Annotated in this window: 52 protein-coding genes, 2 tRNA genes and 1 pseudogene (1 of these 55 cut by a window edge); 33 read left to right on the top strand and 22 right to left on the bottom strand. The window is 64.2% G+C overall.

Annotated elements, in window-relative coordinates; genetic code table 11:
• Positions 1–4 precede the first annotated feature (4 nt).
• Positions 5–976: a thymidylate synthase gene (locus tag MMB74_RS23215; protein ID WP_277431004.1), complete on the top strand. Its 972-nt coding sequence runs from the start codon at positions 5–7 to the stop codon at positions 974–976.
• 127 nt (positions 977–1103) lie between these two features.
• Here MMB74_RS23215 and MMB74_RS23210 read toward each other — a convergent pair whose 3' ends face one another.
• Positions 1104–3638 (bottom strand): DUF6600 domain-containing protein, encoded by a 2535-nt coding sequence (locus MMB74_RS23210; protein ID WP_277431003.1) that lies wholly within the window; start codon positions 3636–3638, stop codon positions 1104–1106.
• Between the two features lie 129 nt (positions 3639–3767).
• Positions 3768–4490 (bottom strand): helix-turn-helix transcriptional regulator, encoded by a 723-nt coding sequence (locus MMB74_RS23205; RefSeq protein ID WP_277431002.1) that lies wholly within the window; start codon positions 4488–4490, stop codon positions 3768–3770.
• 160 nt (positions 4491–4650) lie between these two features.
• Here MMB74_RS23205 and MMB74_RS23200 point away from each other — a divergent pair, with 160 nt between their 5' ends.
• From MMB74_RS23200 to MMB74_RS23170, 7 genes are all read left to right on the top strand, one after another.
• A complete protein-coding gene (locus MMB74_RS23200; protein WP_277431001.1) occupies positions 4651–4791 on the top strand; it encodes a hypothetical protein in 141 nt (46 codons plus the stop codon).
• Positions 4792–4929: 138 nt separating this feature from the next.
• Positions 4930–6183, top strand: a complete 1254-nt coding sequence (locus MMB74_RS23195) for an MFS transporter (protein WP_277431000.1) — start codon at positions 4930–4932, stop codon at positions 6181–6183.
• A 20-nt stretch (positions 6184–6203) separates the two neighbouring features.
• Entirely contained in the window at positions 6204–7256 is a 1053-nt protein-coding gene (locus MMB74_RS23190) for a helix-turn-helix domain-containing protein (protein ID WP_277430999.1), read from the top strand.
• A 99-nt stretch (positions 7257–7355) separates the two neighbouring features.
• Entirely contained in the window at positions 7356–7859 is a 504-nt protein-coding gene (locus MMB74_RS23185; RefSeq protein WP_277430998.1) for an acyl-CoA thioesterase, read from the top strand.
• A gap of 494 nt (positions 7860–8353) precedes the next feature.
• Positions 8354–9088, top strand: coding sequence for a putative type VI secretion system effector (locus MMB74_RS23180; RefSeq protein ID WP_277430997.1), 735 nt, complete (start codon positions 8354–8356; stop codon positions 9086–9088).
• Positions 9089–9287: 199 nt separating this feature from the next.
• Positions 9288–9422: a hypothetical protein gene (locus MMB74_RS23175; RefSeq protein WP_277430996.1), complete on the top strand. Its 135-nt coding sequence runs from the start codon at positions 9288–9290 to the stop codon at positions 9420–9422.
• On the top strand, positions 9412–10152 hold the full coding sequence (locus MMB74_RS23170; protein ID WP_277430995.1) for a putative type VI secretion system effector: 741 nt from the start codon (positions 9412–9414) through the stop codon (positions 10150–10152). Before MMB74_RS23175 ends, MMB74_RS23170 begins: the two co-directional genes overlap by 11 nt.
• Before the next feature lie 309 nt (positions 10153–10461).
• Here the strand turns inward: MMB74_RS23170 and fumC are convergent, their stop codons facing one another.
• Positions 10462–11850, bottom strand: coding sequence for a class II fumarate hydratase (fumC, locus tag MMB74_RS23165; RefSeq protein ID WP_277430994.1), 1389 nt, complete (start codon positions 11848–11850; stop codon positions 10462–10464).
• A gap of 91 nt (positions 11851–11941) precedes the next feature.
• Complete coding sequence (locus MMB74_RS23160; RefSeq protein ID WP_277431035.1) at positions 11942–13528, bottom strand: phospholipase D family protein; 1587 nt, start codon at positions 13526–13528, stop codon at positions 11942–11944.
• 811 nt (positions 13529–14339) lie between these two features.
• On the opposite strand from MMB74_RS23160, the gene MMB74_RS23155 reads away from it, so the two are divergent.
• Positions 14340–17210, top strand: a complete 2871-nt coding sequence (locus MMB74_RS23155) for a hypothetical protein (RefSeq protein WP_277430993.1) — start codon at positions 14340–14342, stop codon at positions 17208–17210.
• Positions 17207–18163, top strand: a complete 957-nt coding sequence (locus tag MMB74_RS23150) for a hypothetical protein (protein ID WP_277430992.1) — start codon at positions 17207–17209, stop codon at positions 18161–18163. The genes MMB74_RS23155 and MMB74_RS23150 overlap by 4 nt, the downstream gene beginning before the upstream one ends.
• Positions 18164–18369: 206 nt before the next feature.
• Here the strand turns inward: MMB74_RS23150 and MMB74_RS23145 are convergent, their stop codons facing one another.
• Complete coding sequence (locus MMB74_RS23145; RefSeq protein WP_277430991.1) at positions 18370–19758, bottom strand: MATE family efflux transporter; 1389 nt, start codon at positions 19756–19758, stop codon at positions 18370–18372.
• A gap of 176 nt (positions 19759–19934) precedes the next feature.
• Positions 19935–20156, bottom strand: a complete 222-nt coding sequence (locus MMB74_RS23140; protein WP_277430990.1) for an RNA-binding S4 domain-containing protein — start codon at positions 20154–20156, stop codon at positions 19935–19937.
• A gap of 211 nt (positions 20157–20367) precedes the next feature.
• On the opposite strand from MMB74_RS23140, the gene MMB74_RS23135 reads away from it, so the two are divergent.
• Complete coding sequence (locus MMB74_RS23135) at positions 20368–22500, top strand: ATP-dependent helicase (RefSeq protein WP_277430989.1); 2133 nt, start codon at positions 20368–20370, stop codon at positions 22498–22500.
• A gap of 47 nt (positions 22501–22547) precedes the next feature.
• On the opposite strand, the gene MMB74_RS23130 is transcribed toward MMB74_RS23135, so the two are convergent.
• The 8 genes and pseudogenes from MMB74_RS23130 to fdxA all read right to left on the bottom strand — a co-directional run bounded on the left by MMB74_RS23130 (position 22548) and on the right by fdxA (position 27315).
• Positions 22548–23321, bottom strand: a complete 774-nt coding sequence (locus MMB74_RS23130; protein WP_277430988.1) for a DUF4088 family protein — start codon at positions 23319–23321, stop codon at positions 22548–22550.
• A 265-nt stretch (positions 23322–23586) separates the two neighbouring features.
• Positions 23587–23910, bottom strand: coding sequence for an AzlD domain-containing protein (locus tag MMB74_RS23125; RefSeq protein ID WP_277430987.1), 324 nt, complete (start codon positions 23908–23910; stop codon positions 23587–23589).
• Positions 23911–24044: 134 nt separating this feature from the next.
• A pseudogene (locus MMB74_RS23120) lies at positions 24045–24728 on the bottom strand (AzlC family ABC transporter permease); the annotation flags it as partial.
• Positions 24729–24961: 233 nt separating this feature from the next.
• A complete protein-coding gene (locus MMB74_RS23115) occupies positions 24962–25864 on the bottom strand; it encodes an AraC family transcriptional regulator (protein ID WP_277430986.1) in 903 nt (300 codons plus the stop codon).
• Between the two features lie 25 nt (positions 25865–25889).
• Positions 25890–26405: a CreA family protein gene (locus MMB74_RS23110; protein WP_277430985.1), complete on the bottom strand. Its 516-nt coding sequence runs from the start codon at positions 26403–26405 to the stop codon at positions 25890–25892.
• 222 nt (positions 26406–26627) lie between these two features.
• Positions 26628–26703: transfer RNA gene (locus MMB74_RS23105), tRNA-Asn, on the bottom strand.
• A gap of 74 nt (positions 26704–26777) precedes the next feature.
• Positions 26778–26853: transfer RNA gene (locus MMB74_RS23100), tRNA-Asn, on the bottom strand.
• A 138-nt stretch (positions 26854–26991) separates the two neighbouring features.
• A complete protein-coding gene (gene fdxA, locus MMB74_RS23095) occupies positions 26992–27315 on the bottom strand; it encodes a ferredoxin FdxA (RefSeq protein ID WP_277430984.1) in 324 nt (107 codons plus the stop codon).
• A gap of 252 nt (positions 27316–27567) precedes the next feature.
• Between fdxA and pncB the strand changes: the two genes are divergently transcribed.
• The 5 genes from pncB (at position 27568) to rmuC (ending at position 33533) form a co-directional block, all read left to right on the top strand.
• A complete protein-coding gene (gene pncB, locus MMB74_RS23090; protein ID WP_277430983.1) occupies positions 27568–28764 on the top strand; it encodes a nicotinate phosphoribosyltransferase in 1197 nt (398 codons plus the stop codon).
• 87 nt (positions 28765–28851) lie between these two features.
• Positions 28852–29523, top strand: coding sequence for a lactate utilization protein C (locus MMB74_RS23085; RefSeq protein WP_277430982.1), 672 nt, complete (start codon positions 28852–28854; stop codon positions 29521–29523).
• Positions 29524–29582: 59 nt separating this feature from the next.
• A complete protein-coding gene (locus tag MMB74_RS23080) occupies positions 29583–31040 on the top strand; it encodes a sodium:proton antiporter (protein ID WP_277431033.1) in 1458 nt (485 codons plus the stop codon).
• 16 nt (positions 31041–31056) lie between these two features.
• The gene (locus tag MMB74_RS23075) at positions 31057–32046 is read left to right on the top strand and encodes a D-glycerate dehydrogenase (protein WP_277430981.1); all 990 of its coding nucleotides are present in this window, start codon (positions 31057–31059) and stop codon (positions 32044–32046) included.
• Entirely contained in the window at positions 32043–33533 is a 1491-nt protein-coding gene (gene rmuC, locus MMB74_RS23070) for a DNA recombination protein RmuC (protein ID WP_277430980.1), read from the top strand. Before MMB74_RS23075 ends, rmuC begins: the two co-directional genes overlap by 4 nt.
• 78 nt (positions 33534–33611) lie before the next feature.
• On the opposite strand, the gene MMB74_RS23065 is transcribed toward rmuC, so the two are convergent.
• From MMB74_RS23065 to MMB74_RS23040, 6 genes are all read right to left on the bottom strand, one after another.
• Complete coding sequence (locus MMB74_RS23065; protein ID WP_277430979.1) at positions 33612–34094, bottom strand: GNAT family N-acetyltransferase; 483 nt, start codon at positions 34092–34094, stop codon at positions 33612–33614.
• The gene (locus MMB74_RS23060) at positions 34094–34369 is read right to left on the bottom strand and encodes a hypothetical protein (protein WP_277430978.1); all 276 of its coding nucleotides are present in this window, start codon (positions 34367–34369) and stop codon (positions 34094–34096) included. The genes MMB74_RS23065 and MMB74_RS23060 overlap by 1 nt, the downstream gene beginning before the upstream one ends.
• Positions 34370–34432: 63 nt before the next feature.
• Positions 34433–35728 (bottom strand): gephyrin-like molybdotransferase Glp, encoded by a 1296-nt coding sequence (glp, locus tag MMB74_RS23055; RefSeq protein WP_277430977.1) that lies wholly within the window; start codon positions 35726–35728, stop codon positions 34433–34435.
• Positions 35729–35830: 102 nt separating this feature from the next.
• Complete coding sequence (gene mobA, locus MMB74_RS23050) at positions 35831–36457, bottom strand: molybdenum cofactor guanylyltransferase MobA (RefSeq protein WP_277430976.1); 627 nt, start codon at positions 36455–36457, stop codon at positions 35831–35833.
• Between the two features lie 16 nt (positions 36458–36473).
• On the bottom strand, positions 36474–37583 hold the full coding sequence (gene moaA, locus MMB74_RS23045; protein ID WP_277430975.1) for a GTP 3',8-cyclase MoaA: 1110 nt from the start codon (positions 37581–37583) through the stop codon (positions 36474–36476).
• Positions 37584–37788: 205 nt separating this feature from the next.
• Entirely contained in the window at positions 37789–40932 is a 3144-nt protein-coding gene (locus MMB74_RS23040) for an Rne/Rng family ribonuclease (RefSeq protein WP_277430974.1), read from the bottom strand.
• A 722-nt stretch (positions 40933–41654) separates the two neighbouring features.
• Here MMB74_RS23040 and MMB74_RS23035 point away from each other — a divergent pair.
• The 4 genes from MMB74_RS23035 to MMB74_RS23020 are packed head-to-tail and all read left to right on the top strand — an operon-like array spanning position 41655 to position 44777.
• Positions 41655–42686: an RluA family pseudouridine synthase gene (locus MMB74_RS23035; RefSeq protein WP_277430973.1), complete on the top strand. Its 1032-nt coding sequence runs from the start codon at positions 41655–41657 to the stop codon at positions 42684–42686.
• Positions 42667–43326, top strand: a complete 660-nt coding sequence (locus MMB74_RS23030; RefSeq protein WP_277430972.1) for an HAD-IA family hydrolase — start codon at positions 42667–42669, stop codon at positions 43324–43326. Before MMB74_RS23035 ends, MMB74_RS23030 begins: the two co-directional genes overlap by 20 nt.
• Positions 43323–43724, top strand: coding sequence for a Rieske 2Fe-2S domain-containing protein (locus MMB74_RS23025; RefSeq protein WP_277430971.1), 402 nt, complete (start codon positions 43323–43325; stop codon positions 43722–43724). The genes MMB74_RS23030 and MMB74_RS23025 overlap by 4 nt, the downstream gene beginning before the upstream one ends.
• 42 nt (positions 43725–43766) lie before the next feature.
• Entirely contained in the window at positions 43767–44777 is a 1011-nt protein-coding gene (locus MMB74_RS23020) for a S49 family peptidase (protein WP_277430970.1), read from the top strand.
• A gap of 95 nt (positions 44778–44872) precedes the next feature.
• On the opposite strand, the gene MMB74_RS23015 is transcribed toward MMB74_RS23020, so the two are convergent.
• Both MMB74_RS23015 and MMB74_RS23010 read right to left on the bottom strand, forming a co-directional pair.
• Positions 44873–45595, bottom strand: coding sequence for an SAM-dependent methyltransferase (locus MMB74_RS23015; protein ID WP_277430969.1), 723 nt, complete (start codon positions 45593–45595; stop codon positions 44873–44875).
• A complete protein-coding gene (locus MMB74_RS23010; protein WP_277430968.1) occupies positions 45592–46209 on the bottom strand; it encodes a Maf-like protein in 618 nt (205 codons plus the stop codon). Before MMB74_RS23010 ends, MMB74_RS23015 begins: the two co-directional genes overlap by 4 nt.
• A gap of 267 nt (positions 46210–46476) precedes the next feature.
• On the opposite strand from MMB74_RS23010, the gene MMB74_RS23005 reads away from it, so the two are divergent.
• From MMB74_RS23005 to MMB74_RS22945, 13 genes are all read left to right on the top strand, one after another.
• Complete coding sequence (locus tag MMB74_RS23005) at positions 46477–47166, top strand: DUF177 domain-containing protein (protein ID WP_277430967.1); 690 nt, start codon at positions 46477–46479, stop codon at positions 47164–47166.
• Positions 47167–47265: 99 nt separating this feature from the next.
• The gene (rpmF, locus tag MMB74_RS23000) at positions 47266–47445 is read left to right on the top strand and encodes a 50S ribosomal protein L32 (RefSeq protein WP_277430966.1); all 180 of its coding nucleotides are present in this window, start codon (positions 47266–47268) and stop codon (positions 47443–47445) included.
• A gap of 382 nt (positions 47446–47827) precedes the next feature.
• Complete coding sequence (gene plsX / locus MMB74_RS22995) at positions 47828–48931, top strand: phosphate acyltransferase PlsX (protein ID WP_277430965.1); 1104 nt, start codon at positions 47828–47830, stop codon at positions 48929–48931.
• Positions 48932–49921: a beta-ketoacyl-ACP synthase III gene (locus MMB74_RS22990; protein WP_277430964.1), complete on the top strand. Its 990-nt coding sequence runs from the start codon at positions 48932–48934 to the stop codon at positions 49919–49921. It abuts the gene before it with no gap.
• Positions 49922–50009: 88 nt separating this feature from the next.
• Entirely contained in the window at positions 50010–50948 is a 939-nt protein-coding gene (gene fabD, locus MMB74_RS22985) for an ACP S-malonyltransferase (RefSeq protein ID WP_277430963.1), read from the top strand.
• A 92-nt stretch (positions 50949–51040) separates the two neighbouring features.
• Complete coding sequence (fabG, locus tag MMB74_RS22980) at positions 51041–51790, top strand: 3-oxoacyl-ACP reductase FabG (protein ID WP_277430962.1); 750 nt, start codon at positions 51041–51043, stop codon at positions 51788–51790.
• Positions 51791–51933: 143 nt separating this feature from the next.
• On the top strand, positions 51934–52173 hold the full coding sequence (gene acpP / locus MMB74_RS22975; RefSeq protein ID WP_004197638.1) for an acyl carrier protein: 240 nt from the start codon (positions 51934–51936) through the stop codon (positions 52171–52173).
• A 158-nt stretch (positions 52174–52331) separates the two neighbouring features.
• Positions 52332–53570 (top strand): beta-ketoacyl-ACP synthase II, encoded by a 1239-nt coding sequence (gene fabF, locus MMB74_RS22970; RefSeq protein WP_277430961.1) that lies wholly within the window; start codon positions 52332–52334, stop codon positions 53568–53570.
• Positions 53571–53583: 13 nt separating this feature from the next.
• A complete protein-coding gene (locus MMB74_RS22965; protein ID WP_277430960.1) occupies positions 53584–54036 on the top strand; it encodes a protein YgfX in 453 nt (150 codons plus the stop codon).
• A 138-nt stretch (positions 54037–54174) separates the two neighbouring features.
• A complete protein-coding gene (gene rpoE / locus MMB74_RS22960) occupies positions 54175–54774 on the top strand; it encodes an RNA polymerase sigma factor RpoE (RefSeq protein ID WP_277430959.1) in 600 nt (199 codons plus the stop codon).
• Between the two features lie 90 nt (positions 54775–54864).
• Positions 54865–55482, top strand: coding sequence for an RseA family anti-sigma factor (locus tag MMB74_RS22955; RefSeq protein WP_277430958.1), 618 nt, complete (start codon positions 54865–54867; stop codon positions 55480–55482).
• A 4-nt stretch (positions 55483–55486) separates the two neighbouring features.
• Complete coding sequence (locus MMB74_RS22950) at positions 55487–56527, top strand: MucB/RseB C-terminal domain-containing protein (protein ID WP_277430957.1); 1041 nt, start codon at positions 55487–55489, stop codon at positions 56525–56527.
• A gap of 22 nt (positions 56528–56549) precedes the next feature.
• Positions 56550–57303 carry the start of a DegQ family serine endoprotease gene (locus tag MMB74_RS22945; RefSeq protein WP_277430956.1) on the top strand. Its footprint extends 755 nt past the window's final position, so only the first 754 of its 1509 coding nucleotides appear in the window; the start codon lies at positions 56550–56552; the stop codon falls past the right edge of the window.

Below are 57303 nucleotides of genomic sequence, written 5' to 3'. Positions count from 1 at the left end.
CCGCATGAAACAATACCTCGACCTCGTCCGCGCCATTCTCGATACGGGCAGTTGGCAGGAAAACCGCACGGGCATCCGCACGATCACGATGCCGGGCGCCATGATGCGCTTCGATCTCCAAGAGGGCTTTCCGGCCGTCACCACCAAAAAGCTCGCGTTCAAGTCCGCCATCGGCGAAATGATCGGATTCCTGCGCGCCTCGCGCAGCGCGGCCGATTTCCGCGCGCTCGGCTGCAAGGTATGGGATGCGAACGCGAACGAGAACGCGCAGTGGCTCGCCAATCCGTATCGCGAGGGCACGGACGATCTAGGCGACGTCTACGGCGTGCAGTGGCGCAAGTGGCCTGGTTACAAGGTCATCGAGGCTTCTGCCGATGCGCGTTTGGCCGACGCCGCCGAGCGCGGTTATCGGATCGTCACACAGTTCGAGGAAGACGGCGTGCGCAAGGTTCTGCTCTACAAGGCGATCGATCAATTGCGGCAGTGCCTCGATACGATCATGACGAACCCCGGGGACCGCCGGATCTTGTTTCACGGCTGGAATCCGGCCATGCTCGATCAAATCGCGCTGCCCGCGTGCCATTTGCTCTATCAGTTCTTGCCGAACGCCGCTCGCCGCGAAATTTCGCTGTGCCTCTACATTCGCAGCAACGATGTCGGTTTGGGCACGCCGTTCAATTTGGTCGAGGGCGCGGCGCTGCTCTCGCTGGTCGGCCGTTTGACGGGCTACACGCCGCGGTGGTTCACGTACTTCATCGGCGATGCGCATATCTACGAAAACCAGCTCGATATGCTCAAGCGCCAACTCGAGCGCGAACCGTATGAAAGCCCTCGGCTGCAGATCGCCGATCGCGTGCCCGCTTATGCGCAAACGGGCGTGTACGCGCCCGAATGGCTCGAACAGGTGGAGCCGGCCGATTTTTCGCTCGTCGGTTATCGCCACCACGAACCGCTGACCGCGCCGATGGCCGTTTAGTAGGCGCTTCGGGGCAGGTCAGCCGATCCATCTCTCGTACTCGGCCAGCCGGACCGCAATCTCTTCCCGTTCCGGCTTGCCGCGAAGTAGCGGAGCGAGAGTTCGCTCGTTTCTGCGTTCGCCCCGCTTACCCTCGATGTTGGCCTTGCTGCGATTGCCCGGCGGCATGCTGCGGCTCGTGTTGAGGATGTGGTTGCGGCGCAGGCTCGGGGCGCGGTTGCGGTTGCGGGCGCGGCTGTTCGAAGTGGGGTTGCGGTTGCGGCTGCGGACGTGGCTGTTCGAAGTGGGGTTGCGGCCGCGGCTGCGGGCGCGGCTGTTCGAAGTGGGGTTGCGGTTGCGGCTGCGGGCGCGGCTGTTCGAAGTGGGGTTGCGGTTGCGGCTGCGGGCGCGGTTGTTCGAAGTGCGGTTGCGGTTGCGGCTGGGAGCGCGGTTGTTCGAAGTGGGGTTGCGGCTGTGGCTGCGGGCGCGGTTGCTCGACGTGCGGTTGCGGCTGTGGCTGCGCTTGCGGACGCGGTTGTTCGAAACGAGGCTGCGACGGGACTTGCACTTGCGCACCGTTCTCCGTGCGAGAGCCTGCTGCTTCACGCGGCTGCACTCGCGGCTGGGCGGCTTGCGGCTGCATGCGCTGCGGTTCGCCGTGCTGCATCGGCTGCACGGATCCCGGTAGCCCGCCCGTCGTCGCGCGCGGCTCGTTTGCAGGCGGGCGCTGCGTAACGGGGGTGTGCGGTTGGGTCCACGCCGGCGCGTGGCGCGCGCCGCCTTGCTGCGCACCATGCTCGGTTGCACCGTTCGCTGCGGGCGGCCGCGGCACGCCGTTGTTCGGCTGCACGCGCTCCATGGCGGCGGGCGCGTGCGGGGCGGGTTGCGGTTGCGCGCCTGCGGCTTCGCGTCGCGGCGCTTGGCGAGGATTCGCCTCGGGCCGCCGCTCGCTGCCGTTTCGGCCCGGCTCGGCAAGGTGTTGAGCGCCGGCCGCTGGCCCGTGTATCGGTGCGATGACCGGGGAATGCGAATCGACGACGTGCACGTTGCGTGGCATCGTCGCAGGCGTGCCCGCAGCGCCACGCCTCGCTTGCCCCATGAATTGCGCAGGCGCCGCCGGCCTGACGAGCGGTGCGCCCGCGCCCGGCACGCGACCGCCCGTTTGCGCGAGGTGCTCGGCCAAACGGTCTCGATAGATCGCCGGCGTGGCTGGTGCGTGGGTCGCGACGACGGGACGCGCGGCTAGAGTCTGCGGCGGATGGTAGGTTGCTGGCCGCAAGCCCGAGCGCATGCTTTCTCGCACTGGCGCGACGCCTGCCGCGCCAGGATTGATTCGCACGTTGCGACCCCATTGCGCTGGGTCGACGCGCTGCGCAAAGTGCGCCACGGGTTTGCCATGCACGAATGCCGTTGCCGGCACGGCCGTGACCGCGCCCGGAGCACGGTAGTTGACGTAGGTGTTGTGAATGTTCGTGATGTTGACGTTTTGATTTACGATGACCGTCTGATTCACGCGCTGGTAATAGCGCGGACTCCAGCCGCCCCATCCCGGGTGCCACACTTCGCCGGGACCGAGCGGGAACCATGCCAGCCCAGGGGTCGCAGCGCCCCCGATCGAGAGGCTGACGCTCCAGCCAAACCCACCGCCCCCGCCGCCGACGAACGCGACTAGCGCAGGCGCGTAGACCGGCGGCGCGCTGACGATGAGCGGCCCCGGCACCCAGCACCACGACGAATGCAGATACGCCCACCTTCCGTAGTGATAGGGCGCGAAGCCCCACGGCGCATCGTCGACCCAGGTCCATCCCCACGGTGCGATCCATGCCCAGTGGCCATCGTGATAGGGCGCCCACCCCGCGGGTTCTTCGTTCGGGACCCAGACGGCCCCGTACTGCGGATCCTCACTCCACGTCCCGTTGGCATCGAGGTCTTGATAACCAGGGATGTCGCGCGAGACATAGCGGGCCGACACCGAGCGGTCCTCGGCGGCGTCGCGACTGGCTGCCCACTCGTCGAAGGAATCGGGCGCCGGCGCTTGTGCGACCGATGCCTCTTGCAGGTTCGTCCCCGCAAACGTGATCTGCTGCCCCGCTTCGACTGGCACTTGCCCGTTGTCGCCATAGGCGGTCAGCGCGCCGCTACGCACCGTCACGGTCGTCGTGCTGCCGTCGGGCGCCACGTCTACTCGGTAATCGCCGGGGCGCATCACGCCGAGCGCAACGTTTGGCGTATCGATCTCGTACGACGAGCCGCTCGGCATCGACCGCACGCGCGTCGAGAGCGAACCTTGTGCAACCTTCAACTGCGCGTTCGTGTCGTCGAGGTTCATCACATCCAAGCTCGTCGACGGGCCGAGCCGCACGGCCGTCGAGCCGATGTGCAACTCGGAGCGCGCGTTGGCGTCGTTCCACAATTGATCGCCCGTGGTCAGCGGGCGGTTGATCGATGCATAAGACCAGTCGCTTGCGCCCGCCGGCTCCGTCGTCACCGTGCCGGCCGCATAGTTCAGACGAGCCACGCGGCCGGGCGGATCGGCCGACTGTGCGGCAGGTGCGGCGCCGGGGTAGGGGGCGGACTGTGCGAATGCGGTTCGCGCGGCGAACGCCAGCGGGGCGACGGCGATCAACGCGTAGGCGGCCGCGCGCCGGAAGGTCACGAGCGGGGAAGAGATTGCGGTGGTCATAGAGCGTCTCGTTTTGGTGCCGGATCGTACGCGGTACGTGACAGCACTGTAGCCCGACGGCGTGTATCAATGCGCTCTGTTTTGTAGCGTTGCGTTCCGCCCTGTAACGAAAAATGACGACCGTTGCGGCTACGCGGCGAGCAACGCCTCGAACCGCTCCCGGCCCATGGGCGTGATCCGCAACGCGCGCCGCCGCTCGGTTCGTTCCACCCACCGCTGCGCGCTCCACTGTGCGAGCAGTGCCGCACCGAGTGCGCCGGCGAGGTGCGCGCGCCGTTCGCTCCAATCGAGGCAGGTGCAGGCAAAGCGGCGTTTGCGGGCGCGCTGCGCACCGACGTCGATGCCCCATTGGGCCAGCATGGCCGCGCCGGATTCGGTGGCCGAAACGTCGCCGCCTTCTTCTACGAGCCAGCCTCTGTCCAGCAGATGGTCGAACACGCGGACGGCGAGTTCGCCGGCCATATGGTCGTAGCACGTGCGCGCATAACGCATTTCGAGCGGCACGGTGCGCGCGGCCACGGGCTTGGGCCGCGCAGACGCACTGGCTTGGGCCAAATGCGCGAGCCCTTCGATCGCGACGGCGATCTCGGCGTTGGCGATCCGGTAATAGCGATGGCGCCCGCGCACTTCGAGCGTCAAGAGGCCGCCCTCCGTCAGTTTGGCGAGGTGGCCGCTTGCGGCCGAAGGGGACAGCCCGGCAATCATCGTCAGTTCGCCGGCAGGCCGGGCGCTGCCGTCCATCAGCGACCAAAGCATGGCCGCGCGCCCGGGGTCGGCCAGCAGGGCGCCGATGCGCGATAGGCCCGGGAAGTGCGTGACGTCGCGCTCGGCGGCGGAAGGGGCGGTAGCCATGACATGTCCTCGTAACGTCGAACTGTGTAGGGTCGTACTTTAATCGTTCGTTGCATTCGATGTTTCAGCTTCGAACAAAACGTCGAATTCCGCCGGCTACGGTCGCGTCGTCCCCGCGCGCTAAAATGGCCTGATGCGCGGTTTGGTAGAGAGGGCTTCGATGAAAGCGTGGATGGCGGCCGTTCTGGCCGCATGGCTGGCTGTCGGCTGTGCCCAGCATGGGACGCCGACGCCGCACACCGGGGGTGGCAGCATCACGATGTACGGCACGCTCGATCAGGGCATCACGTTCCGCAAGTGACCGGCGGGCGCCGGAGGCCGAGGGACGGTGGCGGGGCGATGCTGTCGATGGCAGAAATTGATGCATCATTGTCCTTTCTGCCATTTCCGTTCGGGTGAGGATAGCGGTATCCATTCCTCATCTCGTCAAGGGTCACCGATGCATGTCACGCCATCCGCCGAATCGGATATCGAGCGCGCCGGCCGCCGCAATGCGCGCGTCCTCGCGCTTTGCCAAGCGCTTTATACGTCTTCGGTCTCCATCGACCTCACGCTGACCGGCCTCGTCGGATACACGCTCGCCGACGATAAGGCGCTTGCCACATTGCCGTTCTCGCTGATCACCGTGGCCGCTGCGCTCACGACGATCTTCGCGTCCTTCCTCATGGCGCGCATCGGCCGCCGGGCCGGTTTTGCGCTGGGGGCGGCAGTCGGCGCGGCCGGCGGCGCCATCTCGGTCCATGCGATCTTCATCCACAGCTTTTGGCTGTTTTGCTGCGGCACGGCCACGGTGGGCGTGTTCCAAGCGTTCGCCCAGTACTATCGACTCGCTGCCGCCGACGCGGTCGATGCGCCGTCGAAGGGGCGAGCCATCTCCACCGTGCTGACTGGGGGCGTGATCGCCGCGGTGCTCGGGCCGGCACTTGCGGCGTGGAGCCGAGACTGGCTCGCGCCGATCACGTTTGCGGGCTCTTACGCGCTCGTGACGTTGCTCGGAATCGGTTCGCTCGCCCTCGTGCTGTTTGCCTACCGCAACGTCGCGCCGCCGCACGCAAGCACCGTGCAGGCGGATGTCGACGATGCCAAAGCGCGCCCGCTTGCTCGAATCGTCACGCAACCGATCTTCATCGCCGCGCTCGCCAACAACGCGATCGGCTACATGGTCATGATGTTCGTGATGACGGCCACCCCGATCGCGGCGGTCGCATGCGGCCATACGATCGGCGATGGCGCGCGCATCATCCAATGGCACCTCGTCGGCATGTATGCGCCGTCGTTCTTCGCGGCTCGTTTGATCGCGCGATTCGGCGTGCTGCGTGTCATCGGCGCGGGCATCGTTTTGTCCGCGGCCTGCGGGGCCATTGCGCTAGCCGCTACCGATTTGCCGCACTTTTATGCGGCGCTCGCCTGTCTTGGCGTCGGCTGGAACTTCATGTTCGTGGGCGGCACGACGCTGCTCGCGCAATCGTATCGTTCGAGCGAGCGCGCAAAAACGCAGGCCACGAGCGAATTCACGACCTTTGCGTGCACCGCGCTCGCATCGCTCTGCGCAGGCCAGTTGCTCGCGCGTTTCGGTTGGCACGTCGTCAACGCCTCGATTTTCCCCGCGCTCGCGATCGCCGCGTGCGCGACGCTCGGCTATGCCTGGACGCGGGCACGCACGCCTGCGCCCGCCGCGGCCGGGGCATTGTAATTGGAACTGAGAGATTGCCCATGGCGCATTCGCCTTCGTTGATTGCTCCCTTGCTCGCCACGCCGGGCGTTCGTCAGATCGTATTCGCCGTGGCGCCGCATCTCGTGCTGCTCGACGCTTGCGGCCCGCTCGAGGCGTTCTGGCGCGCGGAACTGGAAATGCGCAATGCCCGCGGCAGCAAGGGTGACGAACCCGTCGCTTATAGAACGCGAGTCGCCTCTGTCGAAGGCGGCACGCTCGCCACGCATGTCGGTCTACCGATTGTCGTGGAGCGGCTCGATGCGCTGGAGGACGAAACGATCGATACGGTCATCGTCGCCGGCACGTTCGTGGCCGATCAAATGGTGCTCGACGAGAAGCTCGTGGCGTGGCTCGAGCGCTCGGCATCGCGCATCCGCCGCGTGTGCTCGGTTTGCGTCGGTGCGTTCTATCTGGGCGCGGCCGGCTTGCTCGAAGGCCGTCGCGCAACGACGCATTGGCGTAGCGTCGACGCGTTTGCCCGTTGCTTTCCCTCGGTCCAGGTCGATGCCGATCCGATCTTCGTGCGCGACGAGCGCGGCGGCCGCGCCGTATGGACATCGGCGGGCGTGACGGCGGGCATCGACTTGGCGCTTGCGCTGATCGAAGAGGACTTGGGCCATGCGGTCGCGATGCAAGCCGCGCGGCGCTTGGTGGTGTTCATGAAGCGGCCCGGCGGGCAGTCGCAGTTCAGCGCCGCGCTCGATGCGCAACACTGCGCGGGCGGCGAATTCGACGCGCTGCATGCGTGGATGGCGGCGAACCTGCATGCGGATTTATCGGTGGAGCGGCTCGCGGAGCGTGCGCGCATGTCGCCGCGCACGTTCGCGCGGCGCTATGTGGAAGCCGTGGGCCGCACGCCGGCGAAAACCGTCGAAGCGTTGCGCCTCGAAGCGGCCGCTCGTTCGCTCGCGCAATCGCGGCGGCCGATGAAACGGATCGCGCTCGATTGCGGCTTCGGCACCGAACAGAACCTGCGGCGTGCATTCCTTAGGCGGTTCGGAGTGCCGCCGTTCAACTATCGAGAGCGCTTCTCGTCGCTGAGCGCGGGGTGATCCATCGCGCGCGTGGCGAATATTGCGCCCGTATAATCGGCTCCATTCGTTCGTTTTTCTTCCCTTTTCTTGCCGCGCGAACGCGCCACCGGAGCCACGATGAGTACGCCCTCGACCCCCTTGGATCGTTCGGAAACCACTTTCCGCTTTCTTGCCGAGCCCACTTCCGTCAATTTCGGCGGCAAGGTGCATGGCGGCGCGCTGATGAAGTGGATCGACGAAACCGCCTACGCCTGCGCAGCGGTCTGGTCCGGGCGCTATTGCGTGACGGTGAGCGTCGGCAATATCCGCTTTCGCCGGCCGATTCTCGTGGGCAATCTCGTCGAATTGCGGGCGCGCGTCGTCGCAACGGGCCGCACGAGCATGCACATTCACGTGACCGTGCATGCGGGCGACCCCAAAAGCGGGCAGCTTCGTTTGACGACGGATTGCCTCGTCGTGTTCGTCGCCGTCGATGAAAACAACACGCCGATCCCCGTGCCGGCGTTCGTGCCACAAACCGACGAGCAAAAACGCGTGGCCAAGTACGCGATGGATGTGAAAACCGCGCTCGATGCGATCGTCGAGCTCAAGCCGGAAGAGATGGCGCAGGGGAAGATTTGAGGAAGGGCGGACGGGTGGTCCGCCATCTATCGATTTCATTTCTAGTTCAGCCGGCACGGGAATGTGACGAGTGCCGGCGGCTATAAACATGGCCGTCAGTTTTCTTGTGCCGCTACTAAGCCCCGGTGCACGGCAAATACCGCTTTTTGGTGTGCAAGCCTCAGACGGTGAACTTCGTCTCATGAAGAACGAACCCAAAAAGAGTCGTGCGATGTCACCAAACCTTGGTCGAATTTTCGAGAGCGGCTATGCGCAATACCTGCGGCTAGTTACGCTCGACACGTTTTATTTTTGTCAGGTTGGAAGGTCGCGATCGCTATCACGGTGATTCAGTTGTTAATTGCGTATTGGGAGGACGACGATGTGCAATCATGGCTGGAGAAGTGCGCCTTTCGTAAGCCTGCGAACCGCACACCGTGGTCAGCGGACAAGGAGCACGAAGAATTCGAGAGAGCGCTGAAGGGCGTTGGTCTTCACGCAGAGGGGCAAGCGGAATGACGAGGGAAGATTTAGTGGGTGGTGCGACGTTGTTGCGCGGCCGCATCGGCAATTTGCGCAAGACGCGCTGCCGTCGCGATTTTATTTTTACGTCGTCGGACCGGACAAAAATGGGCGCGACGGCTATAGCGGCAGGCTTGACCGGACTAGGTGGCGTGGCGGCCGGGCTGGGTGCAATGGCGATGGACACGACCGAGGAAGCGGATTTGATCGAGTTTGAAATCGACGGCGTACCGGTCAAAGCGTGGGTTTGGGTATCGGTGTTTGACGAGGGTGATGACGTGGAAGTTGTTGCTGAGCGCACTGGCGGAAACTGGGTGGGATATGGTATCCGCCGTACGCATGATCGGATCGTCGCATTGCATCCACATTGCAGCCGCGGTCGATTGGCACACTACCGCGCCGCCGCGCGCTGGTGGTTCAAGCTGACAGCGGCGCTTCTCACCTTTTTATACGTATTGATCGCAATTTTGGCTTGGTTCCAGTCAATGAACAATTGGGCAGGGCTCGCGCAAGCTGCAGCGTTGGGTGGTGTAGGGCTTGCCTCGATATTCGGTGCCATCGCGTATCGAATCTCGAAGAGATTCTTCGGTTTCGTACGCCTTGCCGAAGGCATCTTTCAGGTGTTCGGTTGGCCCGACGTCAAAAATATCGATCTCCCCGCGCTGACCAAAAAGGACAGGAAGCCGGGAGACCCCGGCGGTCTTGGCATCTTGCTTTTCCGATACTGAACGGGACCGATGAGCCAACGGTCGGTTTGTCCATCCCGTCGCAGTTATGTGGCGTGAGCAAGCCCCGTCTTGGAATACATCTGTGTGCAACGCCACAGGCGTCATATCGCCTTGAATGGAATTTACGTCCTGTCTGCTGCAGAGCCATGTCATAACACTCAAAGAATAAGAGAGGGTCTCAATGTCATCAGAACAACCCGTGATCGCCGATGTGTTGACCTGGCGCGCCGCATCGAAGCGAACCTCGCCGCGTCGGACGGCATTGATCGGCATTGCAGGAACGGTCGTCATGCTGCTCAACCTTGCGTTTCTTGGTGAACAGAATGAAAGATGAACCTATTCAGGGTAACGCAAAGCTATTGCGCGGCAGGATCCAGAAGCTGCGCAAGAGGCGGTGTCGCCGAGATTTTTTCTTCACTGCTAGTGACCGCGCAAGCATGGGTGAGACGGCTATCGCCGCAGGTTTGGCCGGGCTCGGCGGCATTGCGTCGGGGTTGGGTAGCATGGCGATGGACACTGCCGAGGAGGCGGATCTTGTCGAGTTCGAACTCGACGGCAAAGCGATTAGGGCTTGGTTGTGGATATCGGTGTTCCGAGAAGGGGATGACGTTGAACTCGTGGCCGAGCCCGAAGGCGACATTTGGATGGGCTACGGGATTCGACGGATCAGCGATCGTATCGTTGCACTGCATCCGCATTGTAGTCGGGGACGCTATGCGCACTACAAGGCGTCCTTTTCGTGGTTTGTGAAGATCGTCGGCTCGTTGCTGATTGCAAACTTCTTATTGGGCGCGATAGTCATGTATGCCAAATCGCTACCTCTGGCGGAGGCCATTCCGTTTCTACTTGTTTCTCTAGCAGCAAGTGTCGCCCTGGCACTGACCTATGGCGTCATTGCCTTTAGAGCGTCAATGCGCTTTATGGGATTTGTACGTCTCGCGGAGGGGATCTTTCGAGTTTTCGGCTGGCCGGATGTCCAAAACATCGACTTGCCGGCGATAACCAGGAAGAGCAAGAAGCCGGGAGACCCCGGGGCTCTTGGTATTCTGTTCTTTCGCTATTGAGCTAGAACGATGAGTGGTCGCCGGATTATTCTAGCCAACTATCAGCCCGCGGCAAGTGGGTCCAGGCCGCCTATCACTAACGGGACGGGCGTCAGCCGTTTTCGATGCCGAGGAGGCTCATTCGGCGCCCCTCGATGGTGGGCACCATGAGGTCCGAGGCCACTGGCGCCGCCCGCATTTTCGAATGCAGCCGCACGGCCCGCGTTCTTCCCTGCGCAAGGTAGCATTCATCGGTCCGGCGCTCGTTCCCCCGGACCGGCTCGGCATGACGTGACATGCCGAAAGCGGCCACCGGCTCTACCCGGCGCCTCACCCCGTCATCTGCTCCGGCTTGACCCATTCGTCGAACTGCGCCTCGGTCAGATACCCGAGCGCGAGCGCGGCTGCTTTGAGCGTGGTGCCTTCCTTATGCGCCTTCTTCGCGATCTGCGCGGCCTTGTCGTAGCCAATATGCGGATTGAGCGCGGTGACCAGCATCAGCGATTCGTTCAGCAACGTATCGATGCGCGTGCGATTCGGTTCGATGCCCACCGCGCAATGGTCGTTGAAGCTTTGCGCGCCGTCTGCTAGGAGTCGAATCGACTGCAGCACGTTGTGCGCGATCATCGGGCGAAATACGTTCAGCTCGAAGTTGCCGCTCGCGCCGCCCAAGTTGATCGCGACGTCGTTGCCGAACACCTGACAACACAACATCGTCACCGCTTCGGACTGCGTCGGGTTGACCTTGCCCGGCATGATCGAACTGCCCGGTTCGTTTTCCGGGATCGTGATTTCGCCCAAGCCGCAGCGCGGACCGCTGGCGAGCCAGCGTACGTCGTTGGCGATTTTCATCAGGCTGGCCGCGAGCGTCTTGAGCGCGCCATGCGCGAAAACGAGCGCATCTGCCGCCGCCATCACTTCGAATTTGTTCGGCGCGGTGATGAACGGCAATCCCGTCAAGCGGCCGATCGCCGCTGCGACGCGCTCTGCGAACTGCGGATGCGCGTTCAAGCCGGTGCCAACCGCCGTGCCGCCTTGCGCGAGTTCGTACAAATGTGGCAGCGCCGATTCGATGTGCGCGATGCCGTGCGACAACTGCGCCGCGTAACCGGAGAATTCTTGCCCGAGCGTGAGCGGCGTCGCATCCTGCAGATGCGTGCGGCCGATCTTGACGATGTCGGCAAATGCGCGAGATTTCGCTTCGAGCGTCGCCCGCAATGTTGCGAGCGCCGGCAGCAGATGCTTGACGATGCCGCTCGCTGCGGCTACATGCATCGCAGTTGGAAACACATCGTTCGACGACTGGCCGCGATTGACGTCGTCGTTCGGGTGAACCTTGCGCGCTTCGCCGCGCTCGCCGCCGAGCAGCTCGCTCGCACGGTTGGCGATGACCTCGTTCAGATTCATGTTCGTTTGTGTGCCCGATCCCGTCTGCCAGACAGCAAGCGGAAATTCTCCGGCGTGTAGACCGTCGATGATCTCGTCGGCCGCCTGCATGATCGCGCGCGCTTTGTCCTCGGGCAGCACGCCGAGTTCGAGGTTGACTTCGGCCGCCGCGCGCTTCACGAGCGCCAGCGCGGTGACGAGTTCGGGCGATTGTTTTTCCGTCGAAATCTTGAAGTTCTGCAACGAGCGTTGCGTTTGAGCGCCCCACAAGCGCGCGGCCGGCACGGCGATTTCGCCGAATGTGTCGCGCTCGATGCGATGGTCTTCGGTCATGGTGCTTGGACTCCGGTGCGGGAATGACATGGTTGAAGAGTTGGCTTGCCTCTTAGCGCCGCGGCCACGCGCAGCGCCTACGGCGGAGCCGCTACAGTTGCGAATCGATGGGCAGGAACAAGAATAGACCGGTGAGCAAATTCCGTACGAAACCGGCGTCGGGATCGAGCGACCACGTGCGCAAATATGGACCAGCGGCGCCGGGCGCTTCGCCAGTCCAGATGAGGCCCGAGACGGGCGCGCCCAGCGCGCGCAACTGCGCCTCTTCGCTTGGCGTGGCGAGCCGCACGTGATAGCTGACACTGGGTGACATCGACTGAACGATCAACTTGGCGACGGCATCCGCAAGGACCGGACTGTCGATGAACAGCGCGAGTTCGCTGTTCAGATGCGCGGAGCGCGGATCCAAGTTCAGCGAGCCGATCACGAGCGTGCGGCGATCGATGACGTAGGCCTTCGCGTGCAAACTGGCGCGAGACTGCGAGCCGGTGAAGAAGCGTGAGTTCTGCCGCTGCAGCGGCTGATATTCGTAAAGTTCGACACCGTTCTTCAGCAGCGGGATGCGATAAGGACTGTAGCCGGCTTGGACGGCGACGGCGTCGGTCGACGCCATGGAATTCGTTACGACGGCCACGCGCACGCCCCGATGCGTGAGGTCCGCGAGCAGCTTGACGCCTGCCTCGTGGGGCACGAAGTAAGGCGAAAGCAGCAGCACTTCGTGTTGCGCGTCACGCAGCAACTCGGCCAGCCGGTGCATGGGCGGGCTTCGGTAGCCGTCGTCGGGGGCGGTGACTTTGCTCGGCGAATCGACGCTGAAGGTCGCGTGCGCCCACACGAGGTTCATTTGCCCGTGCCCGATTTGCTCCGTGAGCGGAGCATCGCGCAGCGGCTTTGCGCCGACGGCCTCTGCTTGGCTGCGCCAATGCGCCCGGAGCGCTTCGCGGGCCGCATGCAGGTCGGTCTCGGCGAAGTGGTGCTTGTCGACCGCGCTGAGCGGATACGCGCCGGCGCTATTCCAGAACGCATCGAAGCTCTTGGATACCGCCTCGACGATCGGGCCGGCGGCGACCACGTCCAAATCGCGGAACTGCAGTTTGGGGCTTGCGCTGAAGTATTCGTCGCCAAGATTGCGCCCGCCGACGATCGCCACCTCGCCATCGGCGATCATCGCTTTGTTGTGCATGCGGTGAGTGAAGCGATCGAGCCGGGTAACGAACGTCTCCGTGCGCGCGAACACGCTCGAGCGCGCGCTGCCGAATGGATTGAAGACGCGCACTTCGATTTTCGGGTGCGTCGAGAGCGCCGCCATCAGCCGTTTGACGTCGTTGAAGTTCAGATCGTCGACGAGCATGCGCACTCGCACGCCGCGATCGGCGGCGTACAGCGCTGCCGCGAGCAGCAATCGGCCTGTGGTGTCTTCCGCGGCGATGTAGTACTGCAGATCGAGGGTCTTGGTGGCCGCGCGCGCTAGTGCAATCCGCATTTGCAGCGCGTCGGTGCCATCGGTGAGCAGACGAAAGCCCGATTGGCCGCCATGCGCGGCGACTAGCGGGGCGAGCGCCTGCCCGAGCGGGGTGGCGTCGGGATGTTCGAGCGCGTGCGACGCCGGGCGCTCGAGGGACGTGGCGGGCGGCAGGGTGGTGCAGGCGGCGAGGCACGCAGTTAGGACGAGCGCCACCCAGCGCGCTACGTCGAAGGCCGCTGTGCGCGAGGACGATCGCGGGCTCGCGGAAGGCGAGCTGGCGAACGAGCGGCGCAGCGAATGACGCGATGCGGCCCGAAGTCTCAGCCATGGCTCATAGAACACGTCGGACTCATCCTCTCTGGGGGGCGGACCGCGCCAGCGGACGCATGTACCGGCACCAATACGGGCATTTTATTGGAAGCCGACGCGGATTACCCGCTGCGCGTGCACACGGACAAGCGCTGGGGCTCGTCCGATGCGCGAGAGGCAAAAAAGGGCAAGAAGAGGCCCGCCGTGGGGGCGAGCCGAACACCCTGTCAGAAGAGTCGATGGTTTTCGTGGGCCCGTTGCGAGTCCCGTCCAACCAATAAAGGATGCTTTGGTTATCCCTCGTGTTATGGAAATCACATCGCATAGACGAGCCACTTTATGACGCTGCGAACGGCGGTCCGATGCCGAATTTTCCGTCGGATTTATGTAGAATACGTCACCGCTTTGAGCGGACGGCTGCACAGGCATCGATGAAGTCTGAAAACTTTAGGCTGAAGTGCCGCCTGCCGGTAAACAGAAATGTATGCGAATCTAGTATGGTCAAAGAAACACGCCGCCGAGAGATAATAATGCACGGAGTTTCAAGATCGCGAACGTCGGGTTCTGGCCGCGCTGGAAGAGCCGCAGCGCCCACTCTGCTCCCTACAAATTCCTGTCAGATGTGATGGCAGGCAACGCAGCGCGGTGATCCGTGAGAATGAACACCAGTCACTCCCAATTTATTTCGGAAACTGTGAATTAAAAAGGATATTGCGTGGCACAGCAACAAGAACAACTATCAAGAGTCGAGGGATGGGCCTATCCCTTCGCGTTGAAGACCACCAATACCACGGTTGCGGTGGAGGATTATCTAGCGGCACTAGCCACTGCCGAGGACGGCTTCTATCCGCTCGGGGCGAACGGTTTGTGGCACGGCGGTGTGCATTTTGACGCTCAGACGGCCGGAAGGTTCGAGCAAGATGGGGGCGTTAAATGCGTCGCCGATGGCGAGGTCGTTGCGTTTCGGCTGAACGCAAGGCTTCAACAAGTGACTTATCCGGATACCAGCAGGGCTGGCTATTCGAGTGGATTTACGCTGGTGCGCCACCGGCTAGTTCTCCCCCAGGTTCGTCAACACCCCGCCAATGGCAATGGCGGCAGCAGTAGTAACGGCCCGAATGCACCGGTTTTACCAACGCCCTCTGCGCCCGCCGAGGAGGTGCTGACGTTTTTTAGTCTGTACATGCACACGTTACCGCTGAACGGTTACGGGCCGCACGGCCCAGCGAGCACATTGCCGGCATACTACGGAGCGAGCGAGATATATACCGTCGGCTCGAAAGCGCTAGATCCGCGAATGGCGGCCGAAGGGCATTTCGACAAAACGGTGCTGGGCTTGCGCGTGCGTGCATCTTATTCCTCGCACGCCGCGATATTGGGATGGATCGCGCGCGGCACGAAGATCAAGATCGGACAAAAGCATGGAGCGTGGGGGAGAATTGAAAGCTTTGTATTAGGAGCGGTGCAGTCCTATCAGGAAGTTTCTGCAGTACCTGCGGCCGCTGCGACCGGCTGGGTATTCCTTGGACAATTGGACAGGGATGTTCAACCTTCGGCCGTGGACAGCATCTATATCCTACCAAAGCCTCATAAGATCGCGGCGGGCGAGATTGTCGCCCATATCGGTGAATATCAGCGGTTTACAGAGGCGAGAGCGCATCATACGTTGCCGCCCATGCAAGGTGAACGTCCGCTGCTCCATATCGAAGTTTTTACGGGAGAGGATATCCATGCGTTTATCACGCGCAGCCGCGCACGAGCGCAGCAACTCGATCCGAGATCGCGCAACCTCTTGTTGATTTCGAAGGGCGCAAAGCTGGTGCAGCCCTCGCTCCCCGATGCATCGATTCCCCACGGAACGACCATCAAGGACGCCCCAGATTCGCCGGACAGCGGGCCGTGGCGAAAGGTGGTGGTACTAAACGCTAACGGGCAATCGGTCAGCAATCAGGCGCTCTGGGTTGCGCGCTCAGAACCGAACGGCAGCGATGTGCGCCCGGCATGGAGCCAGTTTCCACTGAGAGTCCAAGCGGCAGCAGGTGCAGCCGCCGCGTGGGTGCGTGTGGTCAATACCGCTTCGGCGCAGCATTGCGTCGAAGCAGAGGGCAAGACTTGGTATGCGGTGAGTACCGCCGACGAGGAAAATGCGCAGGTCAATGGCTGGGTCTGCGACCATGGTCACCCGCTCGTCGAGCTAAAGAGTCCGTGGGATTGGCCGGGGTTTGATATTGTGAAGCTCGATACGACGGTTTCCGATATGTTCCAGCGCGCGCTGTTCCTTGCTGATAGTGGCACACCAGATGAGGTTGCGCGGTTCGAGGATTCGTTCAATAGCGCGCGCTCGGATGAGGCCATTCGCAAGCTGGAAGACGCGATTGACAGTCAGGAACAGCGCGACGGCAAAATCACCGCGCGCGAATTGCGCACGGCGCTTCGCAAACCGTGGCTCGCGGATCGTATCGATCATTTGATCGTAGCCTACGAAAGCGAGTGGGGCGGCGAGATGAGTAAATGGAATGCGCTCGATCCGCATATGCATGCAGGTCTGCCAGTATGGCAGTCTGAAAAGTCGCGGATTGAAACCCTGCGATATTGGTCTAGTATCAGCGGTGTGACGGGATGGCCGTCAAGTGCCAATGTCTACCATATACATCCCATCGGACTCGTAGGAAATTTCCTCAGTCCAGGCGCATGTGCATGTGGTTGCTGTCTGAATAACAAAATTCAGGTTGTGCGTTGGAACGGGCACTATGGCCCCTGCCACGGCGGTACCATGACGCTGGCTACCGCACCCGCATTTCAAACGATGCTGAGTAGCGGCGAATTGACGGCGAGCGAGCGACGCATTATCGCAGCGATGGCGCCGAACGAGGGTAAGCTCGATTCGGTTCAGGCTTACGATGATCAAGTCGTTACTGCGGGCGCCATGCAAAAAACAATGCGTGCAACAGACGGCGGCGGCGAATTGCCCAGACAGATCGCTGATTTTCGAGCTATGAATGAATCTGCATATCAAGAGCTATTTGCGCGATGTGGATGGACGGTGCAGGGCACGGGGGACAACGCACGCCTCTCTTTCAGTCATCCGGAGATCACTGGCGGCCAGGCCACAACAGGCCATGCACTGAGCGTCATAATTCGGCAGGGTTGTGACGAGCATACCAACCACCAATACCTTCCCAATCCTGCTATCGCAGCGCTTGCGCACGCGGTATCGGATCTGAGGTATCAAAAGCTTCAGATCAAGGACTTTGTCGACCGCCTACGGAAATATCTTGCGGCCAAGCCAACGCACTACGATTACACAATCTCGCAGTATTTTCAGGGGGACGTTGGGCGAGCGACGGTTCTCGACCACAGCGTCAACCGGCCTGCCTATGTGGCAGATGATTTAAAAAGATCACTCGATCGTTTGTTTGCTGCCTACCCCAATACGCCACGCAATCCCGATGATTGGGGAGCAGCGCGACCCCAACTCGAACGCGCTTTGGCCGACGACTATGGCACGACGCGGCGTATGTCGAGTACGAATGGGGTCTCAGTCGCCCCCGCTCGCTATCACCAACTAAGAGCAGCCCTGCAATGAACATTCGCACATTTTCCCGGATCGGCTTATTTGCCTGTGCAGTGCTCGCCGCACCCACCGCATGGTGCGGCGAGAAACCGCCCATGGTTGCCTTTTCCAATCATGCACGGCTCGTAATGTCGGTACCCGTACCTGCGAACCTGGTACACAACTTCGGCCAGGGTTGGACGCAGCTTGTTTTTGTTCGCCCCGATGGCGCAGCGGTTCGTCTCTTCTCGGAGGACCCACTTAGCGCCAATGGGGGCATCGTTTTTTCTGTCCCGCGTGACGACGCCGTGTCGGCAGACGGACGATATGTCGTTATCGACTTGGTCAGAAGTGGTGTGCTGGATGCCGGTGACGGCAAGCCAACAGTGACGGGGCGTCAGTACTGTCCCATCTTGGATACCGCGACCGGTTGCGTTGCACGAGATGACACCGGCGATGTCTGTGGCGGAAAGTGGGACGCAAAACAAAGCGCCTGGCTCGACGTAGTGGGCACGGGCGAGGCGCAGCCCATGACGACGCTGCCGCGGCCGACGGCAAAGGATATTTGGACGCAATATAGCAGCTCGAAAGCTGGCGGAATAAAGGGCTATCTGGACGTTGTCCATGGAATCGACAACCTTAAGGCATGCGATCCACCGACCGCGAACAATGCGCGCTATTACGCGGCAATTGAGAATGCTTTGGGGCCGGCTACGCATCCGCCGCGTCAAGCGATTCCCGCTGCCGGGACCGCATCGCAGAATCCAGAGCAGCCGCATCAGCAGCAGATATTGACCGTAAAATCAGAAAGGGCCTGGTTATATGCGGAGCCCTCTGTTGGTAGTAGCCACCGCGGCTATTTGATCAGAGGTGATCAAGTGGTTGTGATAGGCAACGACGATAGTGGTTGGCTTCACATTCGTTACGAGAGGGTAGGCAAACCGTCAATCGAAGCGTGGCTACAACAACGAGACGCGACTCAATAAGTGGACCGCTCCGATGCATGTTCGTTCGAACACAAATGGGTTTTCCAAACGGTCGGCGCCGACTCAACTAGGAAGTCCGCGAGGAAATGACGTCGACGCTGTCCGAGCGGAAAAATTCCAGCATCAAACTGACATACCCGAATTCAACGCAGCACGTCGTTGAATCAAGCCATTGCCACGCTGCGATCGGATGCTACACCGGTCTGCTACGGACCAGGCCGGTGGCGTGTTCGGCGCTCGAAGCGCAGCGTCATCAACACGGCGACGCTGGCCAAGCCCGCCGCCAATCCCCACCATAGCCCGCGCGGGCCGAGCCCGGCATGAAAAGCAAGCACATAGCCCGTGGGAAAGCCGACGCCCCAATAGCCGAAGGCAGCCGCCAGCATCGGGATGCGCGTGTCTTTGAGACCGCGCAGGCAGCCCGAGCCGATCGTCTGCATGCCATCGACGATTTGGAAAACGGCTGCGACGCCGAGCAACGAGGCCGCGATCGAGATCGTTTGTGCATTGGCGGGATCGTCCAAGCGCAGGTAGAGGCCGATGATGGCGCGCGGCGCGAGGATGAACAGCAACCCGGTCATCGACATATAGACGACGCCGAGCGCGAGCGCGACGAAACCCGCATGACGCGCGGCGACGCGATCGCCTGCGCCCATCCAATAGCCGACGCGCACGTTGGCGGCCTGCCCGATCGCGAGCGGCACCATGAAAGTGACGGAGCTCACGCTCATCGCCACTTGATGCGCGGCGAGCGGCTTTTCTCCGATCAAACCGATGAACAGGCCCGTGCAGAGAAACAACATCGATTCGACGCCGTAGGTGATCGCGACGGGCCAGCCGATCGCGAACAGTTCGCCCATGAGTGGCATCGTCGGCCGTTTCGCGGTCACGAAATGCCGGAAACGCGGCCGCCCGTGCAGCAGCGCGACAAGTGTGATGGTAGTGAGCCAGATCGTGATCGTGGTGGCCATAGCCGAGCCGAGCATGCCGAGCCTAGGCAGGCCGTGGACACCGTGGATGAGCCCGTAGTTGAGCAGGCCGTTGAACACGACGCCGACGAGCGAGACCCCGAGCAAGCGCTTGGCCGCGCCTATGGCCGGCAAAAACGCGCGCATCATGCCGATGCCGATCAAGCTGCCGAGCGAGGCGAAGCGCAGCACGCCCGTGTAGGCCGCGACGTCGCGCGCCAGACGAGGCGGCTCGCCGAAGGCGAGCAAGATAGGCTCGGTGTACGACAGGAGCAGGAACGCCGGCACGGCGAGCAGCACCGATAGGGCGAGCCCCGTCCAATAAATATGCGGCACGCGATGCTCGGCTTGGGCCCCGCGCGCATTGGCCACGGTCACGCTCACGGAACTGAGCACGCCTTGCAGCAGCGTGACGATGACGAAGAACATGCCTGCGCCGAGGCCGCCGGCGGCGAGCGCGTCGGCGCTCAGCGAGCCGAGCAGGATCGTGTCGGTGACGCCCATCGCCATCTGCGACAGTTGTGCGATGGCAAGCGGCGCAGCGAGGCGTGCGGTGTCGGCGGCGTGGCGCGACAGCGGCGGCGGGGGCGACTTGGCGGCGGCCCCGGAAACGGCAGATTCGGACATGGCGAGGCGATCGAGGCGCAGCGGGCGTGTCGGCGCACAATGCGCGCGGCCCATGTTGTTTTCGTCGGAAAGAAAGAGCTTATTGCTTCCGCGCGCGGCTGTCGATGACGCAAGTTCGTGGATTTCTCACGCACCGGCGGCAACGCTTCGGTGCGCTTGGCGGAACCGGCCGAGTTTCAGCCGGGCTCGTGAACAGCGATGCGCGTATCGCCGAGCATGACGACTTGGCCCGCGCGAATCTTGCAGGTCTTTCGCAACTCGACGCGGCCGTCGACGGTGACTTCGCCAGAAGCGACGAGCACCTTCGCCGCGCCGCCGCTGTCCGCCAGGCCCATGAGCTTGAGCAGATTGTGCAGTTCGACGTGATCGCCTGTGAGCGTGAAATTGAGATTGGCCATGGTGATAGCCGGCGTGCGGCAAATGAGCGACTAGGGCAGGCATCATAAGTCACTGGGCGGCCGGGAGCGAAGCGAAAGCCGCGTATTTCGTCGATGCCGCCCTTTGTTCAGGACTTGCACGGCACATATGTATGCCTATACAGTACGCATGGCCGCCGCCGTCGCTTTTGAGATATTGCGGCGCTCACCGCACTGCCTAGTGGTTTTGACGATGCATGATCGCGCCGTGTCCTCGATATCTACCGCCGTCCTATCCGGTTCGTCCCAAGCGCACGCGCCTTATCTCGACAAGCTCAACGACGCCCAGCGCGCGGCGGTCGAGTACGGCGTGGGCGAGCGTGCGAGTCCCGGCGGCCCGCTGCTCGTGATCGCCGGCGCGGGCTCGGGCAAGACCAATACGCTCGCGCACCGGGTCGCGCATCTGCTCGTCAAGGGCGCCGATCCGAGGCGGCTGTTGCTGCTCACGTTCTCGCGCCGCGCGGCGCAAGACATGACCCGGCGCGCGACGCGCATCGCCGCGCAAGCGCTCGGCACGCGCGCCGACTTGGCGCAGGCCCTGACATGGAGCGGGACCTTTCACAGCGTCGGGGCGAGACTGCTGCGCGAATACGCAGAAGCGATCGGGCTCTCTCCCGTTTTCACGATCAACGATCGGGAAGACTGCGCGGATTTGCTCAATGTCGTGCGGCACGAACTCGGGCTGTCGGCGAAGGAACGGCGCTTCCCCGTGAAGGGCACGTGTCTCGCCATTTATTCGCGTGTCGTCAATACAGGCGCCACGCTCGCGCAGGTGCTGGAACACGCGTTTCCGTGGTGCCGCGAATGGGAGCGCGATCTGCGCGCGCTCTTTGCCGCTTACGTCGCCGCGAAACAAACGCAGAACATTCTCGATTACGACGATTTGCTGCTGTATTGGTCGCGCATGGCGTCGGAGCCGGCGATCGCCTCGGACCTCGGGCAGCGCTTCGATCACGTGCTCGTCGACGAATACCAAGACACGAACCGCTTGCAGGCCGCGATCCTATTCGCGATGAAGCCCGAGGGGCGCGGGCTTACCGTTGTGGGCGACGACGCCCAATCGATTTACTCGTTTCGCGGCGCAACCGTGCGTAACATTCTCGATTTCCCGTTCCAATTCGAGCCGAATGCCGAGCGCGTGACGTTGGAGCGCAATTACCGCTCCACTGCGCCGATCTTGGCGGCCTCGAACGCCGTGATCGGTTTGGCTGCAGAGCGCTTCACGAAGGACTTATGGACCGATAAACCCGGCGCGCAGCGGCCGCGGCTCGTATCGGTGGCGGGGGAGATCGAGCAGGCGCGCTACGTCGTGGAAGCGGTGCTGGAGGCGCGCGAAGCGGGGATGAAGCTCAAGGCTCAGGCGGTTCTGTTTCGGGCCGCGCACCATAGCGCTGCACTGGAGATCGAGCTCGCTCGGCGCAACATTCCGTTCGTCAAGTTCGGCGGGCTGCGTTTTCTCGATTCGGTGCACGTGAAGGATGTGCTCGCGGTGCTGCGCTGGGCGCAAAACCCGCGCGACCGGGTGGCCGGCTTTCGCGTTCTGCAACTCATGCCTGGCGTGGGGCCGGCGACGGCCGCCCGTGTGCTCGACGCCGTGGCTGCGGCGGGCGAACTGCCGGCCCCGTTGCTCGCCTACGATCCGCCGGCGCGCGCCCACGCCGAATGGCCGGACTTCGCGCTGCTGATGGGAGAGATCGGCGCGTTGCGCACGCCCTGGCCGGCCGAATTCGAGCAAGTGCGGCGGTGGTACGAGCCGCATCTCGAGCGCAATCACGATGACGCCGCCATGCGCCACGCCGATATCCTGCAGATGGAGAGCCTGGCCGCGACCTTTTCTTCGCGCGAGCGTTTCTTGACCGAGTTGACGCTCGATCCGCCCGATGCGACGAGCGGCGAGGCCGGTGTGCCGCTCGTGGACGAGGATTACCTGATCCTCTCGACGATCCATTCGGCCAAGGGCCAAGAATGGCGCAACGTGTTCGTGCTGAACGGCGTCGACGGCTGCATTCCGTCCGACTTAGGTACGGGAAGCCAAGAGGAAATCGACGAAGAGCGCCGCTTGCTTTACGTGGCGATGACCAGAGCGAAGGAAGATCTGCATATCGTTGTGCCCCAGCGGTTTTACGTCCACAACCAAAGCGCGCAGGGGGATCGGCACGTCTGGGCCTCGCGCACGCGGTTCATTCCCGCGTCGCTGCTTCCGCTGTTCGACGTGCACGCATGGCCGCGGGTCGCGCCCGCAGCGCCGCCGACCGCGACTGGGCTCGCGGCCGCTGCGAAGGCGCGCGTCGACATTGCCGCGCAACTGAAGGCGATGTGGGACTGACTTCGGGCTCGGGCGGCCCTGGGGGCTGTGGTGGCTGTGTAGTGGCTCTAGCGCGGCCGGCGCGGCTCGACGCGAGGCTGAGCGGGCCGGGCGGGCGGCATGAAGAAGTTGCGCATCCAGGCTGCCATGCGCGTGAAGATATCGTACGGCTCTTCGACGAAAATCTCGGGCTTGAGCAAACGCATGTACTCCATGATCTGCTGCGCTTCCTGCTTTTGGAACGAACCGTGCGCAAGGCCGAGCCTGAGCAGGCCGCGTAGTTCGCCGAGTTTTTCCCGCGCCGTGCTGCCGATGCTCGTCTCGCAGGCAATCTTCGCCTCGTACACGCGCTGACGCAGCGATTCGGCCAGCCGCCAAGCCGGCGTCTGCATTTTCTCTTCGAGCGATTGAATGTCGCGCGCCGTCGACTTGATCTGTGCGGCGAGCGGATCGACCAATTCTGCCTCGCCGCCGGCTTCCTTGACGATGGCCGACGCCCAGTCTCTCGCCGCTTTGGCGAGCTCGTCCGGCGTCCACTCCGAGCGCACGGCGAAGCTGAAGCCGAATTCCTCGGCTTGGCGCATGAGGATGGCGACGACGTCCGGAAATTCCTTTTCGAGCGTGCGCTTGGCCCACGCGTACTGACCTCCCTGCAACATCCGCTGCACGGCGTGTTCGGTCAACGGCACCATGTTGTCGAGCAGCTTGGCGCGCAGGAAGTCTTCGAACGAGGGCGTCGCGAACTGTGGGTCGAGCTTGAGCGACACGCGCACGAAGGCCTCGAAGTCCTTGTGCAGCGAAGAGATCGTCTCGTCTCGAAGAGAAAGGGTGATTTGACCCATGGCTTGTCCTGATCGCTCGTCCGGCCGGCCGCGTGCAGCAGCGGCATCCGCGCGAGCCGCCGCCGGCCCGGCCGGTTTGGCGTGCAAGCGGCCACCCGGCGCGAAATCGGCTTTACGGTTTTCGCATGCGTGATTTGGGCCGCTACCGACGACAGGCGCCGGCGCGTCCCGCGCCGCGCGGCCAAAAAACGCGCTTCGACTGAATAACGGCGAATGGACGCGGAACTTGAGGGTATTTGGACGAAGTCGTTAGACGATTGGGCAATTAGCGAACGATCAAGCCCTGCCACAGGAAGAAGACCGCCAAGCCGACCGCGATGGTCAGAAGCGGCCGGCGTGTCAGCGCGGACACGGCGCAGGCGGCCAACGCCCCGATGAGCTGAGGGTTGCGCCAGGTGAGTTCGAGCGCACCGCCATGGGGCGTGACCGCCATCGGCACGATGATGGCCGTGAGCACGGTCACGGGCACGAAGCCCAGCGCCGTGCGCACGAGCGGCGCAAACGCTATGCGCTCGCCGAGCATGAAGACCGTCGAGCGGATGAGGAACGTAACGACGGCCATGCCGAAGATCAGCAGAACATAGTTCATCGCGCGACCTCCGCGCGACGCTCGACGCTGTCGGTAGCCGCAACGCTGCTCGTTCGCTGCGCTTGTGCGCCGTTTTTGGCCGGCTCGCTCTCCCCGGCTCGTTGCAACTTGCCGCCGCGCGTTGTCCAAGGCCGCGACAGGACCACGCCGACGGCGACGCCGGCCGCCACCGCCGCCAGCAAGCCGAGCTTGTACGGCAAGCCGGCGCACGCCAGTGCGACGATGCCTGCAGTCGCAGCCGATGCGACGTAGCGGAGCGAAACGAGTTGCGGCACCACGATCGCGATGAAAGTCGCCACCATCGCGAAATCGAGACCGAGTGACTGCAGGCTTGGGAAGGCTGCGCCGAACAGCAGGCCAGCCAACGTCCAGATCTGCCAGTTCACGTACATGGCGACGCCGGACCCCAGGAAGTAGTGGGGACCGATGTTTCCCGGAGGCGCGTGGCGGTAGTGGGCATAGGCCACGGCGAACACCTCGTCGGTCAGCAGCGCGGCGAGCGCGAGCCGCCAGCGCAAGGGCAGGCGGGCGACGTAGGGCGCCAACGTCGCGCTGTAGAGGACGTGGCGCACGTTGACGATTAGCGTCGTCGCCCAGACCACCGCAAAGCCGGCATGCGAGGCGATGAGGCCGAGCGCGATGAACTGCGACGAGCCGGCGAAAACGGCGAGCGACATCAATTGCCCGTGCCACGGGTGCAGCGGCCCGGCCGTCACGAGCGTGCCGAAGATCACGCCGAAGGGCGCGGCGCCGACCATCATGGGGATCGTGTCGCGGGCGCCGTCGATGAATTCGTTGAAAGGGGTGCGCTGTTTCAAAGGGAAATCCTCCTGCTAGTCGCAGGATAGCGGCCGCGCGATGCGCGGCGCTTGTACGTTCTTGCTTCGCCTATTTGCCCATCGCGCGGAGCGGCAACGTGAAAGCTCGGGCCGCTTGGATGCCCGCGCCGCCCGGCCAGGCGGAATGAGCGGCAGCCGTGCACGCATCGGGCGGTGGTTCCACGCACGGCCCCGCGACGCGTGCGTCCTCTGCAGCAAGCGCCGTGCGCCGGTCAGCGCGCGCCGCGCTCGCCGGTCTGCCAGCGGCCCGGCGGTACGCCGAACATGCGCCGGAAGTGACGCGTGAAATGGCTTTGATCGGTGAAGCCGCAGGCCGCGGCGACATCGGCGACTGGCGCGCCTTCGCGCAGGCGGGCCAGCGCGCGCTGCAGCCGCAATTGGTTGCGCCACGCGTGAGGCGGCATGCGCGCCGCCTGCGTGAATAGGCGCGCGGCGTGGAACGCCGAGAGGCCGACCTCCGCGGCAAGCTCGGTCAGGCTCAGCGGTTCGATCAAATCGGCGGCGAGGCGCGCTTTCATCAATGCGACCCGCGGCGGATCGGCTTTCGGGCGGGATGCGTCCGGATGGCTGAGCGCGTGCCGCGCGATCAGCGCCGAGAAGGCGTCGATGAGCGCCATCTCGGCCGCGAGCGGGTCGCCGTCCGCGGCGCTTTCGTCCGATCCGTCGCGCGGGGATCCATCGACGTGCCCTTCGAGCAGCCGGTGAGCGCGAGCGACGCGGATGGCGAGATCGGGATCGCGGATGACATCCACCGGGAACCAGGGCATGGGCTGCGGCGCCGAGGCGATTTCGCCGGCCAACTGCTGCATGAAGTCGACGGGGACGTAAAAGACGCGGTAGCGCCAGCCCACTTCCATTGCGCGCGAGCCCGTGTGAACCTCGCCCGGATTGATCACGGGGACGGTTCCCGCTTCGGCCACGTGCCGAGCGCCTTGGTAAGCGTACATCTCTGCGCCCGCTTCGATCACGGGCACCGCATAGGCTTCGTGCCAATGGGGCGAGAACTCGTGCTCGCGGTACTCGGCCGTGAGCATGTCGGCGCCGGGCAGCAACGGCGAGCGCCAATAACGCGCGCAGTCGCGGAAGCGGGGCGGATCGAGGGGCGGCATCGACATGATCGCGAAACGGTGCGCCGGCGCGTCAGCGCAGCGGGATCGTGGTGCCTTCGGGCAACGCGACGGCGCTGACGCTGTTCTTGGCACTGCCCGAGACGACGCGGTCGCTGTAGGTCAGATAGACGAGCGCATTGCGTTTTTGGTCGACGATGCGCACTACATGCAGTGTTTTGAAGATCAGCGACATGCGCTCGGTGAAGACATCGGCCTGCCGCTTCAGCGGCTCGGCGAACTTGATCGGGCCGACTTGCCGGCAGGCGATCGAGGCTTCGGTCGGATCTTCGGCGAGGCCGAGCGTGCCCTTGATTCCCCCCGTGCGGGCGCGCGAGACGTAGCAGGTCACGCCGGCCACGGCCGGATCGTCATAGGCCTCGACTACCACGCGGTCGGAACCCGTGACGTGGAAATTCGTGTTGACGCTGCCGATTTCCTGGGCACGAGCAGGCGTGGCGGCGCTGGCCAGCGCAGCGCAGGCCAGCGCGACGATCAGCGACGGCGTCGGCAACGGCGTCGGCAACGGCGAAGGGGCGAAGCGGCTCATGGCGAAGTGAAGATCCTGCGGCGATGGGTCACGCGAAAGGATAGGACGGGGCTAAAGCGACACGGTATCACAAGGCCCCGAGCGGGCGGCGGAGCTGGAAGCGACGATTCGACGTGTCCCCGAATCTCGCGCTGAAGCATGTCGCTCGAAGCCATGAAAGGCAAAAGTCCAAAAGCAAAAGGGCCCGTCGACGACTCGACGGGCCCTTTTGCATGAAGCTCTTGGCTCCCCGACCTGGGCTCGAACCAGGGACCTACGGATTAACAGTCCGGCGCTCTACCGACTGAGCTATCGGGGAACAACGTGCTACGGTGAAAATCGCTACTGCGTAAAAAAGCCCGTTATGACGAACGGGCTTTTCCATTCATTCTTTGGCTCCCCGACCTGGGCTCGAACCAGGGACCTACGGATTAACAGTCCGGCGCTCTACCGACTGAGCTATCGGGGAACAACAACAGCAGAGAAGCGAGATTCTATGGACCGGCTCCAAGCCTGTCAATACCCAGCGGCATCTTCGCCACGACCCCGGGACGCAGGCGGCCCGCCGATCGCGCTCGGCCCGCCTGGCGTGGACGGGGCCTCTAGCTTACCGCTCGAGGTATTGGAGCTTGTCTTGGATGTCTTTGAATTCGTCGGCTTCGGGCAGCGGCGACTTCGTTTTGGTGATGCTCGGCCAGCTTTTTGCCAATTCGGCATTGAGCGCCGTGAAGTGCTGCTGATCGCCGGGCACGTCTTCCTCGGCGTAGATGGCGTTCACCGGGCATTCGGCCACGCACACGGCGCAGTCGATGCATTCATCGGGGTCGATCGCGAGGAAGTTGGGACCTTCGCGAAAGCAGTCCACCGGGCAGACGTCGACGCAGTCGGTATAGCGGCATTTGATGCAGCTTTCGGTCACAACGTGAGTCATTCAAACTCCTGCAGGGGATATCGGGCGGAAAACGCCTAATTGGCAAAGCGTGTATTGTAACTGAACGCCCTGGCCCCGATGCGTCGAGGGTCTTGGCGTCGTTTAGATCGATTGGTGATTAGTTTATGGAATGCCGCGCGGCGCCGCGCCCGCGCGCGCCTCTTGGCGCGGCCGTTGCGGTAACATGCGGCGATCCGTCATCCTTGAAGGCGGCGCAAGCGTGCCGCCCGCTCGCGCGTCTCGCTCGACATCATGATCATCACTTCGCTGCTCGACACCGATCTCTATAAGTTCACGATGATGCAGGTCGTGCTGCATCAGTTTCCCGCCGCCAACGTCGAATACCGCTTTCGCTGCCGCACGCCGAACGTGGACCTCGCGCCGTACGTCGAGGAGATTCGCGACGAAGTGCGCCAGCTGTGCGAGCTGCGCTTCACGGATGACGAACTCGACTATCTGCGGCGCATGCGCTTCATCAAGAGCGATTTCGTCGATTTTCTCGCGTTGTTTCACTTGAACGAGAAGTACATCGCGATCGAAGCGTCCGCCAAGGGCAACGGTGAAATCGAGATTTCGATCAAAGGGCCGTGGCTGCATACGATCCTGTTCGAGATCCCGGTGCTCGCGATCGTCAACGAAGTCTATTTTCGCAACACGCAGCGCGAACCCGATTATGCGATCGGGCGAGAGCGGCTCGGCGAGAAGATTCAACTGCTCGGCGCGCGGCCGGAGTTCGCCGATTGCAAGATCGCCGATTACGGCACCCGCCGGCGCTTCTCGAAACGGTGGCACGAGGAGGTGATCCTCACGCTGATGTCGGGCATCGGCGAGCAATTCGCGGGCACGAGCAACGTCTTCTATGCGCAAAAGCACGGTTTGACGCCGCTCGGCACGATGGCGCATGAATACCTGCAGGCGTGCCAGGCGCTCGGTCCTCGCTTGCGCGATTCACAGACGTACGGCTTCGAGGTCTGGGCCAAAGAATACCGCGGCGATTTGGGCATCGCGCTATCCGATGTCTACGGCATGAAGGCGTTTCTGAACGACTTCGATATGTATTTCTGCAAACTGTTCGACGGCGCGCGCCACGACTCGGGCGATCCCTTCGAGTGGGGCGAGCAGTTGCTCCGCCACTACGAGGAAAACCGCTGCGACCCGCGCACGAAGGTGCTCGTGTTCTCGGACGCGCTCGATATCCCGAAAGTGCTGCAGCTCTACGAGCGCTTCCGGGGCCGCTGCAAGCTGGCTTTCGGCGTCGGCACCAACCTCACCAACGATCTCGGCTATAGCCCGCTTCAGATCGTCATCAAAATGGTCCGCTGCAACGGGCAGCCCGTCGCCAAGCTGTCCGATTCGCCGGGCAAGAACATGTGCGACGACAAGGCTTATCTCGCTTATCTGCGGCAAGTCTTCGACATCGACGCGCCTGCGGAGAACGGCGCCGCTTGAACGGTTCCCTCGGCCGAGCGGCCGATGTATCACAAAAAAGAACGTCCGTATAATCGGCGATTCACTCGCATTCTTGATGGGGGCGCAATGGATACATCGGCGGCGCGACGCAATATCTTGGCGCGCATTCGCGCGGCGTCCGGCCGGCCGGCCGAGCCGCAGCCCGGCGAGCGCGAGGCGGTGGCCGATTACCTCGAGCGTCATCCGCCGGGGCCGCGCCCGGACATGCCTACCGATCTCGACGGCATCGCGGCGCGCTTCATCGACGAAGCGCGGCTCATGGCGAGCACGGTCGAGCAGGTCGAATCGCTCGATCACGTCCCTGCGGCCGCCGCGCGCTATCTCGCTCAATTGGGCGCGGCGCCGAGCGCCGTCGCTTGGGCGACGCTCGGCGCGTTGCCGTGGGCGCAGGCAGGGCTCGCCGTCGAATTCCGCAAGCCGGAGAGCGGCGATCTCGTTGGTATCACCGGGTGCTTTTGCGCCACGGCCGAGACGGGCTCGCTCGTGCTGCTGTCGGGGCCCGAAACGCAAGCGTCGATGGCGTTGCTGCCCGAGACCCACATCGCCGTCGTGCCCGCCTCGCGCATCGTGGCGGGCCACGAGGAGGCGTTCGCGCTGATGCGCGCCGAGCGCGGCGAGTTGCCGCGTGCTGTCAATTTCGTGTCGGGGCCGTCTCGCACGGGCGACATCGAGCAAACCATCGTGCTCGGCGCCCATGGCCCGTACCGTGTCCACGTGATCGTCGTACGCGGCGCTTGAGCCCGGCTCGTGTCGGCAATACCGAGCGCCTTCGCTAGCTAATAAAGAGGAAGTTAATGATTGAACGACGTGCCGCCCGCGCTCGACGGGCGGCGAGTGCTTTTGCATCCACCGCCTTCATCTTCACGATAGGGATTTGGTCCGCCGGTGCATCGGCCGCTACCGCAGTCATGCCGGATGGCGCTGCGCTCGGGGCGCATTGGACCGTCCCGTTCGCCGGCATCTTGCTGTCGATCGCACTGTTTCCGTTGATTGCGCCTGGCTTCTGGCATCGTCATTTCGGTAAGGTGGCTTGCGCGTGGGCGATCGCCTTCCTCGCGCCGTTCGCCTATGCATTCGGGCTCGGCGCGGCCGCGCACGCCTTTTCGCATGCGATCGTCGCCGAATACATTCCCTTCATCGTATTGCTGACGGCGCTGTACACGATAGCGGGCGGCATTTGCGTGCGCGGCAACCTGCATGGCTCGCCGCGCGTCAATACGGCGCTGCTTGCTCTCGGCACGGCGCTCGCGAGCATCATGGGCACGACGGGCGCTGCGATGTTGCTGATCCGGCCGCTCTTGCGTGCGAACGATAATCGAAAGCATGTCGTCCACGTATTCGTGTTCTTCATTTTTTTGGTGGCGAACGTGGGTGGCTCGCTCTCGCCGCTGGGCGATCCGCCGCTGTTCCTCGGGTTTCTGAACGGTGTGAGCTTCTTTTGGACGACGCGCCATCTCGCGCTGCCGATGCTGTTCGTCTGCACGCTGTTACTGGTCCTCTTTTATGCGCTCGATACCCACTTCTACCGGCGCGGCGACGAGGAGCGCGCAGCGGCGCTCGATCCGTCGCCCGATTCGATCGGCATCGCGATCGAGGGCAAGCGCAACTTCGCGCTGCTCGCGCTCGTGATCGCGCTCGTTCTCATGAGCGGGCTATGGAAGCCCGGCGTCGTCTTCGACGTGCTCGGCGCGCATCTAGAACTGCAAAACCTCGTGCGCGATACGGCGCTCGTCGTATTGGCGCTCGTCTCCATGGGGATTACGCCGCGCACCGCACGCACGGGCAACGCGTTCTCTTGGGCGCCGATCGAGGAGGTGGCGAAGCTATTCGCGGCCATCTTCGTCACGATCGCCCCGGTCGTCATGATGCTGCGTGCAGGCGAGCGCGGTGCGTTCGCCGCCGTGTTGCATCTGGTCACCGATGCACATGGCCAGCCCATCGACGCCATGTATTTCTGGGCAACGGGTATGCTGTCGTCGTTTCTCGACAATGCACCGACGTACCTCGTATTTTTCAATCTCATGGGCGGCGACGCGCATATGCTGATGAGCACAGGCGCGACCACACTCGCGGCCATTTCGGCCGGTGCCGTTTTCATGGGCGCCAACAGCTATATCGGTAATGCGCCGAACTTCATGGTGAAAGCCATCGCCGAGTCGCGCGGCGTGCGCATGCCCAGTTTTTTCGGCTATCTCGCGTGGGCCGGCGCCGTGTTGATCCCGGTGTTCGCCCTCACGACGTGGCTGTTCTTTTGATTGCAGGAGACATTTCATGCAGAAGATCCTCGTCGCGCGTCCGATTTTTCCCGATGTCGTCGAGCGTCTCGAGCAGTACTTCGACGTCGATTGGAACGACGGGCCGGCGCTTCCGCCCGAGGAACTTGCGCGCAGGCTCGCCGACAAGGACGGCGCGCTCACGGCCGGCGATCCGATCGGCGCATCGGTCTTCGCCGCCGCTCCGCGGTTGCGCGCCGTCGCGAATATGGCAGTCGGCTACAACAATTTCGATATGGATGCGTTCAACGCCGCGGGCGTGCTCGCGACGAATACGCCCGACGTGCTCAACGAAGCGACGGCCGATTTCGGCTGGGCGCTGATGATGGCCGCGGCCCGACGCGTGACCGAGAGCGAGCACTGGCTGCGCGCGGGCAAGTGGGGCGCCTGGCGTTACGACGGCTTTCTCGGCGCGGACGTCTGCGGCTCGACGCTTGGCATCATCGGCATGGGGCGCATTGGCCAGGCGCTGGCGCGCCGCGCGCGCGGGTTTGCAATGCGCGTCGTCTATCACAACCGCTCGCGCGTTGCGCCGCAGATCGAGGCCGAACTGGGCGCGCAGTATCTGTCCAAGGAAGACTTGTTGCGGCAGGCGGATCACGTCGTGCTCGTGGTGCCGTACAGCGCCCAGAGCCACCACACGATCGGCGCGGCGGACCTCGCGGTGATGAAGCGAACGGCCACGCTGACGAATATCGCACGCGGTGGCATAGTCGACGATGCGGCGCTGGCCGACGCGCTGCACGAGGGGCGCATCGCGGCAGCGGGGCTCGACGTCTTCGAGGGCGAACCGAAAGTGCATCCGCGGCTTTTGTCGGCGCCGAGCGTCGTGCTCACGCCGCACATCGCGAGTGCGACCGAGTCCACGAGGCGGGCGATGGCCAACCTCGCGGCCGACAACCTCATTGCAGCGCTCGGCGAGGGACCCAACGCCGGCAGGCCAAGCAATCCGATCAACCCTGAAGCACTGGCACGCACGCGTTCATGACGACAACTCTCATTGCGGCGCTCGCGTTGGCGGTCGTTGTGTTGGCCGTCGCACTGGCGCTGGCCGTTAGGAGCGCGACCCGCGCGAACGATCACGCCGCGCTCGGCGAATTGGGTGAGTGCATCGAGACGGCCGCGCAGGCGCAGGCTCGTGCATACGAGCGGCTCGAGCGTGAGTTGCGCGGCGAGATCGCGGAAACTTCGCGTCTATCGCGCGCTGAACTGGGCGGTGGCTTCGCGCAGTTTCAGCAAACGCTTGCCGCGCAATTGACGAGCGTCGCCACCGTGCAAAACCAGCAGATCGACGGCTTCGCCATGCGGCTTGCGCAGTTGACGGAGACGAATGCGACGCAACTCGATGCCATGCGAGAGAGCTTGCAGCGGCACGCACACGAATCGCGCGACGAGCAGTCCGCCGCGCTCAAGCGCTTTGGCGATACCCTCGCGCAGCAACTCGCCCAGCTCGTGGAAGCGAACGATCGCCGTTTCGGCGAAGTGCGCGCGACGATCGAGGCGCGGCTCAAGGATATCGAAGCGAACAACGCGACGAAGCTCGATGAAATGCGGCGAACCGTGGACGAAAAGCTGCATGCCACGCTCGAACAGCGACTTGGAGAATCCTTCAAGCTCGTCTCGGATCGGCTCGAGCAAGTGCATCGCGGGCTGGGGGAGATGCAGACGCTGGCGGCCGGCGTCGGCGATCTAAAGAAGGTCCTGACGAACGTCAAAACGCGCGGCACCTGGGGCGAAGTGCAACTCGAAGCGTTGCTCGAGCAGATGCTGACGCCCGATCAATACGCGAAGAACGTTGCGACCGTGCCAAAGAGCGGCGAGCGCGTGGAATTTGCGATCAAGCTGCCGGGCCGCTTCGAAGGCGGCGGCGGGCAGGGCGTGGCCACGCCGGTCTGGCTGCCGATCGATGCGAAGTTTCCGCGCGAGGACTACGAGCGCCTCATCGATGCGCAGGAGCGGGCCGACCCGGTTGCCGTCGAAGAAGCGTCGCGCGCGCTGGAAGCACGTGTGCGCGGCGAGGCGCGCACCATCGCGGAAAAATACGTGGCGCCGCCGCACACCACGGATTTCGCATTGCTGTTCTTGCCGACCGAAGGCTTGTACGCGGAAATCCTGCGGCGTCCGGGGCTAACCGATCAGTTGCAACGCGACTATCGCGTGACCATCGCCGGCCCCACGACGCTGACGGCGCTCTTGAACAGCTTGCAGATGGGTTTCCGTACGCTCGCGATCGAGAAGCGCTCTAGCGAGGTATGGCAGGTCCTGGGCGCCGTCAAGACCGAGTTCGGCAAGTTTGGCGACGTCTTGGCGAAGACGAAATCGCAGCTCGAGACGGTCACACGCTCGATCGAGGCGGCCGAGCGCCGCACGCGCGTCATGAGCACCAAGTTGCGCGAGGTCGAGGCGCTGCCCGGCGACCAAACGGAAGGGATGCTCGGCGATGCTTATGCGGGCTTGCAGGAGCCCGACGTCTGAGTCGTTTCGTCGCTTATCGATGCAAGTGCGGCGGCCTGCGTATCCGGCAGCCTCGGGACAGGGCCGCGGCCGCGCACTTCAGGCGGTGCGGGCGAGGGCCGTCAATGCGTCGTCGGTCACGCGCACGATGCGCCAATCGGGCATGACGGTCGCGCCCATCTTCGTATAGAAATCGATGGCGCTTTGATTCCAATCGAGCACCGACCATTCGAAGCGCCCGCATTGCCGTTCGACGGCGATCGCTGCGAGCCGGCGCAGCATCGCCGTGCCGAGCCCGCTGCCGCGCAGGCTGGGCTGCACGTACAAATCTTCGAGATAGAGGCCGCGGCGGCTGAGGAACGTCGAGAAGTTATGGAAGTAGAGCGCGTAACCGACGACACGGCCTTCGCGCTCGGCCACGAGCGCTTCGGCCGCGGGCCGCGGGGAAAACAACGCTTCGCGCAGCGAATCTTCAGTGGCGACGAATAAATGGGTGAGCTTCTCGTATTCAGCCAGCTCGCGCATCAGGCTGATCATGGCGCCGACATCGTGCGGTGCGGCATCGCGAATGAGATCGGCCATCACGCTTCCTCCGGCGCATCCGACAAGACGATTTCGATGCCGCCGAAGCGCCCGGCCACCCAGTTATAGACGTGACAAGCAATCCATAGCAGGACGAAGCCGAGAATGGCGTTCAACAGTAGCGCGCTGAAAATCGTGCTGAGTTCAACCGAACCATGGCGGATGAATGCCACGAGTATCCCGAGCAATACGATCGGCATACTAAAGGTCAAATAGACGAGGATGAGCGCCTTCGCGGTTTGCCCCGGCGCGATCGACAAGATTTGTTTTTTCATTGGGAAGCCTCGTTGAGAGACGTTGTGCGGTCCGGAAAATCGATGCCGTACGACGAACGCAAGTCAAATGAGCCCATCGAAGGGCATGATTTCGACGGGGGCGCCCGCGGCGATGTCGCCTTGCTCATGAGCGAGGACGATGAAGCAATTCGCTTCGCTCATTGAACTCAGCACGCCTGATCCTTGTGAGCGCGTGGGTGTCACGCGCCACTTTCCGGCGGCATCGCGCGTCGCAACGCCACGCAGGAACTCTGTCCGGCCGGGGCGCTTGCGGATCGGCGCACTGCTTTCGGCCGCGAATCGTAGCGGCGGCGCCGTGTCCGCCCCTGACATGGCATTGAGCGCTTCGCGCACGAGCTGGTAGAACGTCACCATCACGGCAACGGGGTTGCCTGGCAAGCCGAAAAACAGTGCGCTATGCGCGTTGCCGCCGCGCTCGCCGGGCCAGAGGCGACCGAACGCCAGCGGACGCCCTGGGCGCATCGCCAGTTGCCAGAATGCGACGTCCCCGAACGTTTGCGTCATGCGCGCCGTGAAGTCGGCGTCGCCGACGGATACGCCCCCCGACGTCAGCACCACATCGGCGCTGTCCGCGGCAGCGCGCAGCGCGGTTTCGAGCGCTTCGGGCTCGTCGCGCACGACACCGAGATCGATCGCTTCGACGCCCATGCGCATCAGCATGGCGTAAAGCGTATAGCGGTTGCTGTCATAGACGCACCCGCTCTCGAGCGGCTCTCCAACCGAGCGCAATTCGTCGCCCGTGGAGAAGAACGCGACGCGCAGGCGCCGGCGCACGCCGACTTCCGCGACACCGAGAGAAGCGAGCAACCCGAGATCGGCTGCGCGCAGGATGCGCCCTGCTGCGAGCGCCGCTTGCCCGCGGGCCAAATCTTCTCCGGCGCGGCGGCAGTTCGCGCCGCGCTCGATGCGTTCGACGTCGAACGCGATACTCTCGCCGCTGCGCGCGACGAACTCTTGCGGCACGACCGTATCGCAGCCGGCGGGCATCGGCGCACCCGTCATGATCCTCACGCATTCGCCTGCCGGGCAGACCCGGTCGAATGGATGGCCCGCGCGCGCTTCTCCGGCTACGGCGAGCGTGAGCGGCCCGGGTTTGACCTGCGCGGCTGAGGCGACCGACAGCGTTGAGCCGTCGAATGCATAGCCATCCATCGCGGCATTGTCATGAGCGGGCACGTCGATCGGCGACTCGACGTCTTCGGCCAGTACGCGCCCGAGCGCCGTGCGCAGTGCGACGCGTTCGATCGTGGTCACCGGGGCAATTGCACGACGGATGAGGGCGCGGGCGGTCTCGACGGGAAGCGGGTTCGAGGCGGAAAGTTCGTTGGAGGTGGTCATCGGAGATGGGGCGCGGCCCAGCGCGCCGGTAAGCCTTGCGAGCATAGCAACGCACGCAGGCAACGCGGACGCTTCGGATCGGCACGGGCCTATGGTTCGCGCTTAAGCGCCGAATGTCCGTGCGAGATCGGCGAGCTCGTGCAAGAAGTTGGCATTGTAAAACGCGTGCTCGTCTTCAAAGGCGACTTCGACGTGCTTGTGGCGTGCGTACCACGCGCGGACCTTGCGTTCGCCCGCATCGAGAAAGGCGGCTAAATCGTCGGCGAGGGTTGCGCGTATGACGGCGACCACGGGATGCACGCTCGCTTTGCCTTGCGCGTCGACGGTGGCTGCGACGGCGACATCGGCTCGGGCGTCGTCCAGGGCTGCGACGAGCCGCGCCGCCAGGTCGCGAGGCAAGCGGGGCGTATCGCATGGAACACAAAGCAATAGCTCGGTCGTCGTTTCGCGCAGCCCTGCCAGCATGCCTGCCAGCGGGCCGGCAAAGTCGCTCGATGCATCCTGAACGACGCGAGCGCCGAAGCGCTCCGCGAGCAGTCGGTATCGATCGATGTTTCGATTCGCGCTGAACAGCAACGGGCCGACTTGCTCGGCAATGCACTTGGCGGCATGCAGCGCCAACGGCTCGCCGCCGAGTAGTTGCAGCCCTTTGTCGATCCCGCCCATCCGCGTACCCTGGCCGCCCGCGAGCACGAGGCCCGTGAGGCGCGAGCGTAGATCGGAATTCATCGCGGGGCGCTTGCGGCTAGCCGCCGATGTAAGACATTTCGACGCGTGCGTTGCCGTTGCGCGCGGCGTCGGCGGCGAAGCTGCCGCGCAACTGCGAGTAGCGGTCGCCGCGCGCTTGCCACATGCGTGCAATCGCGGTGGCGATGTCGGCGTCGCTGGCTCCGCCGCGCACTAGCGCACGCAGGTCGTAACCGGTCGTCGCGAATAGGCACAGGTAAACCTTGCCCTCCGTCGACAGGCGCGCGCGTGTGCATGTGCCGCAAAACGCGCGCGTGACGCTGGAAATCGCGCCGATTTCGCCCTCGCCATCGGCATAGCCCCAGCGCTGCGCCGTTTCGGACGCGGTGTGCGCTTCCAGCGGAACGAGCGGATAGTGTTCGGCGATGCGCGCGACGACTTCGGCGGAAGGCAGCACTTCGGCCATGTTCCAGCCGTTCGAGGCGCCGACGTCCATATATTCGATGAACCGTAAGACCACACCCGACCCTTTGAAGTGGCGCGCCATCGGCAGGATCTCGCGGTCGTTGGTCCCGCGCTTGACGACCATATTGACTTTGATCGGCGCAAGCCCGGCCGCTTGGGCCGCCTCGATACCGTCGAGGACGGCGCTGGCGGCGAAATCGGCGTCGTTCATGCGTTTGAAGAGGGCCTCGTCGAGCGCATCGAGGCTCACCGTGACGCGGGTCAGGCCCGCATCTTTCAAGCTGCGAGCCTTGCGGGCGAGCAGCGACCCATTGGTGGTCAGGGTGAGGTCGAGGGGGCGGCCGTCGGCCGTGGTCAACGCGGCGAGCCGTTCGATGAGCCGCTCGATGTCCTTGCGCAGCAGCGGCTCGCCGCCCGTCAGACGAATCTTGTCGACGCCATGCGCGACGAACACGCGTGCGAGCCGTTCGATCTCCTCGAACGTGAGCAGCGCACTATGCGGCAAAAACGGGTAGTCCTTGCCGAACACCGTGCGCGGCATGCAGTAGACGCAGCGGAAGTTGCACCGGTCCGTCACTGAGATGCGCAAATCGCGCAGTGGCCGCGCTAGCGTATCGGCGAGCGCGCCCCGTGCAGGGACCGGCGCTCCCGTGATATCGGGCGCTCCGCTGAGATCGGCGACGGGAATGATGCGTCGAGACATGATGAAGCAGAAAACGGGCAGAAACCCATTCTAACGGAACGCCGAGCGTCATGACGGCATCGCCCGTGCGATGGTGCGGATAACGCTTGAAACTCTGACGCACGTCAAAAACGGAGCGCGAAAGCGCATGAAAAAGCCCGCCACGGAGGGCGGGCTGTTCGCGGGCAACGGGCGCCGAGGCTCCCGTTGCTCGAGTCGTGGTCGATCAAGCGTCTTTGCGCGTTTCGATTTGCTGCATCGGCGTGGCATCGACGGGCGGCAAGCTCTTGCGCTGACGGGGCGTGCGCACGGGGGCCGGCGATTGCGCAGCGGCTTCATGTGCGGCTCGCAGTTTTTCCGCGTCGGTGTTGACCCAGACGAGGCCGGCCGATTCGAGCATCGGTTGCAGTTGCCCGATCGACAGACCATTCGCATGCACCTTCGCCGGCGTAGCCGCCGCCTCCAGAGCCGCAGGCCGCTGCGTGACTTCCGTCGCGGCACTCGCCGCCTCGATGGGAGCCGGCATTGCGCTCGCGGTCGGCACGGCGGCAACTTGTGGTGCCCGCTCTACGGCTGCAGAAGGCTCGGCAGGCGCTGGAGCTTCGGGAGTCGCTTGAATCGCTTGCGCGATGGCCGACTCAGGCTCGGCCGCCACAGGGGCGGGCGCTGCCGGAGCGGCCGGCACGGCTGCCGGTTGCTCGATCGGCGCGGCGATCGTTTCGCTCGGGGCCGGGGCGAGTTCCACAGGCGCGGTTACCGGTACTTCCGGCGCCGGCGCTTCGCTCAGCGGTGCCTCACTCACGGGTGCGGCATGCGTGGGCGCTTGCGCTTCTTGCAACGGTGCGGACGCTGGCGTGTGCATCGGCACCGGCGTCACGACGACGTCTTCGGCGGGAGCCTGCGCAAGCGGCGCTCGAACGACTTCGGCGGCTTGCTCGGGCGGCTGCGAAACAATCGGGGCGGCTTGCGGTTGCACAGCAGCAGCGGCGCCTTCGGCTTCGGCTACGTCCGCGGCAAGCGTCGCGTTCACACCGTCCTCTTCGCGCTCGCGACGACCGCCACGACGACCGCGGCGGCGACGACGGCGCTCTTCACCGTCACGAGCGACCGCTTCCTGCTCGGGGGCCGGCACACCGGCGGCGATCGCATCTTCCGCCGCCAGCGTCTCGACGCGGGCCGTGGCTTCGGCCGCTACTTCGGGTTGCGGTTTGCGCCGTTCACCGCGCTCGGGGCGTTCGCCCCGCTCTTGGCGCTCACCGCGTTCCGCACGCTCGACACGCTCACCGCGCTCGGCACGGTCCGGCCGCTCGGCGCGTTCGCGCCGTTCCCCGCGTTCCCCGCGCGTCGAGGCTTCGACAGCTTCCGCGCGCTCTTGGCGTTCGCCGCGACCTTCCCGGCCCTCACGGCTTTCCCGGCCTTCGCGCGCATCGCGGCCCTCGCGCTGCTCGCGCGCCGGGCGTTGCGTTTGCGGTTGGCCGCCGGCACGTCCGCCGACAGCCGCTTCGGCGCGGCCTGCGCCGGCGCCACGGCGATTGCGATTGCGCTCGCCACCGCGCTCAGTGTTGCGTTCGCCGCGCTCGGCACGCACCGTACGTGCGGGCTGGACCGGCTCCGGCGCCGGCGCGGGAGCTGCACTCTCGCCGCCGAACAGGCTCTTGAGCCAGCCGAAGAATCCACCGCTGCGCGGCGTTGCGGCAGCGGCGGCCGGCGTGGCCGCCGCCTGCGGCCGCACGGGCGCGCTCGGCGCGGGCCGCTCGGGCGTGATGCCCTTGACGGCCGCTTCCTGCTTCGGCTTCACGTCTTCGGCGCGCTTGCTGTACGCGGTTTCCGATTCGAGTTCGCGCGCCGCTTCCTCGGCCATCTTCCACGAAGCGCGCGGCTCGTCCAGGCGCGAATCGTCGTGGCGCAGACGCTCGAGCTTGTAGTGCGGCGTATCGAGATGCTTATTCGGGATGAGCACGACGCCCACCTTGAAGCGCGACTCGATCTTGTTGATTTCCTGGCGCTTTTCGTTGAGCAGGAAGGCGGTCACTTCGACCGGCACCTGGCAGTGGATCGCCGCGGTGTTTTCCTTCATCGCTTCTTCTTGAATGATCCGCAGCACTTGCAGCGCGGACGATTCGGTGTCGCGAATATGGCCCGTGCCGTTGCAACGCGGGCACGTGACGTGGCTGCCTTCGGACAGGGCGGGGCGCAGACGCTGGCGCGACAGCTCCATCAAGCCGAAGCGCGAAATCTTGCCCATTTGCACCCGCGCGCGGTCGTGCTTGAGGGCGTCCTTCAGGCGCTGCTCCACCTCGCGCTGGCTCTTGGCCGATTCCATGTCGATGAAATCGATCACGATCAACCCGCCGAGGTCACGCAGCCGCAACTGGCGCGCCACTTCGTCGGCCGCTTCGAGATTGGTGCGCGTGGCCGTTTCCTCGATGTCGGCGCCCTTGGTGGCGCGCGCCGAGTTCACGTCGATGGCGACGAGCGCTTCGGTGTGGTCGATGACGATCGCGCCGCCCGACGGCAGGGGCACCGTGCGCGAATACGCGGTCTCGATTTGGTGCTCGATCTGAAAGCGCGAGAACAGCGGCACATCGTCGTGGTAGCGCTTCACTTTGCCGACGTTGTCGGGCATCACGATATCCATGAAGGCGCGGGCCTGGTCATGGATCTCGGTGGTATCGATCAGGATTTCGCCGATATCGGGCTGGAAGTAGTCGCGAATCGCGCGAATCACGAGGCTCGATTCGAGATAAATCAGCATCGGTTGACCGGGCTGGCCGCTTTGCGAGGCCGCTTCGATCGCACGCCACAACTGCATCAGGTAGTTCAAATCCCACTGCAGCTCTTCGGCGCTGCGGCCGATGCCGGCGGTGCGCGCGATGATGCTCATGCCGTCGGGCAACTGCAGCTGCGCCATCGTTTCACGCAGCTCTTGGCGATCGTCGCCCTCGATGCGCCGCGAGACGCCGCCGCCGCGCGGGTTGTTTGGCATCAGAACGAGATAGCGGCCCGCGAGCGAGATGAACGTCGTGAGCGCCGCGCCCTTGTTGCCGCGCTCTTCCTTTTCGACCTGAACGATGAGTTCCTGGCCTTCGCGCAGGGCGTCCTGAATGCGCGCCGAGCGCATGTCGACGCCGTCCTTGAAGTACTGGCGGGCGACTTCCTTGAAGGGCAGAAAGCCGTGGCGGTCTTCGCCGTAGTTGACGAAACAGGCCTCGAGCGAAGGCTCGATGCGCGTCACGATCCCCTTGTAGATGTTGCCTTTGCGTTGTTCGCGTCCGGCGGTTTCGATGTCGATGTCGATGAGTTTTTGCCCATCGACGATGGCGACGCGCAGTTCTTCCTGCTGCGTCGCGTTGAACAGCATTCGTTTCATTGAACGGCTCCAGAGCGGCGTCGCTGCGCGCCCGCCCGGCTGTAGGCCGGACGAGCGACGCGATGAAGCGCGCCGCGTCCTTATTGTGTTTTTAACAGCACGCTGGAGCGGGAACGATGGCGGGGAGAATTGCCTGGAAGGGCTCGGGATGGCCGAACGGGGCCGCGAGCCGCATGGGCGCATGCGAACACGGCTTCAAATAACGGCGTTGCACGGGGCGCGCACCGAGCGCTCGGGTGGCCGCGCCGCGCCCGGCGCATCGTTCGATGCCGGTGCGGGACCGCGGAAGCCGCGCCGCGTGTGGCGGCGCGAAGCCCGATGCATGCTCGACCGCCGCGCGGCGTGTCTCGCCAATGTTTGACGTCGCCGAAAGTTCCGCTTTACGCGGAACGCATGAGGCGCTCGCCGTAGGTTTCGCAATCGGGAGCCCGGTTTCGCTCGACATCGCGCGATACCACCGAGGCTCACCTGATGAATTCTTTTTTACCAAAATTCCGTTACCGTCGGCATGGACCGGACCGAACGCGCCTGTGGGCGACGTCCCTGCCGCAATGAATGCCGTGCGTGCAACTCGTTGCTACTTAAATTAGGGCGAGCAACCAGCCCTTGGGTACGCCAAGCAAGTAAAATAACAGGTTCTTGCTTCACCCTGGGCAATCCGGGCGATGGGCCGCGAAAAAAAGCGCGGCGCGCACGGACGGCTGGGGCAAATTATATTCAGAATGAATGAGTTAGGCAAAATATCCCAGAAATCGGTCGCACCCGACCAGGTCTCGATGATACAGGTGGACGACGGCGTCGCCGGCCAGCGTATCGACAATTTCTTGCTGCGCGTCTGCAAAGGCGTGCCGAAAAGCCACATCTATCGAATCCTGCGCAGCGGAGAGGTGCGCGTCAATAAGCGCCGCGTCGATGCGAAATATCGTCTGGTGACGGGCGACATCGTGCGCGTGCCGCCCGTGCGCGTCGCGCAATCGGACGCGCCCGAGGCCGGCATGGCGATGGCCGCGCCGCCGGCGCAATTCGAGGTCATCTTCGAAGACGAGCATATGCTCGCGATCAACAAGCCCGCTGGCGTCGCCGTTCACGGGGGCAGCGGCATCGCGTTCGGCGTGATCGAGCAAATGCGCGAGGCGCGTCCGCTCGGCAAGTTCCTCGAGCTCGTGCATCGGCTCGACCGCGAAACCTCGGGCGTTTTGCTGCTCGCCAAGAAGCGCGCGGCGCTCGTCGGCCTGCACGAGCAAATCCGCGAAAACCGGATGGACAAGCGCTATTACGCCTGCGCGCACGGGCAATGGCCGAGCGACTGGGGGCGGCGGCGCGCCGTCAAGGAGCCGCTTTACAAATACCTGACGCCGGAAGGAGAGCGGCGCGTGCGCGTGCAAGCCGATGGCCTGCCATCGCATACGGTGTTCAACCTTCTGGAGCGTTGGCCTGGCTATGCGCTGATCGAGGCCGAACTCAAAACGGGGCGCACGCACCAGATCCGCGTCCATTTGGCGCACCTGGGCTTGCCCATCGTGGGCGATGCGAAATACGGCGATTTCGCTCTGAACAAGGCGCTCGCGCGCGCGGGCGCGCGCCCCTCGATCAAACGCATGTTCTTGCACGCGCATCGCTTGCGTCTCACGCATCCGATCACGGGCGAAGCGCTGGAACTGAGCGCACCCCTGCCGGCCGAATGCCGGCGCTTCCTCGATCAGCTCACCGACTTGCGCAACGAGGCGCAACCCGATGCCCCGACAGCAATTTGACCTCATCGTCTTCGATTGGGACGGCACGCTGATGGATTCGACGGCGCATATTGCCCGCAGCATCCAAGCCGCTTGCCGCGACCTGGGGCTGCCCGTCCCGGCAAATGAAGCCGCGCGCTTCGTGATCGGTCTCGGTCTGCGCGATGCGCTGCAGATTGCCGCGCCCTCGCTCGATCCGACCGATTATCCGCGTTTGGCCGAGCGTTATCGGCATCACTATTTGGTCAAAGATGCCCAGACGGAGCTGTTCGCCGGCGTGCGCGAGTTGCTCGCCGAGTTGAGCTCGCTCGGCTACCTGTTGGCCGTGGCGACGGGCAAGAGCCGCGTCGGGCTGAATCGGGCGCTGGCCGAGGCGCGGCTCACGAGCGCGTTCGACGGCACGCGTTGCGCCGACGAAACCTTCTCGAAGCCCCATCCCGCGATGCTTCAAGAACTCGCGCGCGAGTTGGGGCAAGACTTGGCGCGCACGGTCATGATCGGCGACACCACCCACGACCTGCAAATGGCGACCAACGCCGGGGCGGCGGGGCTCGCCGTCACGTATGGCGCGCACCCGGCCGACGCGTTGGCCAAGCTCGAGCCGCGTTTCATCGCCGATGACGTCGCCGCGTTGGCCGATTGGCTGCGGGAACACGCATGAGCGGCGCAGAGCGGCAGGCCGTGCGCGTCTGCGCTGCCGACGAACTCGTCGACGGCGGCTCCGGCGTGCGCCGCGCGGCGCGCTATTTGAACGGCGACGCCGTCGTGTTCTTCATCCGCTACGACGGGCAGGTGCACGGGTACCTGAACCGATGCGCGCACGTGCCGATGGAGCTCGACTGGGTCGAGGGCCAGTTCTTCGATTCGTCTGGCTTATACTTGATGTGCGCGACTCATGGCGCGATTTATGCTCCCGAGAGCGGTCGTTGCGTCGGCGGGCCTTGCCGTGGCGCGCGCTTGCGGCCCGTGCAAGTGCAAGAGCGCGACACGCCTGAGGGGCGCGCGGTGTTTTGGCTACCCGAGGATGATTTATACCCGGCGGCGCCGAGCGCCGAGTGAGTTCGCCCAAATTTTTCAGATAACGACGAAGACCGAGAGTCCATGGCCGATCAGTACACGCCTGAATCGCAGCAACCTTCCGAACCGCATCAGCAGCCCGGCGCGAGCGCCGCTACGCGCGAGCCGCATTGGGAACGCGCGGCGTTGGAGCGCATCGCGCTTGCCGCCATCACCGAGCAACGGGCCGCCCGCCGCTGGAAGATTTTCTTTCGGTTCGTGTTTCTCGCTGTCGCGCTGTTGATCGTTGCCAGCCTGTTCAGCGTGTCGCACGAGAAGGTTGCGGCCACGGGGCGGCATACGGCCCTCGTTTCACTCGAAGGCGAAATCGCGGCCGATAAGAACGCGAACGCCAAAGACATCGATCGCTCGCTGCGGCGGGCATTTGCCGATGCCGATTCCGCCGGGGTGGTTCTTTATATCAACAGCCCGGGTGGCTCCCCCGTGCAGGCTGGCATCATCAACGCCGAAATTCGCCGGCTGCGCGCGAAATACCCGGCCAAGCCGTTGTACGTCGTGGTGGGCGACATGTGCGCGTCGGGCGGCTATTACGTCGCCGCCGCGGCCGACAAGATCTACGTCGACCGAGCGAGCATCGTCGGTTCGATCGGCGTGCTGATGGACGGCTTCGGCTTCACGGGCCTCATGGACAAGCTCGGCATCCAGCGGCGGTTGCACACCTCGGGCGCGAACAAGGGCTTCTTCGATCCGTTCTCGCCCGAGACGCCGGCCATGGACGCGCACGCGCAGGCGATGCTCGACGAAATCCACCAGCAATTCATCGATGCGGTCCGGCAGGGCCGCGGCAAGCGGTTGCACGAAACGCCGGACCTCTTTTCGGGTCTGTTCTGGACCGGTGAGAAGAGCGTCCAGCTCGGGCTTGCCGACGGTTTCGGCGATACCGGCTACGTGGCGCGCGACGTAATCAAGGCGCCGGACATCGTCGACTATACGGAGAAAGAGAGCATTTCCGATCGCATCGCGCGCAAATTCGGCGCGGCGGTGGGTGCGGGCGCTGTCCGTGCGCTCGCCCTTGGCGGGGTGACCCTGCATTGATGCGGCCGGACGCGCATCGTTGCGCCCATGCCCCCGGTGCGCTCCGCCTTCTCGCCACCGAAAGCGGTTGGCGCCGGGCGCCCCGCCCGTTGGCCTCAGTTCGCCAATATCAAGAAGATTGCCGGGCGTTTGTGCATGTCGAATGCGCTGGCGTGTTTCTTCCAATCGCTGGTCGTGCGGGTGGCGATTCGCTCCGACTCCAACGTCAGATCGACGGCCACAGTAAGCAGTGTCGAGGGCGCGCAGGTGGCGACGAGCGCGTCGAGCAAAGTGCGATTGCGGTACGGCGTCTCGATGAAGATCTGGGTTTCCCGTCCTTTGCGCGAGCGTTGTTCCAGCTCGCGCAAAGTCTTCGTCCGTTCGGCCGGGTCGACGGGCAGGTAGCCGTGAAATGCGAACCTTTGGCCGTCGAGGCCCGACGCCATCAGGGCCAGCAGAATCGAACTCGGTCCCACGAGCGGCACGACCTTGACCCCGTGCTCGTGCGCGCGGCGCACGAGTAACGCGCCCGGGTCCGCCACCGCGGGGCAGCCGGCCTCGGAGACGAGCCCGCCGTCGGCGCCGGCCAAGATCGGCGCGAGCAGCGCCTTGATTTCGGCGGGCGGCGTGTTGACGTTCAGCTCGCGAATGTCGATCTCTTGAATTGGCCGAGCGACGCCGACGCGTTTGAGAAACGCGCGCGTGCTCTTCGCGTTCTCGCCGACGAAATAACCGAGAGACGCCGCACGCGCCATGACGCTAGCGGGTAGCACAGTCGCGAGCGCCGCGGCGTCGCCTTCGCCCAGCGCGTTCGGAATCAAATAGAGCACGCCGCTCATCGCGCGCCTCCCAGCAGCGGATAGCCGGCCGCCCGGAGCATGCGCGTGAGCGCGATCAGCGGCAGGCCGACCAGCGCAGTCGGATCGTTCGATTCGATCTCGTCGAGCAGCGCGATGCCCAAGCCCTCGGATTTGGCGCTGCCCGCCACGTCGTAGGGCGTTTCGGCGCGCAAGTAGGCGTCGAGCTCGGCATCGGGCAGATCGCGAAAGCGCACGCGCGTAACGACGTCCTCCGTTTGCGCTAGGCCGCAGGCGCTATCGAACAGGCACAACGCGCTATGGAATTCGACGATGCGGTTGCGCATGGCGCGCAGTTGCTGCAACGCTTTTTCGTGCGTGCCGGGCTTGCCGATCTGCAAGCCGTCGAAAGTGGCCACCTGATCGGAGCCGATGACGAGCACGGGTTCGGCCGCCTCGCGTGCGGCGACCGCCCGCGCCTTTGCTTGCGCGAGTCGAAGCGCCGTATCGGCAGGCGTTTCGCCGGGGTGCGGCGTTTCATCCACGTCCGGCACGCAGACGTCGAACGGGATGCGCAATCGCTCGAGCAGCGAACGGCGATAGGGCGAACTGGAGGCGAGAATCAGCCGGCAGGGCTGGGTGCGGGAATCGAGCATGGGCGTACGCGGGAACGAGGGCGGGGGCGAACCGGCGAGTGGGGCGCTGCGGTTCGCGTCGGATCATTTAAGTGATTGACTGATAACGGTAAATCGAATATAGTGTCGGGCTTTTCATGGCCGGATCGGCAAACGGGCCGAGCCCCAAGGCTGTGAGCCGCGGCGGGCCGAGCGGCGATAGGCAAACACCGTTGCCGGCGAAACGATCCGTCTGGGTCGGTCTCGGTCGGCCTGCAACCGGCTGCTGGAGCGGAGCGAGGAGTCAATATGTCCCAACATTCCGGCAAGGCTAGCGGGCTGATCGATCCGCATGCGTTCGACGTGTTCGAATTTGCGCGCAGCGGCCGCCAGGCCGCCGGTGCGGTACGTCTCTCGCAACTGCCGCGCATGTTAAACGAAGTCCCGGCGGGCGCGCCAGATCGCGACACGTTATTTACGTGGCAGGCGGAAGGCTCGACGCAGCCGGAGTTGCAAGACGACGGCACCGAGGCGGCGCAGCCTTATTTGAGGCTAGCGCTGCACGGCGCGGCCTGGCTCGAATGTCAGCGCTGTCTCGCGCCTTACGAGCAGCCGTTCGACATCGAGGCGGCGTACCGAATCGTGGCGACCGAAGCGCAAGCCGAGGAATTTCCCCTCGACGAGGAGGAGCTCGATGTGATCGTCGGTTCGCGCCAATTCGATCTCGTCGAACTAATCGAGGAAGAGTTGCTGTTGTCGTTGCCGCTCGTGCCGAAGCACGAGCTCTGTCCTGAGGTGCACGAGAGTCTCGTCTCGGGCGCGGCCGGCGAGTATGCGGTCGACCTGGCCGAAGGCGAAGATGGGGACGGGGACGAGCTGCAATCGCCGGGCGGTGCGCAGCCGGGCGACGACGCCGGCAAGCCCAATCCGTTCGCCGCGCTGGAAGCGCTCAAACGCGGCGACGGCGGCGAGGGCGGTGACGGCGGCAAGAAACATTGATCGTTGCATGAGTAGCACGATGCGGCGCGCGGGCCGTTTGGCCACTGGCGTTACGCCGATCGGGCTGTGTTAGAATCCCGAAAATTTTTAGGAGTTACCATGGCAGTCCAGCAAAACAAGAAGTCGCCGTCCAAGCGCGGCATGCACCGCTCGCACGATTTCCTGGCCACGACGCCGCTCGCAGTCGAGCCGAGCACGGGCGAAGTGCATATGCGTCACCACATCAGCCCGAACGGCTACTATCGCGGCAAGAAAGTCGTTAAGACGAAGAACGACTAAGTGCATCGGCGCGCGGCGCCGCCGAATCCGGTGGATCTGTGCGCGACACGCAGCTTGCTGGGCATCCTTCCGGCTCGAGCAGAAAAAGGCGGCATTCAACTGCCGCTTTTTTGCGTCGGCCAGAGTTCGTGCATCGGGGCCTCGTTCCGGGTCCGCGCTTCGAGCTGGGCGGGCCTTCGTGCTTTGGCTTGCACAGATCCCATGCTTCGCGGCATTGCAAGCGCAAGCAGGTGCTCCGGTCGCAGCCGGCAGGGCGCCTCGGCCCCTGATTCGGCGCGCCGCGGCGCGCTTACTCCGGTCCCATGCTGTGCCTCGGACTGGAACCAGCGGGTCAGCGCTGGCTCCGGCCTTATGCACAGCGCCTGAACATTCGTCGCAGTCCATGACCATAAAGCTCACGATAGATTGCATGGGAGGCGACCACGGCCCGGCCGTGACCGTTCCCGCTGCCGTCAGCTTCGTTCGTTCGCATGCCGACGCCGAGCTGATGCTGGTCGGCCTCGAAGCTCCGATTCGTGCTCAACTGAAGAAGTGCAAAGCGCTCGATGAGCGAGCGCTGACGGTCGTGCCGGCGTCCGAGGTGGTCGCCATGGACGATCCGGTCGAAGTCGCATTGCGCAAAAAGAAGGATTCGTCGATGCGCGTTGCGCTGAACCTCGTCAAGGACGAGGCGGCGCAGGCGTGCATTTCGGCGGGCAACACCGGCGCGCTGATGGCCGTGTCGCGTTACGTGCTCAAGACGCTCTCCGGTATCGAGCGGCCGGCGATCGCCTCGCCGCTGCCCAATTCGCGCGGCTACACGATGATGCTCGATCTCGGCGCGAACGTCGATTGCGAGCCGCAGCATTTGCTGCAGTTCGCCGAGATGGGGCATGCGCTCGTCTCCGCGCTCGAGGGCAAGGATCGCCCCACGATCGGGCTGTTGAACATCGGCGAAGAAGTCATCAAAGGCAACGAGACCATCAAGCGCGCAGGCGAGCTGTTGCGCGCGAGCACGCTCAATTTCCGCGGTAACGTCGAAGGCAACGATATCTACAAGGGCACCGTCGACGTCATCGTGTGCGACGGCTTCGTCGGCAACGTTGCGCTCAAAACATCGGAAGGTTTGGCGCAGATGCTCTCCGAGATCATTCGCGAAGAGTTCGGCCGCTCTGTGCTGACCAAGCTGATGGCCTTGCTGGCGATGCCTGTGTTGATGCGCTTCAAGAAGCGCGTCGATCATCGCCAGTACAACGGTGCGGCGTTGCTCGGTTTGCGGGGGCTCGTGATCAAGAGCCACGGTTCGGCCGATGCCTATGCGTTTGAGTGGGCCATCAAACGCGGGTATGATGCCGTCAAAAATGGCGTCCTCGAACGCCTGGCGCGAGCGATGCAAGAAAATGCGGCCCCGCTCGCGCAAGTAGCGCGGGATGCGGGCGGCGCCGGTCACGCGAATCTCGCCGGCCGTCCGGCCGAGCCTTTCGCCGCGGTATCTCCGAAAGCATAAATGGCTCAATCGACTATTTACTCGCGCGTGCTCGGCACCGGCAGCTACCTGCCGCCCACCCGCGTTACGAATCAAGCGCTCGCGGATCGGCTCGCCGAGCGCGGCATCGAGACCAGCGACGAATGGATCGTCGCGCGCACGGGCATTCACGCGCGGCATTTCGCCGACCCAGATGTGACGACGAGCGAACTCGCGCTCGCCGCGGCGCAGCGCGCCATCGAAGCGGCCAACATCGATCCTCAAGCCATCGATTTGATCATCGTCGCCACTTCCACGCCCGATTTCGTGTTTCCGAGCACCGCTTGCTTGTTGCAGGACAAACTGCAAATCAAGAATGGCGGCGCCGCGTTCGACATGCAGGCCGTATGCTCGGGCTTCGTCTATGCGGTTGCGACCGCCGACGCCCTGATTCGCAGCGGGCAGCATCGCACGGCCCTGATCGTCGGCGCAGAGACCTTCTCGCGCATTCTCGATTTCAACGATCGCACCACCTGCGTATTGTTCGGCGACGGCGCGGGCGCCGTGATTCTGCAAGCGTCCGATGAGCCGGGGGTGCTCGCGAGCGCGCTCCACGCGGATGGCAGCTACGCCAACATTCTTTGCACGCCGGGCCACGTCAACGGCGGGGTCGTCGCGGGTAGCGCGTTCCTTCATATGGATGGGCAAGCGGTCTTCAAACTGGCCGTCAACGTGCTGGAGAAGGTCGCGGTCGAAGCGCTCCATAAAGCCGATATGCCGGCCGACCAGGTCGATTGGCTTATTCCGCACCAAGCCAATATCCGTATCATGTCGCACACCTGCCGCAAGCTCGGCGTGCCGCAAGAACGCATGATCGTCACGGTCGGCGAACACGGCAATACGTCGGCGGCCTCGATCCCGCTCGCGCTCGACGTCGCCGTGCGCGACGGACGCATCAAGCGCGGCCAGAACGTGCTCATCGAAGGCGTCGGCGGCGGCTTCACCTGGGGCGCCTCGGTCATCCGCTACTGATCGGCAGCGAGCGGGCGCCGCGTCCGGCCGTCGGCCGGAGCGGCCGTGCGCGCCGCTTGCGCCAACCAGCTCACATTTTGGGGACGATATGAAATTTGCGTTCGTTTTTCCCGGCCAAGGGTCGCAGTCGGTCGGGATGCTCAATGCGTTTTCCGATCGCGCGGTCGTGCGCGAAACACTGCAGGAAGCCTCGGACGCGCTCGGTCAGGACATCGGCAAGCTGATTGCCGAAGGTCCGGCCGAAGAGCTCAATCTCACCACGAACACTCAGCCGGTCATGCTCACGGCTGCCTATGCGATGTACCGCGCCTGGCGCGAGGCCGGCGGGGCCGCGCCGGCCCTCGTCGCGGGGCATAGCCTCGGCGAATACACGGCGCTCGTTGCCGCCGGCGCGCTGTCCTTTCGCGACGCCGTGCCGCTCGTGCGCTTTCGTGCGCAGGCCATGCAAACGGCCGTGCCGGTCGGCGTCGGCGCAATGGCGGCTATCCTCGGCCTGGATGACGATACGGTGCGCGCGGTGTGCGCGGAAGCGGCGCGCGAAAGCGCCGGCGTGGTGGAAGCGGTCAACTTCAATGCGCCTGCCCAAGTCGTGATAGCGGGGCACAAGGCTGCCGTCGAAAAAGCCTGCGAGCTGGCCAAAGCGAAGGGCGCCAAGCGTGCGTTGCCGCTGCCAGTCTCGGCGCCGTTTCATTCCTCGCTGCTTCAGCCCGCTTCCGACCGCTTGCGCGAGTATTTGGCGAGCGTCGACGTCAAAGTGCCGCAGATTCCCGTCGTCAACAATGTCGACGTCGCCATCGTGTCGGAGCCGGCCGCCATCAAGGACGCGCTCGTGCGCCAGGCCGCCGGGCCCGTGCGCTGGGTGGAGTGCGTTCAGGCGATGGCCAAGCAAGGCATCACGCATCTGATCGAGTGCGGCCCCGGTAAAGTGCTGGCCGGTTTGACCAAGCGCATCGACGGCAATCTCGTCGGGGCGGCCATCACCGATCCGGCGTCGCTCGAGGAAACCTTGAAGCTGCTCGGCGTTTGACGCGCGAGCTTGCGAGCCTGCCGTCAGGCGAGTCGAAGAACCACCGCAATTGGCACGAACATGCCGCGTCATTGCGGAACACCCGAACCATCATGGAAAAAGCTCTCGATAAACAAGTTGCGCTCGTGACGGGCGCCTCGCGCGGCATCGGCCGGGCGATTGCGCTCGTGCTCGCGCGGCAGGGCGCGACGGTCATCGGCACGGCCACGAGCGATGCCGGCGCGGCCGGCATCACCGAAGCGCTGGCGGCCGAAGGCTTGGCTGGGCGCGGAGTCGTGCTCCAGGTCAACGACGCGCAAGCGATCGATGCCCTCATCGACACCGTCGTCAAAGAATTCGGCGCGTTGAACGTGCTCGTCAATAACGCCGGCATCACGCGCGATCAGCTCGCGATGCGCATGAAGGACGACGAGTGGGACGCCGTGATCGACACGAACTTGAAGGCCGTGTTTCGCCTCTCGCGCGCGGTGCTGCGTCCGATGATGAAGGCGCGCGGCGGGCGCATCATCAATATCACGTCGGTGGTCGGCTCGGCCGGCAATGCCGGTCAGGCGAACTACGCGGCCGCCAAGGCCGGCGTGGCGGGCATGACGCGTGCGCTCGCCCGGGAAATCGGCAGCCGCAACATCACGGTCAATTGCGTGGCGCCGGGCTTCATCGACACCGATATGACGAAGGTGCTGCCCGAGGAACAACAGGCCGCACTCAAGACGCAAATCCCGCTCGGGCGCCTTGGCAGCCCCGAGGATATCGGCCATGCCGTCGCCTTTCTCGCTTCGCCGCAGGCCGGTTACATCACGGGCACGACGTTGCATGTGAACGGCGGGATGTACATGTCTTGACGAATTTCGTTTACCATCCGCGCCGGCGGTAGCCGAACGCTTCCGGCGCGAAGCCTGAACCTTGGTTGGGCGCGCTTTTTGACCAGGCAAACCTGATAAAATGCGCGCACTTGCAATTTTGAACTTTTTCCCTCGGAGGGGTAATGGACAACATCGAACAGCGCGTCAAGAAGATCGTCGCGGAACAACTGGGCGTCGCCGAAGCTGAAATCAAGAACGAAGCGTCGTTCGTGAACGACCTCGGTGCGGACTCGCTCGACACGGTCGAACTCGTGATGGCGCTGGAAGACGAGTTCGGCATGGAAATTCCGGACGAGGAAGCGGAAAAGATCACGACGGTGCAGCAAGCGATCGACTACGCTCGCGCCAACGTCAAGGCATAACGCCTCGCGCGCCTAGCGTGTTTGCGCTGGCCGCGTTTGACGCGTTTTCACGTCGGATGCCGATGCTGGTGCCGAATTCTTAGCCACAGGGCTCACAGGGGCGGTTTCCTGTGGCCGCTGTGGCTTTTGCTTTTGTCATTTATGGAAAAGGGGTTACCGTGAGCCGTCGCCGTGTTGTTGTTACAGGCTTAGGGCTGGTGTCGCCTGTTGGCAATAATGTTGCCGACGGGTGGGCCAATTTGCTCGCCGGCAAATCCGGCATCGCGACCATCACGAAGTTCGATGCGACGAACTTCTCGACGCGCTTCGCCGGTGAAGTGAAAGGCTTTAACGTCGAAGACTACATGCCTGCCAAGGAAGCCCGCCACATGGATACGTTCATCCATTACGGCATGGCGGCCGGCATCCAAGCGATGCAGGACAGCGGCATCGAAATCACCGAAGCCAACGCGGAGCGCTCCGGCGTCGTGGTGGGCTCGGGTATCGGTGGTCTGCCGATGATCGAAGTGACGCAAACGGAACTGCTCAACCGCGGTCCGCGGCGCATTTCGCCGTTCTTCGTGCCGGCGTCGATCATCAACATGATCTCGGGCCATCTGTCGATGAGGTTCGGCCTGAAGGGGCCGAATCTGGCCATCGTCACGGCTTGCACGACGGGTCTGCATTGCATCGGCGAGGCGGCGCGCCTCATCGAGTACGGCGATGCCGACGTCATGCTGGCCGGCGGCGCCGAGGCGACCGTTTCGCCGCTCGGCATCGGCGGCTTCGCCGCGGCGCGCGCGCTGTCGCAGCGCAACGACGATCCCGCGACGGCCAGCCGTCCATGGGATAAGGATCGCGACGGCTTCGTGCTGGGCGAGGGGGCGGGCGTCATGGTGCTCGAGGAATACGAGCATGCGAAGGCGCGCGGCGCGAAGATCTACGCCGAGGTTGCCGGTTACGGCATGAGCGCCGATGCGTACCACATGACCGCACCGCTCGAAGACGGCGACGGCGCACGCCGTTGCATGGCCGCGGCGCTGCGCAATGCGGGCATGAACGGTGACGAGGTCGCTTACGTCAACGCGCACGGCACGTCCACGCCGCTCGGCGATCTGGCTGAGACGACCGGCATCAAGCGCGCGCTTGGCGACCATGCGAAGAAGGTCGTCGTCAATTCGACGAAGTCCATGACGGGCCACTTGCTTGGCGGCTCCGGCGGGCTCGAGTCGGTGTTTACGGTACTGGCTGTCCATCACCAAGTGTCGCCCCCGACGATCAACCTGTTCAATCAAGACCCCGAGTGCGATCTCGATTACTGCGCGAACACGGCGCGGGACATGAAGATCGACGTCGCGTTGAAGAACTCGTTCGGGTTCGGCGGCACGAACGGCACGCTCGTCTTCAAGCGCGTCTGAGCGGGGCGGCTCGTTGACGCAGGCCTCCGCCGGCGATCGGGCACGAGGCACGCCATGGCGCATCGCGCTGCGGCGCTCGCTCGCCGTGCGGCTGGCCGTATTGGCCTTCGCGCTCGTTTGCACGGCCGCCGTTCACTTCACCGCGGCCGCGCACATGGGGGCGTCCGCGGCCGTTTGGCTCGCGGTGGCAGCCTGTGCGGCGCTCGGCGTCTCGTTCATGCGTTACGAACGCAGGCAGCCGGCGTGGATCGAGCTGACGTGCGAGGGCGTCGCAGCATTCGACGACACCGGCCGTGCGCTGCTGCAGGGGCGTATCGCCGGTGCGGCGCAATGGGCGGGACGGTTGCTGGTGTTGGCCGTCGCGGGCGTCGATGGGCGGCAAGACACCTTGGTCGTGGCCGCCGACGCCGTGCCTGCGGCAGTGTTTCGGGAACTGGCCGTGCGCGCTCGCCACGCCGCGCAGTGAGGGCTCGACGGCGCTCGGCGTGCGCCTACCGATCTGTAACGGCCGTAACCGCGGTTACACATGGCGCATGACGGTGTGATGGGGACGCTACAATAGCGGTCCGCGACGCACCCCTCCCAAGTGAACGGACCCCAACAGGTGAGCGAAAAAGAAATCGATCAGGTTCTGGTCGAGCGCGTGCAGCAGGGCGATAAAGCCGCGTTCGAACTCCTGGTCTCGAAATACCACCGCAAGATCATTCGGCTGATCTCGCGACTCGTGCGCGACCCGGCCGAGGTCGAGGACGTCGCGCAAGATGCGTTCATCAAGGCTTACCGCGCGCTGCCGCAGTTTCGCGGCGAATCGGCGTTCTACACGTGGCTGTACCGAATCGCCGTCAACACGGCGAAGAACTATCTCGCGACGCAAAGCCGGCGCGCGCCCACGTCGACCGAAGCAAACGCCGAAGAGGCGGAAACTTTCTCGGATGCCGATCAACTAAGGGATATCAACACGCCCGAGTCGATGTTGATGAGCAAGCAGATCGCGCAGACGGTCAATGCCGCGATGGCGCTGTTGCCCGAAGAACTGCGGGTTGCCATTACGCTGCGCGAGATCGAAGGCTTGAGCTACGAGGAAATCGCGGAGATGATGGGGTGCCCCATCGGAACGGTTCGGTCGCGAATTTTTCGCGCTCGCGAGGCGATTGCGGCAAAATTGCGTCCGCTGCTCGATACGCCGGAAGGCAAGCGCTGGTAGCGCCTGCCGCCATTGGCGCAATGGCTCGGATGTGCGATGAGAACGGGTCAAGTGGTATCACTACGGGGTGTTTGTACGATGGGGAGCGTCATGGGGTCGATCTCGATGGAGTCGCAAGCAAGCTCGCGCAGCGAGCGTTTGTCCGTATTAGTCGATGGCGAGAGGCTCGACGCCTCGGCGTCGTTCGACGAAATGCTGGCCGAGTTCGACCATGCCGATCGCACGACGTGGTCGGCCTACCACTTGATCGGTGACGCGTTGCGCTCCGATGATTTGGCGGTTCATCCGGCAACGAGCCGCGCGTTTTTGGCCGGTTTCGCCGCTCGGCTCGAGTCCGAGCCGCATATCCTCGTTCCGGCGCGCGCTCGCGCGGGCAGCGGCACGCCCCTGTCCATGCTGCGACGGCGCGTCGCGCCGGCGCTCGCGGTAGCGGCCGCGGCTGCCACGCTCAGTTGGATCGTGCTGCCGCAGCTGCAGCACGGCGGCGCTTCGCAAGGCACCGTTCAAATGGCATCCACGAACGGGCGAGCCGATGCGGTGCATACGGTTGCACTGGCACAGAATACCGGGGCGCAAGGGGCCAATATCATCCGCGATGCCAGCCTCGATCAATACCTCGAAGCCCATCAGCAATTCGCTCAGCAACCGATGATGCCCGGCTCGATGCCGTTGATTCGCGCCGCTGTCCAGACTTCGGAAGGCCAATAAGTCGATGCAAACCTTGCGCTCGATGCGCGCCGCCGCCCGGGGGCAATGGGCGGCGTGGCTGATTTGCGCGGTTGCGCTGCTTTCGGCGTCCCCGCGCGCCGCAGTCGCACAGGCCGATCCCTCGGTCCGCCAGCAGGCCGCGGCGTGGCTCGATCGAATTCACGAGGCCGCGCAACGCGAGAACTACGAAGGCGTTTTCGTCTATCAGCGCGGCAATTTCGTGCAATCGTCGCGCATCGCGCATTACGCGGTGCGCGGCGAGGGCGAATTCGAATCGCTCGAAAGCCTGGACGGCCAGCCGCGCAAGCTGCTGCGTCATGACGACGATCTGTATACGTTCGTGCCCGAGCGGCATTTGTGCGTCGTCGAAAAGCGGCTGAACCGGGATGCATTTCCGGCGCTGATGAGCGAGAAGGGTGAGCAAGTGTTGTCGGTGTACGACCCGAAGCTGCTCAGCGGCGATCGCGTCGCCGGGCTCGACGCGCAGGTCATCGAACTCGACCCGAAAGACACTTACCGCTTCGCCTATAAGCTCTGGGCGGACGCGAAAACGGGGTTGCTGCTGCGTGTGCAGACGCTCGACGCCTCCGGGCAGGTGTTGGAGCAGACGGCGTTTACACAGGTGCGGGTGGGCGTGCCTACCCAAAAGTCGAGTATTGCCGCGGGCATGCGCAATACCAACGGCTGGACGCTCGTGCGCCCGCCCGTGTCCCCGATCGACATGCAGGCGCAAGGCTGGCGCATCAAGCCCGATGTCCCCGGTTTCCACGAAATCCGTGAGCTGCGCCGGCCCATGGCCGCTCGCGAGGCCGGTGCGCCGCCAATTCCCGTGGATCAAGCCGTGTTTTCCGACGGACTCTCGACAATTTCCGTTTTCGTCGAGCCCGCCGAAAAAAGCTCGCGCAAGGAAGGCGTGGGCAGCACCGGGGCCACGCATGTGCTAGTCACGAAATATCGCGATTACTGGGTCACCGTGCTCGGGGAAGTGCCCCAAGCAACGCTGCAGCGCTTCGCGTCTGCCATAGAATACAAAGTTACCAAGTAACGCTTCTTCTGCTGCCCTTCCTATGACGAATCTCTCGGTGCGCAAATTTTTCGCGGCCGCCGCGGCCATGGCGTGTCTGTCGTTCGCGCCCCACACGGCGTTGGCCATTCCGGCCGGCGCGGTCTTGCCCGACTTCGCCGACCTCGTCGATAAGGTCGGGCCGGCGGTCGTCAACATCCGCACGACCGCTCGCGTCACGAGTGCGAGCGGCCAACGCAACGCGCCGCCGGGAATCGGCGACGGGGACATGTCCGAGTTCTTCCGGCGCTTTTTCGGCATTCCCTTGCCGCAGGCGCCGAACACGCCGCGCGGCGGCGGTCGAGGCGACCGCGGCGGCAGCCCCGACCCGTCCGACAACGGGGATGGCGGCGAGCAGAACAGCGGCGTTGGGTCGGGCTTCATCATCTCCCCCGATGGCTACGTGATGACGAACGCGCACGTCGTGGACGACGCCGACAACATCTACGTCACGCTCACCGACAAGCGCGAGTTCAAGGCCAAGCTGATCGGAGCCGACGATCGCACCGATATCGCCATCGTGAAGATCAGCGCGGCGAACCTGCCCGCCGTCACGATCGGGGACTCGAACAAATTGCGCGTGGGTGAATGGGTGCTCGCGATCGGCTCGCCGTTCGGCCTCGACAACACGGTGACGGAAGGCATCGTCAGCGCGAAAGGGCGCGAGACGGGCGATTATTTGCCGTTCATCCAAACCGATGCGGCCGTCAATCCGGGCAATTCGGGCGGGCCGCTCATCAACATGCAAGGCGAAGTGA

Origin of the sequence: Trinickia sp. Y13, from assembly GCF_029522115.1 — a bacterium.
Lineage (GTDB): Bacteria > Pseudomonadota > Gammaproteobacteria > Burkholderiales > Burkholderiaceae > Trinickia.
This window is presented reverse-complemented; position numbering and strand designations above follow the sequence as displayed.

Bases quoted from the DNA above. Each gene is read 5' to 3' on its own strand.
- MMB74_RS23145 (WP_277430991.1), bottom strand. From the start codon at position 19,758: ATGTCCGAATCTGCCGTTTCCGGGGCCGCCGCCAAGTCGCCCCCGCCG.
- MMB74_RS23200 (WP_277431001.1), top strand. From the start codon at position 4,651: ATGAAAGCGTGGATGGCGGCCGTTCTGGCCGCATGGCTGGCTGTCGGC.
- MMB74_RS23110 (WP_277430985.1), bottom strand. From the start codon at position 26,405: ATGAGCCGCTTCGCCCCTTCGCCGTTGCCGACGCCGTTGCCGACGCCG.
- MMB74_RS23005 (WP_277430967.1), top strand. From the start codon at position 46,477: ATGTCCCAACATTCCGGCAAGGCTAGCGGGCTGATCGATCCGCATGCG.
- MMB74_RS23205 (WP_277431002.1), bottom strand. From the start codon at position 4,490: ATGGCTACCGCCCCTTCCGCCGCCGAGCGCGACGTCACGCACTTCCCG.
- MMB74_RS23065 (WP_277430979.1), bottom strand. From the start codon at position 34,094: ATGGCCGATCTCATTCGCGATGCCGCACCGCACGATGTCGGCGCCATG.
- MMB74_RS22950 (WP_277430957.1), top strand. From the start codon at position 55,487: ATGCAAACCTTGCGCTCGATGCGCGCCGCCGCCCGGGGGCAATGGGCG.
- MMB74_RS23135 (WP_277430989.1), top strand. From the start codon at position 20,368: ATGCATGATCGCGCCGTGTCCTCGATATCTACCGCCGTCCTATCCGGT.
- MMB74_RS23130 (WP_277430988.1), bottom strand. From the start codon at position 23,321: ATGGGTCAAATCACCCTTTCTCTTCGAGACGAGACGATCTCTTCGCTG.
- MMB74_RS23035 (WP_277430973.1), top strand. From the start codon at position 41,655: ATGAATGAGTTAGGCAAAATATCCCAGAAATCGGTCGCACCCGACCAG.
- MMB74_RS23150 (WP_277430992.1), top strand. From the start codon at position 17,207: ATGAACATTCGCACATTTTCCCGGATCGGCTTATTTGCCTGTGCAGTG.
- MMB74_RS23215 (WP_277431004.1), top strand. From the start codon at position 5: ATGAAACAATACCTCGACCTCGTCCGCGCCATTCTCGATACGGGCAGT.
- acpP (WP_004197638.1), top strand. From the start codon at position 51,934: ATGGACAACATCGAACAGCGCGTCAAGAAGATCGTCGCGGAACAACTG.
- MMB74_RS23040 (WP_277430974.1), bottom strand. From the start codon at position 40,932: ATGAAACGAATGCTGTTCAACGCGACGCAGCAGGAAGAACTGCGCGTC.
- moaA (WP_277430975.1), bottom strand. From the start codon at position 37,583: ATGTCTCGACGCATCATTCCCGTCGCCGATCTCAGCGGAGCGCCCGAT.
- MMB74_RS22990 (WP_277430964.1), top strand. From the start codon at position 48,932: ATGGCTCAATCGACTATTTACTCGCGCGTGCTCGGCACCGGCAGCTAC.
- MMB74_RS23015 (WP_277430969.1), bottom strand. From the start codon at position 45,595: ATGAGCGGCGTGCTCTATTTGATTCCGAACGCGCTGGGCGAAGGCGAC.
- MMB74_RS22955 (WP_277430958.1), top strand. From the start codon at position 54,865: ATGGGGTCGATCTCGATGGAGTCGCAAGCAAGCTCGCGCAGCGAGCGT.
- fumC (WP_277430994.1), bottom strand. From the start codon at position 11,850: ATGACCGAAGACCATCGCATCGAGCGCGACACATTCGGCGAAATCGCC.
- glp (WP_277430977.1), bottom strand. From the start codon at position 35,728: ATGACCACCTCCAACGAACTTTCCGCCTCGAACCCGCTTCCCGTCGAG.
- fdxA (WP_277430984.1), bottom strand. From the start codon at position 27,315: ATGACTCACGTTGTGACCGAAAGCTGCATCAAATGCCGCTATACCGAC.
- MMB74_RS23115 (WP_277430986.1), bottom strand. From the start codon at position 25,864: ATGTCGATGCCGCCCCTCGATCCGCCCCGCTTCCGCGACTGCGCGCGT.
- pncB (WP_277430983.1), top strand. From the start codon at position 27,568: ATGATCATCACTTCGCTGCTCGACACCGATCTCTATAAGTTCACGATG.
- MMB74_RS23140 (WP_277430990.1), bottom strand. From the start codon at position 20,156: ATGGCCAATCTCAATTTCACGCTCACAGGCGATCACGTCGAACTGCAC.
- rmuC (WP_277430980.1), top strand. From the start codon at position 32,043: ATGACGACAACTCTCATTGCGGCGCTCGCGTTGGCGGTCGTTGTGTTG.
- fabD (WP_277430963.1), top strand. From the start codon at position 50,010: ATGAAATTTGCGTTCGTTTTTCCCGGCCAAGGGTCGCAGTCGGTCGGG.
- MMB74_RS23075 (WP_277430981.1), top strand. From the start codon at position 31,057: ATGCAGAAGATCCTCGTCGCGCGTCCGATTTTTCCCGATGTCGTCGAG.
- MMB74_RS23185 (WP_277430998.1), top strand. From the start codon at position 7,356: ATGAGTACGCCCTCGACCCCCTTGGATCGTTCGGAAACCACTTTCCGC.
- MMB74_RS23020 (WP_277430970.1), top strand. From the start codon at position 43,767: ATGGCCGATCAGTACACGCCTGAATCGCAGCAACCTTCCGAACCGCAT.
- MMB74_RS23030 (WP_277430972.1), top strand. From the start codon at position 42,667: ATGCCCCGACAGCAATTTGACCTCATCGTCTTCGATTGGGACGGCACG.
- MMB74_RS23180 (WP_277430997.1), top strand. From the start codon at position 8,354: ATGACGAGGGAAGATTTAGTGGGTGGTGCGACGTTGTTGCGCGGCCGC.
- MMB74_RS23190 (WP_277430999.1), top strand. From the start codon at position 6,204: ATGGCGCATTCGCCTTCGTTGATTGCTCCCTTGCTCGCCACGCCGGGC.
- plsX (WP_277430965.1), top strand. From the start codon at position 47,828: ATGACCATAAAGCTCACGATAGATTGCATGGGAGGCGACCACGGCCCG.
- MMB74_RS23170 (WP_277430995.1), top strand. From the start codon at position 9,412: ATGAAAGATGAACCTATTCAGGGTAACGCAAAGCTATTGCGCGGCAGG.
- MMB74_RS23010 (WP_277430968.1), bottom strand. From the start codon at position 46,209: ATGCTCGATTCCCGCACCCAGCCCTGCCGGCTGATTCTCGCCTCCAGT.
- MMB74_RS23060 (WP_277430978.1), bottom strand. From the start codon at position 34,369: ATGAAAAAACAAATCTTGTCGATCGCGCCGGGGCAAACCGCGAAGGCG.
- rpmF (WP_277430966.1), top strand. From the start codon at position 47,266: ATGGCAGTCCAGCAAAACAAGAAGTCGCCGTCCAAGCGCGGCATGCAC.
- mobA (WP_277430976.1), bottom strand. From the start codon at position 36,457: ATGAATTCCGATCTACGCTCGCGCCTCACGGGCCTCGTGCTCGCGGGC.
- fabG (WP_277430962.1), top strand. From the start codon at position 51,041: ATGGAAAAAGCTCTCGATAAACAAGTTGCGCTCGTGACGGGCGCCTCG.
- MMB74_RS23210 (WP_277431003.1), bottom strand. From the start codon at position 3,638: ATGACCACCGCAATCTCTTCCCCGCTCGTGACCTTCCGGCGCGCGGCC.
- MMB74_RS23125 (WP_277430987.1), bottom strand. From the start codon at position 23,910: ATGAACTATGTTCTGCTGATCTTCGGCATGGCCGTCGTTACGTTCCTC.
- MMB74_RS23085 (WP_277430982.1), top strand. From the start codon at position 28,852: ATGGATACATCGGCGGCGCGACGCAATATCTTGGCGCGCATTCGCGCG.
- MMB74_RS23195 (WP_277431000.1), top strand. From the start codon at position 4,930: ATGCATGTCACGCCATCCGCCGAATCGGATATCGAGCGCGCCGGCCGC.
- MMB74_RS23025 (WP_277430971.1), top strand. From the start codon at position 43,323: ATGAGCGGCGCAGAGCGGCAGGCCGTGCGCGTCTGCGCTGCCGACGAA.